The sequence below is a fragment of the Brevibacillus brevis genome (assembly GCF_022026395.1).
In the GTDB taxonomy this organism is placed as follows: Bacteria; Bacillota; Bacilli; order Brevibacillales; family Brevibacillaceae; genus Brevibacillus.
On the sequence record NZ_CP041767.1, the window covers coordinates 5,903,698 to 5,961,368 of the forward strand.

45 protein-coding genes (2 of these 45 only partly in view) are annotated in these 57,671 nt (G+C 48.0%); 17 read left to right on the forward strand and 28 right to left on the reverse strand.

What is annotated here, in order from left to right:
- Together FO446_RS27785 and FO446_RS27790 are read left to right on the forward strand one after the other, a co-directional pair.
- Positions 1 to 24, forward strand: the end of a protein-coding gene (locus FO446_RS27785) for an ABC transporter ATP-binding protein (RefSeq protein ID WP_173610278.1). The gene continues 840 nt to the left of window position 1, outside the view; the window shows 24 of its 864 coding nt (coding positions 841-864); its start codon lies off the left edge, out of view; the stop codon is at positions 22 to 24.
- A 204-nt stretch (positions 25 to 228) separates the two neighbouring features.
- Positions 229 to 885 carry a DJ-1/PfpI family protein gene (locus FO446_RS27790; protein WP_173610277.1) on the forward strand — a complete coding sequence of 219 codons (657 nt, stop codon included), beginning with the start codon at positions 229 to 231 and terminating at the stop codon, positions 883 to 885.
- Positions 886 to 974: 89 nt separating this feature from the next.
- Here FO446_RS27790 and FO446_RS27795 read toward each other — a convergent pair whose 3' ends face one another.
- The 5 genes from FO446_RS27795 to FO446_RS27815 form a co-directional block, all read right to left on the reverse strand.
- Positions 975 to 1,964, reverse strand: coding sequence for a siderophore ABC transporter substrate-binding protein (locus FO446_RS27795; protein WP_304502553.1), 990 nt, complete (start codon positions 1,962 to 1,964; stop codon positions 975 to 977).
- A 104-nt stretch (positions 1,965 to 2,068) separates the two neighbouring features.
- Positions 2,069 to 2,827: an iron ABC transporter ATP-binding protein gene (locus FO446_RS27800; RefSeq protein ID WP_173610276.1), complete on the reverse strand. Its 759-nt coding sequence runs from the start codon at positions 2,825 to 2,827 to the stop codon at positions 2,069 to 2,071.
- The gene (locus FO446_RS27805) at positions 2,824 to 3,765 is read right to left on the reverse strand and encodes an iron chelate uptake ABC transporter family permease subunit (RefSeq protein WP_237899615.1); all 942 of its coding nucleotides are present in this window, start codon (positions 3,763 to 3,765) and stop codon (positions 2,824 to 2,826) included. Before FO446_RS27805 ends, FO446_RS27800 begins: the two co-directional genes overlap by 4 nt.
- On the reverse strand, positions 3,762 to 4,715 hold the full coding sequence (locus tag FO446_RS27810) for an ABC transporter permease (RefSeq protein ID WP_237899617.1): 954 nt from the start codon (positions 4,713 to 4,715) through the stop codon (positions 3,762 to 3,764). Before FO446_RS27810 ends, FO446_RS27805 begins: the two co-directional genes overlap by 4 nt.
- A 250-nt stretch (positions 4,716 to 4,965) precedes the next feature.
- Positions 4,966 to 5,730 carry a DUF4097 family beta strand repeat-containing protein gene (locus FO446_RS27815; RefSeq protein WP_221867270.1) on the reverse strand — a complete coding sequence of 255 codons (765 nt, stop codon included), beginning with the start codon at positions 5,728 to 5,730 and terminating at the stop codon, positions 4,966 to 4,968.
- 198 nt (positions 5,731 to 5,928) lie between these two features.
- On the opposite strand from FO446_RS27815, the gene FO446_RS27820 reads away from it, so the two are divergent.
- The 3 genes from FO446_RS27820 to FO446_RS27830 all read left to right on the forward strand — a co-directional run bounded on the left by FO446_RS27820 (position 5,929) and on the right by FO446_RS27830 (position 7,604).
- Positions 5,929 to 6,603 (forward strand): Crp/Fnr family transcriptional regulator, encoded by a 675-nt coding sequence (locus FO446_RS27820; protein WP_087350557.1) that lies wholly within the window; start codon positions 5,929 to 5,931, stop codon positions 6,601 to 6,603.
- An 87-nt stretch (positions 6,604 to 6,690) separates the two neighbouring features.
- Entirely contained in the window at positions 6,691 to 7,053 is a 363-nt protein-coding gene (locus FO446_RS27825; RefSeq protein ID WP_015893867.1) for a carboxymuconolactone decarboxylase family protein, read from the forward strand.
- A 194-nt stretch (positions 7,054 to 7,247) separates the two neighbouring features.
- The gene (locus FO446_RS27830) at positions 7,248 to 7,604 is read left to right on the forward strand and encodes a response regulator (RefSeq protein WP_173610273.1); all 357 of its coding nucleotides are present in this window, start codon (positions 7,248 to 7,250) and stop codon (positions 7,602 to 7,604) included.
- Between the two features lie 44 nt (positions 7,605 to 7,648).
- Here FO446_RS27830 and FO446_RS27835 read toward each other — a convergent pair whose 3' ends face one another.
- The gene (locus FO446_RS27835) at positions 7,649 to 13,558 is read right to left on the reverse strand and encodes an AAA family ATPase (protein WP_237899618.1); all 5,910 of its coding nucleotides are present in this window, start codon (positions 13,556 to 13,558) and stop codon (positions 7,649 to 7,651) included.
- Positions 13,559 to 13,687: 129 nt separating this feature from the next.
- Here FO446_RS27835 and FO446_RS27840 point away from each other — a divergent pair, with 129 nt between their 5' ends.
- Complete coding sequence (locus FO446_RS27840) at positions 13,688 to 14,314, forward strand: cupin domain-containing protein (RefSeq protein WP_221867269.1); 627 nt, start codon at positions 13,688 to 13,690, stop codon at positions 14,312 to 14,314.
- Positions 14,315 to 14,425: 111 nt separating this feature from the next.
- On the opposite strand, the gene FO446_RS27845 is transcribed toward FO446_RS27840, so the two are convergent.
- The 8 genes from FO446_RS27845 to FO446_RS27880 all read right to left on the reverse strand — a co-directional run bounded on the left by FO446_RS27845 (position 14,426) and on the right by FO446_RS27880 (position 28,644).
- Entirely contained in the window at positions 14,426 to 15,160 is a 735-nt protein-coding gene (locus FO446_RS27845) for an MBL fold metallo-hydrolase (protein WP_232774304.1), read from the reverse strand.
- A gap of 200 nt (positions 15,161 to 15,360) precedes the next feature.
- Complete coding sequence (locus tag FO446_RS27850) at positions 15,361 to 17,859, reverse strand: GAP1-N2 domain-containing protein (RefSeq protein WP_232774305.1); 2,499 nt, start codon at positions 17,857 to 17,859, stop codon at positions 15,361 to 15,363.
- On the reverse strand, positions 17,859 to 19,124 hold the full coding sequence (locus tag FO446_RS27855) for a TRAFAC clade GTPase domain-containing protein (protein WP_048035301.1): 1,266 nt from the start codon (positions 19,122 to 19,124) through the stop codon (positions 17,859 to 17,861). The genes FO446_RS27850 and FO446_RS27855 overlap by 1 nt, the downstream gene beginning before the upstream one ends.
- A 13-nt stretch (positions 19,125 to 19,137) precedes the next feature.
- Complete coding sequence (locus FO446_RS27860) at positions 19,138 to 19,773, reverse strand: beta-mannanase (protein ID WP_173610268.1); 636 nt, start codon at positions 19,771 to 19,773, stop codon at positions 19,138 to 19,140.
- A gap of 17 nt (positions 19,774 to 19,790) precedes the next feature.
- The gene (locus tag FO446_RS27865) at positions 19,791 to 21,068 is read right to left on the reverse strand and encodes a vWA domain-containing protein (protein WP_173610267.1); all 1,278 of its coding nucleotides are present in this window, start codon (positions 21,066 to 21,068) and stop codon (positions 19,791 to 19,793) included.
- Positions 21,065 to 23,413: a hypothetical protein gene (locus tag FO446_RS27870; RefSeq protein WP_237899619.1), complete on the reverse strand. Its 2,349-nt coding sequence runs from the start codon at positions 23,411 to 23,413 to the stop codon at positions 21,065 to 21,067. The genes FO446_RS27865 and FO446_RS27870 overlap by 4 nt, the downstream gene beginning before the upstream one ends.
- A gap of 34 nt (positions 23,414 to 23,447) precedes the next feature.
- Positions 23,448 to 26,837, reverse strand: coding sequence for a tubulin-like doman-containing protein (locus tag FO446_RS27875; RefSeq protein ID WP_237899620.1), 3,390 nt, complete (start codon positions 26,835 to 26,837; stop codon positions 23,448 to 23,450).
- A gap of 13 nt (positions 26,838 to 26,850) precedes the next feature.
- A complete protein-coding gene (locus tag FO446_RS27880) occupies positions 26,851 to 28,644 on the reverse strand; it encodes a vWA domain-containing protein (protein WP_232774308.1) in 1,794 nt (597 codons plus the stop codon).
- Between the two features lie 197 nt (positions 28,645 to 28,841).
- Here FO446_RS27880 and FO446_RS27885 point away from each other — a divergent pair, with 197 nt between their 5' ends.
- From FO446_RS27885 to FO446_RS27915, 7 genes are all read left to right on the forward strand, one after another.
- The gene (locus FO446_RS27885; RefSeq protein ID WP_007724683.1) at positions 28,842 to 28,991 is read left to right on the forward strand and encodes a hypothetical protein; all 150 of its coding nucleotides are present in this window, start codon (positions 28,842 to 28,844) and stop codon (positions 28,989 to 28,991) included.
- Positions 28,988 to 29,923: a hypothetical protein gene (locus tag FO446_RS27890; protein ID WP_173610263.1), complete on the forward strand. Its 936-nt coding sequence runs from the start codon at positions 28,988 to 28,990 to the stop codon at positions 29,921 to 29,923. The genes FO446_RS27885 and FO446_RS27890 overlap by 4 nt, the downstream gene beginning before the upstream one ends.
- Before the next feature lie 14 nt (positions 29,924 to 29,937).
- Positions 29,938 to 31,701 (forward strand): SH3 domain-containing protein, encoded by a 1,764-nt coding sequence (locus FO446_RS27895; RefSeq protein ID WP_237899621.1) that lies wholly within the window; start codon positions 29,938 to 29,940, stop codon positions 31,699 to 31,701.
- Between the two features lie 152 nt (positions 31,702 to 31,853).
- Positions 31,854 to 32,486 carry a LysE family translocator gene (locus tag FO446_RS27900; protein ID WP_237899622.1) on the forward strand — a complete coding sequence of 211 codons (633 nt, stop codon included), beginning with the start codon at positions 31,854 to 31,856 and terminating at the stop codon, positions 32,484 to 32,486.
- Positions 32,487 to 32,497: 11 nt separating this feature from the next.
- Entirely contained in the window at positions 32,498 to 33,130 is a 633-nt protein-coding gene (locus FO446_RS27905; RefSeq protein ID WP_237899623.1) for a YHYH domain-containing protein, read from the forward strand.
- Between the two features lie 265 nt (positions 33,131 to 33,395).
- Complete coding sequence (locus FO446_RS27910) at positions 33,396 to 34,013, forward strand: class D sortase (RefSeq protein ID WP_237899625.1); 618 nt, start codon at positions 33,396 to 33,398, stop codon at positions 34,011 to 34,013.
- Between the two features lie 50 nt (positions 34,014 to 34,063).
- Positions 34,064 to 38,956 carry a collagen binding domain-containing protein gene (locus FO446_RS27915; RefSeq protein ID WP_237899626.1) on the forward strand — a complete coding sequence of 1,631 codons (4,893 nt, stop codon included), beginning with the start codon at positions 34,064 to 34,066 and terminating at the stop codon, positions 38,954 to 38,956.
- Positions 38,957 to 39,011: 55 nt separating this feature from the next.
- Here FO446_RS27915 and FO446_RS27920 read toward each other — a convergent pair whose 3' ends face one another.
- Entirely contained in the window at positions 39,012 to 39,962 is a 951-nt protein-coding gene (locus tag FO446_RS27920) for a lipase/acyltransferase domain-containing protein (protein ID WP_237899627.1), read from the reverse strand.
- 240 nt (positions 39,963 to 40,202) lie between these two features.
- Between FO446_RS27920 and FO446_RS27925 the strand changes: the two genes are divergently transcribed.
- Positions 40,203 to 41,825, forward strand: coding sequence for a family 10 glycosylhydrolase (locus FO446_RS27925; RefSeq protein ID WP_237899628.1), 1,623 nt, complete (start codon positions 40,203 to 40,205; stop codon positions 41,823 to 41,825).
- Between the two features lie 70 nt (positions 41,826 to 41,895).
- On the opposite strand, the gene FO446_RS27930 is transcribed toward FO446_RS27925, so the two are convergent.
- From FO446_RS27930 to FO446_RS27950, 5 genes are all read right to left on the reverse strand, one after another.
- The gene (locus tag FO446_RS27930) at positions 41,896 to 42,810 is read right to left on the reverse strand and encodes an iron-hydroxamate ABC transporter substrate-binding protein (RefSeq protein WP_419466139.1); all 915 of its coding nucleotides are present in this window, start codon (positions 42,808 to 42,810) and stop codon (positions 41,896 to 41,898) included.
- Positions 42,811 to 43,015: 205 nt separating this feature from the next.
- Complete coding sequence (locus FO446_RS27935) at positions 43,016 to 43,420, reverse strand: hypothetical protein (RefSeq protein WP_232773653.1); 405 nt, start codon at positions 43,418 to 43,420, stop codon at positions 43,016 to 43,018.
- Between the two features lie 211 nt (positions 43,421 to 43,631).
- Complete coding sequence (locus FO446_RS27940; protein ID WP_237899630.1) at positions 43,632 to 44,567, reverse strand: hypothetical protein; 936 nt, start codon at positions 44,565 to 44,567, stop codon at positions 43,632 to 43,634.
- Complete coding sequence (locus FO446_RS27945; RefSeq protein WP_173611789.1) at positions 44,536 to 45,123, reverse strand: RNA polymerase sigma factor; 588 nt, start codon at positions 45,121 to 45,123, stop codon at positions 44,536 to 44,538. Before FO446_RS27945 ends, FO446_RS27940 begins: the two co-directional genes overlap by 32 nt.
- A 100-nt stretch (positions 45,124 to 45,223) precedes the next feature.
- Positions 45,224 to 46,321 (reverse strand): nitric oxide synthase oxygenase, encoded by a 1,098-nt coding sequence (locus tag FO446_RS27950; protein WP_173611788.1) that lies wholly within the window; start codon positions 46,319 to 46,321, stop codon positions 45,224 to 45,226.
- A gap of 242 nt (positions 46,322 to 46,563) precedes the next feature.
- Between FO446_RS27950 and FO446_RS27955 the strand changes: the two genes are divergently transcribed.
- Positions 46,564 to 47,424 (forward strand): S-layer homology domain-containing protein, encoded by an 861-nt coding sequence (locus tag FO446_RS27955; protein WP_237899631.1) that lies wholly within the window; start codon positions 46,564 to 46,566, stop codon positions 47,422 to 47,424.
- Positions 47,425 to 47,545: 121 nt separating this feature from the next.
- Here the strand turns inward: FO446_RS27955 and FO446_RS27960 are convergent, their stop codons facing one another.
- Genes FO446_RS27960 through FO446_RS27995 form a run of 8 tightly spaced genes read right to left on the reverse strand, consistent with a single transcriptional unit; the run spans position 47,546 to position 56,081 of the window.
- Entirely contained in the window at positions 47,546 to 48,112 is a 567-nt protein-coding gene (locus tag FO446_RS27960; RefSeq protein ID WP_173626393.1) for a glycerol-3-phosphate responsive antiterminator, read from the reverse strand.
- Position 48,113: 1 nt separating this feature from the next.
- On the reverse strand, positions 48,114 to 48,935 hold the full coding sequence (locus FO446_RS27965) for a sugar phosphate isomerase/epimerase family protein (protein WP_237899633.1): 822 nt from the start codon (positions 48,933 to 48,935) through the stop codon (positions 48,114 to 48,116).
- An 18-nt stretch (positions 48,936 to 48,953) separates the two neighbouring features.
- Entirely contained in the window at positions 48,954 to 49,757 is an 804-nt protein-coding gene (locus FO446_RS27970) for a carbohydrate ABC transporter permease (protein WP_047070123.1), read from the reverse strand.
- A 12-nt stretch (positions 49,758 to 49,769) separates the two neighbouring features.
- On the reverse strand, positions 49,770 to 50,657 hold the full coding sequence (locus FO446_RS27975; RefSeq protein ID WP_047070124.1) for a carbohydrate ABC transporter permease: 888 nt from the start codon (positions 50,655 to 50,657) through the stop codon (positions 49,770 to 49,772).
- 27 nt (positions 50,658 to 50,684) lie between these two features.
- A complete protein-coding gene (locus tag FO446_RS27980) occupies positions 50,685 to 52,001 on the reverse strand; it encodes an ABC transporter substrate-binding protein (protein ID WP_237899635.1) in 1,317 nt (438 codons plus the stop codon).
- A 25-nt stretch (positions 52,002 to 52,026) separates the two neighbouring features.
- Complete coding sequence (locus FO446_RS27985) at positions 52,027 to 53,127, reverse strand: ABC transporter ATP-binding protein (RefSeq protein WP_237899637.1); 1,101 nt, start codon at positions 53,125 to 53,127, stop codon at positions 52,027 to 52,029.
- Between the two features lie 59 nt (positions 53,128 to 53,186).
- Positions 53,187 to 55,271: a glycerophosphodiester phosphodiesterase family protein gene (locus tag FO446_RS27990; protein WP_237899639.1), complete on the reverse strand. Its 2,085-nt coding sequence runs from the start codon at positions 55,269 to 55,271 to the stop codon at positions 53,187 to 53,189.
- Between the two features lie 21 nt (positions 55,272 to 55,292).
- Entirely contained in the window at positions 55,293 to 56,081 is a 789-nt protein-coding gene (locus tag FO446_RS27995; protein WP_173611781.1) for an HAD-IIA family hydrolase, read from the reverse strand.
- Positions 56,082 to 56,451: 370 nt separating this feature from the next.
- On the opposite strand from FO446_RS27995, the gene efeO reads away from it, so the two are divergent.
- Positions 56,452 to 57,351, forward strand: a complete 900-nt coding sequence (gene efeO / locus FO446_RS28000) for an iron uptake system protein EfeO (protein ID WP_173611780.1) — start codon at positions 56,452 to 56,454, stop codon at positions 57,349 to 57,351.
- A 4-nt stretch (positions 57,352 to 57,355) separates the two neighbouring features.
- Positions 57,356 to 57,671, forward strand: the start of a protein-coding gene (gene efeB / locus FO446_RS28005) for an iron uptake transporter deferrochelatase/peroxidase subunit (RefSeq protein ID WP_237899641.1). Its footprint extends 962 nt past the window's final position; 316 of the gene's 1,278 nt are visible here — the first part of the coding sequence; it begins with the start codon at positions 57,356 to 57,358; the stop codon falls past the right edge of the window.

The following is a 57,671-nucleotide window of genomic DNA, read 5'->3' on the forward strand; positions in this document are numbered from 1 at the left end:
CGCAAGCTGGTTGGAGCCAGATAACGGTTAGATTCCGCTAGCAAAAAGCCGGTTTTCACCACGTTTTACGGTGTAACCGGCTTTTTGCTATACCAACCGTTTATCTCTCCTCGTTACGTGGCTTAGAAAACCTTGCAGTTAGTCACAACTCAGACATACATATACCCCCTATATGTATGATAGTATTTGTTTGCAAGAAAAATATCCCATTTCAAAGGAGAGATCAGCATGAAGGTTGCCATCTTGCTTTTCGACGGCATCACCGCATTAGATGCAATTGGTCCATACGATGTATTCGCTGCTACGTTGAAATGTGAAGTAAAATTTGTCGCTAAGAAAAAAGGGTTAATCAAACTTGATTCCAATATGGGCTATTTACATGCCGATTACAGTTTTTCAGAAGTTACTTCCGCTGATATTCTTGTTGTTCCCGGTTGCAGTCCGCCCAATTATAAAACCCCTATGAATGACGAAGAAACTCTACAGTGGATTCGCCACATACATGAGACGACGAAATGGACTACGTCTGTTTGCAACGGCTCTCTGATTTTGAGTGCCGCAGGCTTGTTACATGGAGCCGTAGCCACTACTCATTGGGGGTCCTTCGAACTGCTCCAATCTCTTGGTACCATTCCAACAGAGGAGAGAGTCGTTCGTCAGGGCAAAATCGTTACAGCAGCCGGCGTTTCCTCTGGTATCGACATGGCACTCCAATTGGTTGCATGGGAATTGGGAGAGGATATGGGCAAAGGAGTCCAGTTGATTTTGGAATACGATCCCCAGCCACCGTTTGACTCGGGTTCACCAAAGAAGGCACCTGCTTTATTGGTTGAACAAATAAGAGGGATGTTACAAGAGTTTGCCAAGCGGGAGCCCCGAGTATAAATGAATCAGCACGTTCTAAAAAATGAAAAGGCGACAGCCCAGGGAATGCCTTACTCCCATGGGCTGCCGCCACTTTCTTTTCTAGCCTCTTACCATTTAACTTCTTTCAGAACTTCTTCTGCCATGCCAGCGGTGGATACCAATCCGCCACCAGACAAGTACCAGTTGCTAGAATCCAAGTAAATGATGTTGCCAGTTTTGAATGCTTTCGTGTTCTTAATCAGGTCGTTTTCTACCGTTTGCTGTGTAGAAGTAGACACTTCTTTATTCTTGGAAATCGCGTTTCCACGATCAATTACGAACAGGTAGTCTGGATCTTTTTCTGCGATATATTCAAAGGAAACGCTTTGGCCATGATTTTCTACAGAAATGTTTTTGTCTACAGGCGTAAATCCGAATTCACCGTGCAGGATACCAAAACGGGAACCGGCGCCGTAAGCGTTCAGCTTGCCTTCGTTAACCATCACGATCAGAGCAGTCTTGCCGCTTGCCGTTGCTTTTGCATTCAATTCTTTGATTGATGCATCGATTTTGCCCAGCTCTTCTTCTACTTGTGTTTCTTTACCGAAGATAGTACCCAATGTTTTCATGTTCTCTTTGAAAGATTCCATGTACTTCGCATTGTCTACACCCATGAAGATGGTTGGAGCAATTTTGTTCAGCTCTTCGTAAGCATCTTGTTGACGACCGGAAATGAAGATCACATCCGGTTTCATTGCATTGATTTTTTCAAAGTCTGGCTCTTTCAAACCGCCAACGTTTGTGTATTTCGCGTCTTTGAACTTTTCCAGGTACGCAGGAATGTTGGTAGACTGTGCAACACCTGCTACTTCGATACCCAATTTGTCCAAGGAATCCAGAACACCGAAGTCAAATGCTACAACTGTTTTTGGATTCTTTTTCAGTTTTGCTTCACCCAATTTATGCTTGATCGTAACTTCCTCGGATGTTTGTACAGCTTCCGGTGCTTTGGTTGCGTCCCCCGCAGTTGTTGCAGGAGCAGCGTTATTGGAGCCGCATGCAGCTGTGAATACAGCCAACAGTACTGCCATAAACAGCATGAGTAATTTTTTGTTCACTTCTCTCACCTCTATATAGAATGTAAAAGTATATAAAATTATTGATAGCTTGCTGATGAAACCCCCGGCAGGCCATCAAAATTTTAACGATAGGAAGATAGAGCTTACGCGAAATAAACGCATATTTTGTTCTGTTCAATGTCTTCAATATGGATATCCATGTCATAGACATCTTTCAAGATAGGTTGGGTGATGATTTCGTCTGTAGTGCCTTCCTTTACGACCTTGCCATCCTTGAGAGCGACGATATAATCCGAATAGACGGAAGCAAAGTTGATATCGTGAATGACAATGACAACCGTTTTGCCCCTTTCGTCTACCAAACGTCGCAGCACTTTCATGATCTGGACAGAATGCTTCATATCCAAATTGTTGAGTGGCTCATCCAAGAGGACGTATTCCGTATTTTGAGCAACAACCATTGCGATGTAAGCGCGTTGACGCTGACCGCCACTCAACTGGTCGAGGTACTTGTGTTGAATATCCGTAAGCTCCAAATACTGGATAGCCTCATCTACATACTTCCAATCCTCTTTTGTCAAATTGCCTTGTGAATACGGGAAGCGACCAAAGCTGACCAGCTCACGAATCGTCAACCGCACCGTAATGTGGTTCGATTGCTTGAGAATCGAGATTTTCTTTGCCAGCTCACTGCTCTTTGTCTGCCCAATCTCCCGACCCTCAATGAAAACCTCACCTTGATCCTTGGTCAACAGGCGACTAATCATCGACAGCAACGTACTCTTTCCGGCCCCATTGGGTCCGATGAAGGACGTGATTTTCCCCTTGGCAATTTTCACAGAGACATCTTCCACGACATATTTGCTACCATATAGTTTTGAGACATTCCGGACTTCGATCACGCTTTATTCTCCTTTAACAGAAGATAGATGAAGTAAACTCCACCAATAAAGTTGACAATGACACTAAGCGTCGTGGAGAACGCAAGTACACGCTCCACGATCAACAAACCGCCAACCAGTGCAATCACACTGATTAAAGCCGAGCCCACCAGCAAGTATTTATGCTGATAGGTTTTCATAAACTGATGGGCGAGATTCGCTACCAGCAGTCCGAGGAAGGTAATCGGTCCAACGAGCGCTGTCGCGATTGATACGAGAATGGCAATGACGACGAGGAACCGTTTGATGACAAAATCGTACGGAATCCCCAAATTAATCGCCTGATCCCGACCGAGTGATAACACATCCAAGTACTTGATGTATCGCCAGAAGTAAATCATGATACCGATGACCAGAACAAAGCTCGTGATCAACAGGTCTGTTTTTACATTGTTGAAGCTGGCGAACATTCGGTCTTGCACAACCAGAAACTCATTCGGATCAATCAACACTTGCATGAACGTGGACAAACTGCTAAACAATGTGCCCAAGATCAATCCGATAAGGAGCAGGAAATAAATGCTTTGCCCTTCCCTCTTAAACAGGAATTTGTAGAGCAAGCCTGCGAAAAGCACCATCCCACCTGTCGAGATCAGAAAGTTGACGTTGTTGTTCATCAAGGTGAAATGGGTGGAGCCAAAAACAAAGATCACAAATGTTTGGATGAACATATAGAGCGAATCAAGGCCGATGATGCTAGGCGTCAAGATTCGGTTGTTCGTGATTGTCTGGAAGATCATCGTAGAAAAGGCGATAATGCAACCGGTTAAAATGATGGCAAGAATTTTCTTAGCCCGCCGAGGAAGGACGTAATCCCAGTTGCCACCGGCGTCAATCATCATAAAAATGGCTATCAAAGCAATCGCCACTATCGACAGGGCAGCTATCTTCGCTTTCATTGTTCATATGCCTTTCTTCTCATGAGTAAGTACACGAATATCCCGCTGCCAATGACCCCAACCATCATGCCGATGGAAATCTCGTATGGGAAGATGATGAGGCGTCCCAGGATATCACAAGCAAGTACAAACACCGCGCCAAGCAAAGCGGTATGAGATAAGCTTTTTTTCAGGTTATCTCCCAGGTAGATCGTAACCAGGTTGGGAATGATCAGCCCCAAAAACGGGATTGTCCCTACTGTGAGAATAACTACCGAGGTCACACAAGCGACAATGACCAGTCCAATGTTGACGACATGCTTGTAGTTCAACCCGAGGTTGATGGCGAACTCTTCACCCATTCCGGCAATGGTAAACTTGTTCGCATACAAGTAAGCGATAATCACCAGCGGAATGCTTATGTACAAAAGCTCATAGCTGCCTTTCATAATGGTGGAGAAATCTCCATGCAACCAAGCAGACATGTTTTGCATCAGGTCATGCTTATAAGCGAAAAACGTCGTGATGGACCCGACGATGTTTCCAAACATCAGTCCCACTAACGGGATGAAAATGGAGTCTTTAAATTTGATTCTTTCGAGAATCTTCATAAAGACAAAGGTTCCAAAGAGAGCAAATGCAAAAGCAACGAGTAGCTTCACCCAGGAGCTCGCATCGACGAATACCAAGAGTGAAACCAATATTCCGAATCGAACGGAGTCCTCTGTCCCTGCTGTCGTCGGAGAAACGAACTTGTTTCGGGTTAGCTGTTGCATGATCAATCCGGCGATACTCATGCTGACCCCTGCGATGATAATACTGATCACACGCGGAATCCTGCTAATCCATAGCACTTGCACTTTGTCATCTGTGAGATTGAACAGATCCCACGGAGATATATCTTTCACGCCAATAAAAAGTGAAACGAACGATAGCAAAATCAGTGCTACAACCAAATATCTCTTTTTCATCGCGTCCCTACTCTTCTTACTTTTTCATGGAGTAATGTCCCGTATTGACTCGAATATTTACCAAAGAGAATAATTCTCATGATCATTAATAAAGAGATTCATTCTCAATTAGAACTACCTTTGTTATATTAGCACTTCTTTATCGGAAGGGAAAGCTTTTTTTCATTAGTCGGCTAATTTTTTCCTCAGCCTGTCAAAATACCGCCACGAACAAGAAAACCGCCAGGGCAAAAACCCTGACGGTCCTGATTTATTTGGATGTGTACGAGCCTGTTACGTTTTGAACGAATCGATCTCCGCTCCCGTCATTCTCAATCAGCACATTTCCTTCGACTGTATCAATGACAATATCGCCGCTTTGGTCCGATATCGTAATATCACCCTTATGCTTCCTAATATACATATCACCGGATTGATCGTGAATCGCTACGTTTCCACCCGTATTTTCCATGACGATCTCACCTGAATCGTCTTCGATCAGTTTGAGGGCTGACGCGTCCTTGATCTTAATATCACCGGACTGGTCACGAATCTCTACCTCTCCGTTCGTATTCGTTAATTGAATATCACCAGAGTCATCCTCAATCGTGAGCTTTCCTGTTAGATTCGTCATGTCAATATCTCCTGATCCATCGGTAAGGGCTATCGGCAGCTTGGCTGGAACGATTACCGTTATCGTCATATCCACAAAGTTAAAACCGATATCTGTGTTCACTTCGGATCGTAGTGTTGCGTTATTCCCATCCTTCTCGAGTGTAAGGATGATTTCTTCGGGTTTGACATTTTTCGATTTGATTTCAGCCTCTACATGAATCGCGGTTGCTTTCTCATCACCTTTGACGATCAAATCGCCTGAATCGGTCACAATATTCAACGCCTCGATGGACTCCGCAGGTAATTCAAGCTGTCTTTTTTCTTCTTCAACCTTGATCACGTTATTGTTGATCGTGCATCCGGCCAAGCCAATTCCCACAGCAATAAGGCCTACTCCTATCCACTGTTTCACTTGTTTCATCTGTTTCCCCTCGATACTGGTTATTTTTACAAGATAAGTTCTATAACATCATAGCAAAACAGCGTAGAAGGGAAATCAGGCTGCAGGGTTGTTCTCTCGTCAGTCCGCAGACGGATATTCCATTGTAGAGATCCCGTCTTTTCCCTACACTACAAGTAAGCATATTTCTCTAATTGAGTTGTCGCGGAGGGTAAAACAATGGACTTGAATCGAATCCAACTTGTGACGGATGCTTTTCCGTGCTTTTCCCTTGTTCCGGAAGCCGCATGGCGCCATCCTGACATAACAGTGGAACGCTTTTCTCCCCAGCTTACGATGCAGCAGGGTCATCTGTTTGCCCATGCCGCTTTTGTATTGTCAGGCAAGGTCCGCATCTATATCATCAGCGAGTCAGGACGTGAGGTTACGTTATATCGGGTACAACGCGGGGGAGTCTGCGTCCTCATGATGGCCAGTATTTTAGGTGAGACGGGCTATGAAGCATCCGCACAGCTAGAAGAGGAAACCGAGCTGCTGCTTTTGCCTGTAGATGTTTTCAAAGACTGGATGGATCACTATAAGGACTTGCGTCAGTTTATTTACCGGAACATGATCAACCGAATGGTCTCCGTCACATCTCTGGTCGAGGATATCGCGTTTAAACCGATCAACGCCCGCATCGCCGAATTATTGCTCCGTCGTACCACAGATTCTCACAATCATCTTTCCATCACCCATGAAGCGATTGCCATAGAACTCGGAACTGCCCGAGAGGTAATCAGTCGGTCACTCAAGGAGTTTGAAAAAGCCGGGTGGCTTCAGTTAGGCCGAGGCCGAATCACAGCTATTCGCCGTGATGCCCTCCAGGAAAAACTTTTTCCTAGTGATTGGTGAGATTGGTGAGTAAGTTACAGAAGCAACCATTTTCTCTCTCTACAATAAAGTCGTAGTGACTACCCATGAAAAGGGAGAGGATGTTTCATGTCAAAAGCACGTTCGTATTATGAATCAGCAAATTTGTCGCATATCCCAGAATTGATGAAATTGGCGCCTGACGCTGCCGCTTCTTATTTTTCTTTCGAGCGGCAAATCTACCAGCAATCCCACCAGCTTCCGGTCAAAACGAAAGAGTTGATTGCCATTGTGGTCGCTCACGTGACTGGCTGCCCTTATTGCATCGATGTTCACGTCAAAAAGTATAAAGAACTGGGCGGCACCATGGAGGAAATTATGGAGGCTCTACTGGTTGCCGCAGTGACACGTTCCGGTGCTATCTTAAGTCATGGGGTCAATGCCTTGCTCGCCTATCATGATGCTCCTGGCAAGCCAGATTGCTTTTGCTAACCGAATACATGACCCATCTGGAAAAGCTAAACAAACGAATCCAGTTTCATCAAAAGCTGGAATTCGTTTGTTTTTTTGTATGTTTGCACACTTTTGATGATCAAATGATTGCGACATTTTTCCTATCAGTGTTATGGTAAAAGCAGGATGATCACTTACCAAGAATTACTAACCGTTTCGAAACAGGAGGATTTATGGCTCGTATACTGATAGCAGACGACTCCCTTGTAGTACGAGATTACATGAAAATCATTTTGGAACGGGCGGGCCATCAAGTCATTGCAGAAGCGACGAATGGGTTGGACGCCTATCAAAAGTATACGGCCCACCTTCCCGACGTGGTGACGATGGATATCAATATGCCAGGAATGAATGGCATAGAGACCGTCAAAAAAATCATCGGCACCTTCCCCGACGCCAACATCATTATGGTCAGCACCAACGGATTAAAGCCGCTCGTTTTTGAAGCAATCAACGCTGGAGCGCGCCATTACATTCTAAAACCGATCGATGAAGAACGACTTTTGGCTTCCATTACGAATTCGCTTTAGTCGATCAACCAAAAAAACTGAGGCACTGGCGCCTCAGTTTTTTTCTATGTTTCTAGCGGGATTCGGAAGGTAAAGCGGGTGCCTTCTCCGTTTTGGGTATGAACCTGAAGGGTTCCTCCCAACTGCTCAACCTCTTTTTTGACAATGGACAGGCCAATTCCTCTGCCCGATACGAGACTTGCATGTTCTTGTACCGTAACATGCTCAGCCAATGCCAGCCTTAGCTTCTCCATATCTCCCCCACGCCCATCATCACGAATCATGACGCACAGGGAAGTATCCTCTTGCCAAATGCGGCATTGAATCTTGCCGCTGCGTTCCTTTCCGCATGCCAATCGTTCTTGCTCTTCTTCCATTCCATGATCGATCGCATTGTTGAAAATGTGAACCAGGCTCCTCGCAAAATTCTCGAATCGCTCCGGATCGACCAATACTTCTTCCGCATCCCATTCGACCCGATCGATCGTCTTATTCAGTCGGATGGCAAGCTCACTTACATAGTCTTCGTACCGGGACAACAGGTCCTTCATGGGACGATAGCGCAGCTTGCGGATGCGGTGGAGCAGCTCCTGCTGAGCTTTCCCCTGTACCAAACTGGTGATCTCCTGCTCGAAGCTTTCCCATTGCTCTTTTGCAATGGTGTACACATGCTCGTTATGGTCCAGGAATCCGATCCCGAGCTTGTGCTGCATGATCGACAAATCCTGTTGCATCGCAGCTTGAACCTCTGCGAATGACTGCTGGGCGCGCGCATCCTTGTCGGACAGGTGTTGTTCCGACTTTGCCCATTGAATCAACCATGACTCCAAGTCATGCAGCTTTTGCGGTGTATGAATCAAGTGTAATTGGCTGAAGTCACCCTTAAACTGATGAATCTGAGCGACCAATTTGAATAGTTTCTCGGATTCCGCTATGTCTTCTCCGAGGACCCGCTTCCACCCTTCCTCAAAGAAAGCGTCAAAAGCTCGCAGTACCTTTTGGAAGAGCGGGAGGCTAATCGCTACCGTTACGACCATATTCAACCTTTGCCATTCTCGCTCCATCTTTGATTTGAGCGCCCGCTGCTCACTCATATCTGTCAGGATCAGCATCAAGCCCTCTGGCGAATCCCGCCGATCTTCATAAATCGGCTTGCATGCCAGCTTCAACGGCATTTGATTGATCTGGATTTCTGTAGGAAACAGACTGAGATACAGCTCTTTTTGCCCTTGGTCCTTGGCTTCAAAGTACTTTTCCAAAAGAGATTCAATAAATACGCTGTCCTCTGGACGATCCGGGTAAAGCAGCTCTGCGACCGATACCCCAGCCAGTTCTCTGCCAAAGATCCGTAGACATTCCCGACTGTACTCAGAATGGACCAGCAGATTTCTGGAAAAAGAAAGGAAGCCTTGTCCCGCATTGTTCAACAGATTTTTATTCGCCTGCAAAAGTGCCTGAATCTCATTGGTACGCTCTGTCACGATCTTTTCCAAGGATTGATTCCATTGCTCCAATTGATGATACAGTCTCGCATTTTCAATAAAGATCGCAATTTGCGAGAAGATCAGTCTGAGCGGCTCTGAGCGTTTTTCGTTGAACACATGTGTCGTCTCATTGTTCTCCAAATAAATGACACCGATCATTTTTCCTTGCTGCCATAGCGGGGAGCATAGAATCGATTTCGGCTTGTGCTTCGCAATGTACGTATCGCGGAAAAAGACACCTTCAACCGAAGCATTGTGGAGCACCAGCATCTCTTCTGTACGAATCGTGTAATTCACGACAGCCACAGAAAGCATTCCGCTATGCTCATATGGGACAGACTGCATGATCTCCACGTCCAAATCGACAGAGCCTGCCGCTTCGATGAGCCAGTCACCATCTTTTTTCAGCAAGAGGATTCCTTTCTCCGCACCTGCATTGCTCATCACCGTGCGCAGCATCGTCGCCAACAGCATTTCCAATCGGAGCTCGCTAGCAATCGTTTGCGACGCCTTGATGACACTCATTAAATCGACGAGGTCTGCTGTCTGGTCAGTCGTGGCAATTTCGGCGGAAGCTCCCAGGCTTCTAACCCGTTGCAAAAGATAAGGGTACCGTTCCCCAATCTCCCGTGCCTTGGCGACCGCTCCCCATAGCATGTAAACCTCGTGCGCCTCCGTCATGTACGCCTTCGCAATCGTTTCGAGTCCAAGTGCCAAGTAATGCTGGGCGGCCAATTCATTTGCCATTGCCTCGTTTTGCAAGAAAGCATCCTTTTTGGCGAGTTGAACCGCCTGTTCGTAAAAAGGACCCGCTTCTTGTTTTTTCTCAGTGACACGCAGCCACTCAGCATACATCAGCAACCACTTGTGCTGAAAATTTTCCGGGCATTCGTTTGCCCACGTCTTCATCTTTTTGAGATTTGCTTTGATTTTTTTCCCGTACTTCGATTTTTCCTGTCCGTTGGCGTTCTCATAGAGCCCCGTCAATGCCAGTGTTTGCATAAAAACTTGCTGGCTGACAAGTACTTGTCCGCTGACTGAATCCATCCATTGCTCCGCTTCAGCCAGCAGCTGGGCTGCCTCCAGATGGTTCCCGTACATGAGGTGAACCATCGATTTATAGTAGTGGTACATGTACCGCTTGTAGCTGTTTCCTTCTTTTTTCAGGTTGCTTACATAGGCAACTTCGTCAAAGCCATCATGGCAAAACGCCGTTCGTTCATTGTCCGTCCACCTTGTAAAAGCATGCAGCGCCTGGCGCAATAACAGGAGCCGGTCATCGTGATCAACGACCTTGATTTGTTGAATCATATCGCTGTATTCCTCGATTTGCTGCTCCAATTCTTCCACTGGCACACCACAATAGAGCATGGCCTCCAAAAGACCATGGGCATTGTAGGCAGCATAAATGTTGCCTCCGCCGTCCAAGCCGAGCTGAATCGCTTTTTTCAGGAGAGGGATGTTCGTCCGCGCATGCTCGCACCAGTGGTTGATGAGTAGGGCAAACGCGCCATACGCCTTCGTCATGGCAATCGGATCGGCGAAGCTGTCTGCCACACGGCAAGCCAATTGTCCAAATTCGTACGCCTCTCGATAATTTCCGAATTGAGCAGCTTGTACGATCCCGTAACCGGTATAACCGTTTGCCGAAGCGACCGCGTTTCCGTGCACGAGCGACAGATGAAGGGCACGCAAAATCGTTAAAGCAAACCAATTGAGATTGACAAAGTAAGCAGATGGCCCGGCGTAGCTGATGATGCTCATCGCCATCTGATAATTTTCATCGGGAACATCCGGCAAATACAGCAACTCATCTATTTTCCGGCCCTTGAGGCGGCGCTTGATGTGAAACATTTCCTTAATGATATCGAGCTTGCCAGGCTTTTTCGGAATCGGTACGCCCAATAACCCCAAGGCTTCGCTTGCGATCTCCATGACACGCGGAAATTCAGCCAGTCGCGTATACATGCGAATTTCCATTTCCAAAATGCGTACTCGTTCCAGGTCGGTCTTGGCATGCTGCATCCCGCGTTCAAACAATTGTTTGGCCTCATCCAATTGGTTACAGAGGTACGTCGTCTCCGCAGACAACGCACACAACTCCATGGTCAGATCATGATTGCGCTGCCAGCCCTCTTCCCCCACCAGCTCGAGACCGCGTTGGAAATACTGCAAAGCCGACTCAAATGCCGCAGAGGATTTCGCTTTTTGTCCAGCGATCAAATGACAGTGCGCTACATGCATGCGCTCCGCCTGATCCTCCAGCATATCTTTGCCCCGATACATATGATCGCAAATTTCGAACAGGAAGCCGGATTCGCTTCCTTGGGACATTTCCCACATCATTCTGCCCAGCTTGACGTGAATCTGTCCGCGCTCTGCCTCTGCTAACAACGAATAGGCGGCCTGTTGAATGCGATCATGCACAAAGCGGAAACGAATCCTCATCTGAGACGCCACTTCTTCTTCCACGAGCGCCGCGTAGGTCAGATATTCCGCTCCTTCAATCGGATAGATGAGACCTTCCTCAATCGCAGGCGATATATGCTGGATGGCTTCTGACTCCGTTTGATTCCGTGACTTGGCTATCAAATGAAGCAAAAACGAATTGCCCAGACAAGCAGCATAAGCGAGCTGTTGCTGAGTAGAATCAGGCAATCTTCTCATTTTTTCTACGAGAAGATCGGCCACATTTTCCGTTGTACCCAGCTTCTCGATTTCGGCCAAATCCCATTGCCAGCTCCGCTCTTCTCTCCCATACCACAACAAGTTCCGATCATACAGCGTCTTAATGAATTCTCTTACATAAAACGGATTTCCGGCTGTTTTTTGCATGATAATCGTAACCAGCGGCTCCGTCATGTCTGGATCACTATGCAAGGTATCCGCTACTAACGAATTGAACTCATGTTCTCGAAGCGGCAATAACGTAAATTGGCGCAAAATGCGGCTCTTAATGCCTGTCTCTGTCAAAATGGCAATCAACGGATTCATCACACTGCCATCATGCTCACGATAAGCGCAAATCAATAGAAAATGACTGATCTGCATATCTGCAACCAACTCTCGGATCAGGAACAGCGAAGAAGAATCCGCCCATTGCAAATCATCCAGGAACAAGACGAGTGGATGCTCCGGTCGCGCCCAAATCCGAATAAAGCGTTGCATCACCCATTGAAAGCGATTTTTTGCTTCCGCTGCAGGCAACTCAGGTACGGCAGGCTGTTTGCCGATCACTGTTTCAAGCTGTGGAATGACATCCACGATCACTTGACCAAGTCCTTGCATGGCGTCGAGTATCATCTCTCGCCAAGCGAGCAACTCACGTTCGTGGCCTGCCAATAACTGCTTGATCAAATCCTGAAAGATTTGAATGACAGCGGAATAAGGTACCGCTTGATTATATTGATCGAACTTTCCTGAAACAAAACGTCCTCGGCCTCTCAAAAACGCTTTTTGGGCTTCCAGCACGAGAGCAGACTTACCCACACCTGCCGAGCCACTGAGGAGAACCATCCTCGTAGCGCCGTTCGTGACTTGCTCAAATGCATCGATGAGCATCTGGATTTCTTGCTCACGTCCATAAAGCTTCTCTGGAATCCGCAAGTGATCAGCACGGTCTTCCAAAGCAAGCGGAAAAGGCGTAATCAAACCGTTTTGTTCAAGCTGGTCATAGCAGCGCTGCAGGTCTGCCAGTAAGCCAGACATACTAAAGTAGCGATCCTCTGTATTTTTTGACAGACACTTCATCACAATGTCCGATAGAATCTCTGGAACGGATGGTTTTACACTGGAGGGAGCGAGCGGCTTTCTCGCCATATGAGCATGTATGAGTTCAAGCATGTCCGAAGTTAAAAAGGGCAGCTTTCCAGTCAATAACTCGTAGAGCGTGACACCAAAAGAATAAATATCAGAGCGGTAATCGACGGTGCGATTCATTCGCCCCGTCTGCTCCGGCGAGACGTAGCGAAGATTTCCCTTCCATTCTTTTGGATTCATCACACTTTGGTATTCCTGGTGGCATTTCGTCGCCAAACCAAAGCTACCAAGCTTCACCTCATAGGTATCAGGATGAACCAGGATATGATCGGGATTTACATCCTTATGAATGATTCCGTGCTGATGGATTTCTCTCAAGCAGGAAGCCATGCGAACCGCAAGGAAGAGCATCTCCTTTAGCGACAGTCCTTTCATTTTCATAAGCAAGGAGAGCGGCACTCCCCCGAAATCTTCCGTAATCATTACCGTCTCACGGTTGTGATTAACGAGTTCGATGATCGTTTCCACTGCATGGGATTCCAATGATTGAAGAATGCGATATTCATGCTTCAGTTTCCACAGAGATTCTTTATGGGAAGGTCCTTCCATCGGTACCTTGAATAAGACAGGGAGATTGTCGTTATTTCTGTAACCCCGATAAATTCCCAATTTTGAATGAGTGGAAAGAAACTCTGCCACCCTATAACCTGGAACCACGATCATGCCGCTCATACTATCCACTCCATCTTTAGGTAGAACATCCTATCTTTTTAATTGTTGCCCCGGAACAAATAATCTATATTTAATCTATATTCTGTCTTAATATAATCTCTTTTTACTATTTTTCAAGGAGGTATAGTTTTGTCAAATCTCAGCCGCAGTGTAAGTAACCCGCACAATAATGAAGTGGTCACCTTTTTAAAGACAACGGAAGAAACGAATGGCGAATATTTATTATTCCGTACCGATCTTCCACCGGATAACGGGATTTTTCTACACTATCATACAAAACTTGTCGAAACCTTTGAAGGTGTAATTGGAAATTTAGAGGTAACCATTGACGGAAAAAAAGTAATCCTGAAGCCGGGAGAGAAGCTGAATATACCAACAGACAAGGTTCATGGGTTCCACAATCCCTCTAACGAATTCGTCAGCTTCCATGTCGAAATCCGGCCAGCCGGTACTTTTGAAGCGTTTGTCCGCTGTGGATACGGGCTCGACACAGACGGGCGCAGCTTTTATTTGCCGTTTATCAAGCAATATATCCCGAAAAATATTCTCCTATTGGGAACGATCTTTCAGATGGGGCAGTTTTACCTCCCAATCATTCCGCGCTTCCTGCAAAAAGGCATGTTTGCTGTGCTCGCTGCATTGGCTCGTTGGACAGGCTCAGATAAGTCTTTGGAAAAATACTACAAAACCTCTTCGGCTGCATCAGTCTCCCATTCCGAAGTCGAGCGAACAACGCAAGAAACGTTGCAAGGATAAAATGAGAAAGACACCATTGGGAATACTCCAGCTTGGTGTCCTCCACGCTTCTTATATCTACATATTCCAACCTGGATTCGTTGTTTTAATGTCCAAGACCATGTAACTCCTTCACCGTATCAGAGCAGAAAGCTGCTCTTGTACGTTGTTTTGACACATGCCTCCATGATAACAAATGATACTATTAATTTCCAAGTTCTCGAATTTTTTTAAAGAGTTTACTGCTATTTCCATATCGAGAGTGTTTTGCGGAATCGGCCCTTGTAGTGCTCCGTTCATATACACCATAGCATCCCCTGCTATCAAGGTCTTGCTGTCTTGTACATAAAGGCTGATATGCCCCGGCGTATGTCCGGGAGTGTGAATGATGCGAATTCCCCCACAATACGGCAGAATCTCTGCGTCTGCCAGTGTCTTGTGCACCATTGCCTTTGGCGGATTTTCACAAAGCCTTTGCAAGTACTCGCGTTCCTTTTCAGGCAACATCGCAAGTAAAGGAGCCATGACTTTTGGGTTTGCTTTGAGGAGAGGACGTGTGCCCTCGATGTACGGCCGATCTAGCTCATGCGCGTATATTTCGACCTGTCCGCCAAGCTCACGAACGATTTCTGGAAGACTTCCGATATGATCAAGGTCCTGATGTGTCAAAATGATAGTCTGTAAACGCTCAAGTGGGATGCCAGTACGGCTCATTTCCTGACGAATGGTCTCCCATGAACCAGGCATACCTGTATCTACCAATACCGCTCGTTCATCATCCCAAAGCAAGGTGGGATTGATCACCATCGGCTTGCCAAATGCCTCTCCTTGTAACGGAATCATTTTCACACCTGTGTTCGCTTTCATACCCTATTCCTCCTCACACCTTTTTATCGCACAACTACTTTTTATCACGGAGCGAGGAGCGTTGTCGATAACAAAATATTTTATTATATCACAAATAAAAATATTTGTCAATAATTGTTTTTCAGTCTCTTTAACAGCAACTACACCCGAATTACGCGGTCGCTCTTACTAGAGAAGACCGCGTTGGCGTTATTTTTACCTTAGGGTGTTGGTGTTTGAACAGGCTGCCCACCCGTAGATGCATCTTGGCTTCGCTTCCCAAGAACATCACGGACAGGTTGGATGTCAGGCTCGTCCATCATCAACCGATGAACCGGTACGAACACAGCCGGTGGGCGGGTCGGTTCAGGCTGTGTTTCAGGTGGCTGCACATGCGTACCTGTACCTCCCCAAACCATATAGCCTCCCCACGCTCCGGCACCTAGCAAGACAACTGCGCTGGATATCACCGTAGCTTTGTGCCGAAACAGCTTCACGAGCGGATTGGCTGTTTCGTTTCGTACCTCGTCCAAAAGCTTGCGGAAATCAGCGTTTCGGATCGCATACCACCGTTTTCGCCATTCTTTGTCCCGCAATCTCTTACCTTTCTCCTCAAGGAAAAAGACCTTCAATGCTTGTCTGTAAGCAGGCAGCAAATACTTTCCTTCGAAAAACATCCGCTGGCTCATCGTCCATTGGATAAAGGACAGGGTAACGGCTTCCCCACCATTTTGCTGAACATACTCCAGCAATTCTGCAAACTGGAATCCTTCCTTACCAAAATGATCTTCCCGGTAAAAGACCAGCGGCACCTGCGGGAACTCGTCAGCATGGAGCGGTTTGCTCAACATATTCTGGATCATTCTTTGTTGTACGGAAATCGCATCCCGATCCCATTTTCGGAAAAATTCTGCCGGGTGCGGCGTGCTTCTCTCTTCATGCAGCTTCGCCAGATTCATGAGCATTTCTTGCTTGTGGCGGCTCTCCATATCCAGCGTTCCGAAAAAGCTCTGTGGCTTCTCCTCCAAAAGGGCAATGAGAACCTGAAAATCATCCTTGGATAGCGTGTCTAGTGCGACGAGCTTCATCAAGGACTTGTCCAGCTCATCCAACAGCTCATCGGCATAGCTGCGTGCTCCATCGATGTTTTCAAAGAACTGGTGGATGGTAATGGCGGCAGCGAGCTTTTGACGTTCCCGTGCAAATAGACGCAGAACTTTTTCCATTGTCGTAGCTACGAAGACGGCATTGCGCATCGCTTGTGGTTCCGTTTCCATCCAAAACCGGATTTCCTTTAGCATCTGGTCCAAGCTGGTCACAGCGGCTACCCGCTCGGTCATATAATCCTCAAAGAGTGGCTTCACCAACTGTGGATAGCCAAAAATCGTCCGCATCATGAAGCCAAACAGCTCGCGGTTGCTGGACAAATGCTTGTACACCTCTGCCACGTAGTTGCTCTGTCTTGCTGTTTTGGCCTTCATCAACACGTCCATCAAGAAGCGGATCAAATCCATTTGCAGGCGTTCCTGCCTGGTGACACGGTAGGATTCAATCATTTGCTTGACCGTCTCGCTGTCAGGAAGCTGTTTGGACGAAAGCGCCTCTACTTCGATTCGCATCAGCATTTCCTGAAGCTCGATCAGCCGTTTCTTGCGGGTCAAGCTGCTGTGCCCCAAATAGCTGTTCAACGCCTGCCAAACGCCCGCCCGCTTGCTCTCATACACGGAGGTTCGTCCCTTTTCAATCAAATACAGTGCACATAGCTCATAGTACGTGCGAATGTTCAAGGCCAGTGCATGATCTGCTCCAGCGAGCACTTCCTCACAAAATTCGTGGAACGCATCCACAATCCGCGGCTCATTCACATACTCCCAGGCAAAGTCGAGATATTCGTGTCCTCCGCCCTGCAAATCGACGTTCTGAACGCGGCCAAGGGAGAAGTCGAACAAAAAGTCTTTGTCGCTATGCCCACCGCCTGGGCGAATGCTCCCTTTTTCCACAAACGTGACGTGGATATGCTTCTTGCTCTGCGGCTCGTTGCTAAACGTGAGAAAACCAAAATGTCTGCGCATCTCAAAAGGCAGACAACTGTACAAAATCTCCAATAATTGAGCAGCACTCTTGGATGAGGCACTGATATCCACATCCAGGCTGATGAATACCTTCTTTTTCGCCGCGAGCGAGGACATGACAGCAAAGAGGAGCTGTTTGAATAAACGCTCATCGATGCCCAATTGCCCAAGCAGCAGTTTTCGATCTTGCGGCAAACCTTTTTCGGAAGGGATGTCATCCACGATAGGAAGCTCCTTGCCCGCTGCATCATCGTGGCGATCTGCAAAAGTGCGCACTCCGAAGATCTTGCCCGGATTCTTGATAAACTCGTCCCGCCGCTCTACCGGAATGACATAGTTGTGACTGAAAAACGTATTGCGCTGCCCCGTAAAATCCGCTCCGACAAAGACACTTCTACCGAGAACCATCTCTCCTGACTCGGCTTGAAAGCTGACAAGCGCCTCTGGAAAGAGTGCCAGATTGCTTTCCGCCCGCTCTTGAAGCTGTCGCGGCGCGTCGTACACACAAAACGGATGAAGAGTCTTCTTGATGAATTGGTTATCCAGCCCTGGCGTTTTGGCGACAGTATCGTATCCTTCGTTCGAACGGAAAACCCCTTGTCGCCCGCGGGTGTAGTACTGCTGCAAAATGGGCTGACGGTTGCTCACTACCGCTCCCTCCCTTCGATGTAATCAAGCTGGTGCATCAACCAAATAAATGGTTCATCGACGCGAATCGGCGTCACGACTCCACTCACCCTTTGATTGACGGGATTGCTCCCCAGCGCAGATACAGCGAAATAGGCCGTATTCGTAAAGTAAACATCCAACGCATCTTTAAACGGTCTATCCACCTTTTCGATGAACCGGCGGATTTCCCCATCGATGTTCTCGAATTCAGTCGTATTTAAATATTGTTCATGGACGAAATTGCGGAAAACGTTGCTGTTGGACTTGATGTATTCGCCGTCGTCTTCTTTGATCAGATGCAGCATGTCGCTCTTCGTCAACACGACAGCAGTTGGAATATGTGTCTTGCTCTGCTCTTGGTAGCCGATGAAGTTCTCAAACAGCGTAATGACGACCTCACGCGGCTCATCGTACCTTGCTGTGAATTCCCCTGGCTCATCCCCTGCTTGCAGCATGACCCGATCACGAATCGTCTTAATTTGCAGTGGGTCGACCAGGAACAAGATCCCAGACGAGTTTTTCACATGCGCCGCATACAGCTCCAAATACTCGCGGTCAACCATTCCCTCGCCTGCTACGTCGAAAAACACCAGGATCAGCGGTGCCTTATCGCTATCCTTAAAAATGAACTGGAAGATGAACGGCTCCTGACGCTTTTCTTTTTGCGTGGAATCCAGCAGCTGTCCGCGTTCAAACAAGGGTGCCTCGTAGTTCTCCCGGAACTTGCGGCTAATCTGCGCATTGAGCGGCATACACGCGGCATCGAAGTGATTCGCGGTTGTGTTCTGCAAGGTATGAATCAGAGAGGTCATGTAAACCGACTTACCAACCTGGGAAGCCCCGACAATCGAAATAATATTGCTCGGCGCTTTACCCGCCGTAATCGGCAGCTCGTTGTGGCATTTCGGACACAGTCTGCGCTTGGAAACCATGCCATACCGGTCGGTCACACCTGCGAGAACGTTATCGACGTACAAATGGTTTTCCGACGGGATGGATTCCGGATCGATTACCGCTTCCAGTTCGTCGATGGCATCCAGTCCGAATTTATCCCGATACGCATTGAGAATCTCATCCTCCTGCAACGCGTAGTCTTCGTCGTCCTGGCGATGATGCGTGGCACGAAAGACAACTTGGTCCGGTCCGTATTTGGCGAAACAGTACGGGCAGACAATATCGTAAAAAGGAAGCCGTTCCTTGACCTGCGGCTTCTTCTCAAACATGTTTTTCAAAAACGACAGCATGGCGCATCCCCTCCTATTCAGGAATCAGTTCGTACATTTCTCCGTATTTTTTCCCGTCCGTAAAAAACAGGCGGACGACGTCTTTTTTCCTGACCTCGATCTCCGGCATCAGATTGACACCGGGCTCGAGATCACGAATGAAATTGTATCGGGTACCATCATCCTTGTGGGCGGGAGGAGAGCCTTCTTTTTTTACGTAGCAGAGTACGTCCCGCGCGATTGGAATCTCTGAAAAAATGCGAATCTGCAACGATTGATGCTTGCTGAACCAGCTTCCGCCCCGTTTAAACGAGTAGTAGATTTTGGCCTTTCCTGTGCTGACGTGGATCACATGGGCATCCCCGTCTGGCATGAGCAGAATTGGCTTGCCATTTTCCAATCGACAAGGAAAGATGCGGTATGTGTACCTGCCGATGCCGTCTGTTTTTTCCCGCAGCCCTTTGTGGACTTTGTATTCCTCTCGGGTATACAGCTTGAACTGACGATCATCCAGCTCGTTCACGTCAAAAGGGGCGCCAAACTGTGACTTGTGAACGTACACGCACGGAATATCCTGCGCCCAATGCCAATTGAGCACGTATTCGCTCCCTTGATGCTGGCAGGTGACGTCCTTGATGAGAGTTTCTGTTGTTGCCTCCCGATTAATCATGATTCATCATGCTCCCTTTACAGATCAAACCGTTTGCTGCTCTGGTTCCCGGGGTCCAAGGCACGGGGATTTTGTCTGGTGTTCAGTCTGCGCTTTGCAAAAGACGATCCGCCACTCGTGGAAGCTGGCACAAAGAGAGTGAACAATGTCAGGATGACGGCGAGCAAGGAACACGCCAGCAAACGTACCACCATATCGAGCAAGTCGATCGACGACAGACCCATTTCCAAAACAAGTCCAGCTAACAGTCCTGATACCGCCCCGCCAATCGTGAAGCTTTTGGCCAGATGGCGATTATCAAAAATCAGACCCAACGCCAAACCGAGCAAAGCACCGATGATCAGAACACTGACCACACGGGTAATGGCGTAAAACATGCTATCTTCTGTTGCGCCTGTCCGCTCGGAAACAATATTGCGGTCTGTTCGGCTCATATCGTAAATCTGACCAAAGATTCCTGTCATTTGGTCCGCGTGTTCAACATTGAAGTAGCTGCCTCCAGTCTCAGCAGCGATCTTTTGAAGCAGTGCCGTTCCGTCTGCATCGATTTGGCTCATGCCTACCGTATGGACAATTACTTGGTTTTGCTTGTAGGGCGCAAGTGCGGCAGGGACATCCAGATCACTATAGCCGTCTGACATCAACACGACCGTACTGTTCGCCATTTGATTGGCTTGCAGCTGGTCCAGCCCCGCTTGCAGTGCCAGATCGATCCGGGTGCCTCCATCCGTGCGCGGATATTGGAGCAGCTTCTTCACAACCTCATCCTTCACGGACTGGCTACTCAGCTCGGTAAGGGGTTGCAGCACGTTCGTTTGATCGTGGAATGTAACCACTGCTATGTTCATGTCACTGTCCATGCGCTGCACCATGTCGGCTGCTGCTTTGAACAATTGGTTATCCGGGTCAGACGACTGCATACTGCCTGACGTATCCAGAACCATGATAATATTATTGGCTCCGCTGGCCTGTTGAAATGATGAACCGTACAGCAGCTGAAGCAAGAGCGCCACTACGCCCACCATCAAAAACGTGCTGGGCACGAGCATTTTCCACGAAAAGCCCAGATAGCGCTGCTTCCAGCCGACTCCATTCAGTCGTGGCGAGATCATTTCCGCAATGAGGCACATCAATCCTACGAAAAAGGCATATTGACCAAAATAAAGTCCCATTAACAACCATTGCGGTATTTCTCCGGAAAGCTTGCCGAGCATGACTTCCCCGACCAAAAAACCGATCACGCCACCTACCAGACTACACACTAGCATGAGTAAGCTTACCCTTCTCTGACTCATGACGACTCATCTCCTCCCACGCGGCGAAAGACAAACCCGCTGTCCTCATAGGAAGCATGGTATTTCTTGTTATTGCGGTAAAACATCAACTCTTCCATGCCGAATCCACCCATCAGGTTCATTTTTTCTATCCCGCTTTTTTGTTCCTCGTGGATGCAGCCCAGCTTGTAGGTTCGTGTGCTCTCATCCTTGTGCAGCGCATACTGGACGAAGTCGTTGTGAATATCGGCAAACAAGTACTTCTCCTCATAGCGGTGCTTTTGCAAGAAATGGAACACTTCGATGTGAACCGCTGCCCGCTCTTCCAGCACCAATGCCAGATCGAGGAACAAATCCTCCTTCGTCAGCACGGTTCGGTTATCGTAAGCAGCCCCGACGTTGGCACGCGCAAGTAGCTCCGCCTCAAAAGATAAAGCAAATGGCGCACGGGTGAGAATCTCGTTCCGACAAAATTGACACAGCCTCTCCACGAGTCCGGCGAGTCTATTCCCGCTAAGTAGAGCGCCGCTGCCAATATACCGTTGTTCCATGTAAAAATCACTGCCGCGTGAAGCTTCCAATGACCGGATCGTTTCATGGACGACCGATTCGTAATATTCGTCCACGTTTTTGCCCAAGTAATCAGTCGCTTCCCGAACGCTTGTCTGGGCGATTTCCCGCAGTTGCTTATGCAAGGCTTCCAACTGCTCGACTTGCTCACCTAACTGCCGGTGAATCTGCTCTGCCTGTTTCTCATAGCTCACAAGGATGGAGAGCATCATCTCCCAATCCAGCAGCTCCAGCTTTTTGCCATAAATAGTGTCCAGCAAATGGCGAATAAAGGTCCGCACACGCTCCTTATCCCGTGTAAAAAACCCTCCTATGCGAATGTCCTGCCGATCCACCCGCTCTTGGTAGAGATCGACCATCTCGGCTTTCACCTGTTCAACCTGTCGCGATGTCTCGCGAATGCCTGTGCGCAGCTCATCCAGCAGGTTTGCTCCATTGGCGTGTTCGGCTGTGAGATAGTAAGCCGCATACAGCCCAAGCCGCTCATCCTCGATGACTGCTTTCTGAATCAAATCAGCCAAGGACTCCTGAGACAGCATGTGCTCCAGACGTTTACGCGTCCCGGAAACGACATTCGCCTCAAAAAAGGCTTGGCTGCTGCCGTCAAACAAAGCCAGCTCCGCTTCGCGCATATTCATATTGCAAAGCTCGCTGTAGCTGATGCCAGAGGTCATGAGCCCCGTCATTTCCTCCAAGATGTGATCCTCTGGAAGAATACCAGCCAGTTTTCGTTGCAAATCATGTGCCGTCAATCCGAGCTTTTCTCTCGCTTTAGTTTTCGGCAACACCTCGCCGTCCTGGAGTCGCTCCCAATAGCGGTCAAATACTGCGGACAGCACCGTCAATGCAATCGCATGAGTCGGTCGCTTTACTTTGGATAGACCAGCAGACGCAAACTTGGTCTGCCCGTGTTCAACCGAGATGCTGCGCATAAATTGCAGCTTGTTATAGCCGTCATTGCTTTCATGGAACTCCGGCTCTGCCTTTTTGTTGTTCAATAGCACCAGCTTGCTGATCAGCTCGTAATTTTCCTGCATGCCGCCTTCGATAAACAAGCCATGCTCTGTCTTGTCACTCAATAGATACGCCAGCGAAAACAACGGTGCGTTCACATGCTCCACAGGCAGTTTCACGAGATCCTCTGTTACCAAAAGGTTCGCTCGATAGCTGTAGTCACTTCGTTGATAGCGATTGACCTCTTCCAAAAAGCTGACCGAGAGCGCTGTCGAGAACCCGAATGCTTCCCCGTTGTTCTTTTCCTGAAGCAGGACGTACAGATCGACTGATACGTTTTTAAACAGCTCATTGAGGTAGCCCTTGAGTAGCAGCGTCAGCTCTGGCAAAAGAATCGTGGCAGGGTCATCTGCCCTTGCCACGACGGCAATATTGACTTGCTGAAAAGCAGTGAACAACTTGCCCATTTCCGCTACACGCACGCTTGCCAGCTTCATTACCTTGTTCAGTTCCATGGTGACAGCTTCATCGAGCAAAAAACGCTCGTGGATTGAAGTACGCATCTTTTTCTTGTCCTCATCAGCCTGCGGCAAGCGGCAGCCGATTACTTGCGGATGCTCCCACGTTTTGTCCTGATACGCATGGACATAAAGCACACCGTGACCATTTTGCCAATTGCGCTCGTTGTGGGCACGAACAGCTTGCAATGCCTCTACGCTCTTATCCCCGAGAAAAAGGAAGAGCACGGGGTTTTGAATGCTTCGCTGTCCGTTTCCGCTATCCAGTTGTCTTTCCAATTCCGTAACGTATTGGGTCGCGAACTCTCCAATCAAATCCCTCATGCTTCCTCCTCGATTATCAAACGATCCTAATTGTTTATTGCAGCGTCTTGCGCATATCGTTTACTTTTGACCAGACCTTTTTGTAGAACTGGAACAACTCTTCACCGTTTACGTATTCGTCGCGATCGTATTCCAGATCGTTTTTCGTTTCCTGGAAAGCAGTTGCGATTTCTTCGAGTTTTGCCAGCAATTGCTGCGTATCCTCTGCTGAAGTCATCGCGTCACTGCGTTTTGCAGCCTTGCGCTGGATGGTTGCCATGCTCTTGTGATCCAATGCGCGGAATTTTTCATAGATAGCGAATTCAACGTGCTTGTTGACCTTCATCAGGTTGATGAATGGCTCCCACGCATCTTCTTCCTCATCCTTGTCGTAGACGTACAGCGCACCGCGCTTGCAAATCGTCCCTGTATAAAGGGCTTCGATGAATCGGGTCACCAGCTCTTCTTCGTCCTTGATGGCACCTACGATCTGCTCCAGTTCCTGGATTTTGGCCTCGATTTCTTCGTATTTGCTCACTTCTTGTTCGATCAGGCGAATCTGCTCCGGATAGCGAATCAGGTTTTCTTTTGCCATCTCTTCATTGATACTGCCGAACACATCACGTGTAAATTCTTGCTCCAGACCATCTCTCATGAAGCCTTTGAGCTCAACCAATACACGCTTGATCTCGCCAGGGCTCAGCTTGGTTGCGTCTCCTTGCGCTTGATGCTTAGCCAGGAAAGTGGCCAGCGAGAACGGCTTCGTCACGATGGATTCATAGCGGTTGCTGGTCTTGCTGTCGCTGCCTTTTTCGCGGATGACTCCGTAGCGCACTGCACGGTCAAACAGTTCGCGTACTTTGGCGTTGTACGCTTTGATCCGCCCGTTTTGGTACGTGTCTCCCCACGATTTTTCCGGAATAGGGGATGGTAGATACGCCCAGTTGTTCTTTTCCGTTTGAACGAGGTGGCGTCCAATACCCTCTCTGTCCAGAATTGTACGTTCGTAGCTTTCCTCGTAGACCTTCAACGGTGTGTAAGCGAACAGTGGAACACCGTTTTTTGTATTCAGCCAGAAGATGCGGTTTTTGACTTCGCTTTCTTTGACGGTAAAACGAGAACCGCTAATCGCTGTATTTTGATAGTTTTTAATCCCCTTCAAGATCGATGGTGCTTTCAGCGGTACCGATACGAAGCCCCAGGAAGGGAAGTGCATATTGCCGAGATTGTTGCTCAGATGGAAGACTGGAATCGCCTCTTCATCCAGCTTGCTCGCAATCTTGCGCTCTACGATGCGGTCGAGTGTCTCGTCCTGGCCGTATTTGATCACGAGGAATTCTTCCATCGACTTGGTAATCACCTCACCGAACTTCGCCGAGAGGAATTCGGAAATCGAGCTGACGATATCCAGCTCCTGCTCTTTAACCCACTGATCGGAGTGTCGCAGCAGCTCGCTGGTGAAATCGCGGATCAGGTCATCCGCATCCTTTTGCTCCAGGATGTTGCTGACGACTTTGGAGATATCCGGCACACTGACGATGTTCCAGTAGTACGTTTTGTTGCCAGTGCGGTCACTCTCTTCGCCGCCGTTGATCAGGATGTCGCCGTTTTGCTCGAAAATCTGGTTGAGTGCGTTCAAAATCTCAGTAAATACGTTATAAATGCGGTTGTTTTCTGCATTCAACAAACGGTGCAGCTCTTCGTAGAATTCGATCATTTGTTCCAGCTTTTCCTGATCAGCCAGGAGCTGGTATTCGTTGATCTTCGCTTCGATGTAGCTGTTTTTCTTCTTCTCCTTGGAGATGAAAGCACTGCGGGCATCGCCCAGCTTTTCATTCGCGTTCTCTCGTGCGCCCTCGATCTCAGGCGGGAAGCTCTCCAAATTCGCCTTGAGGCTCTCGATGTAGGAAAGGATCATTTTCATCAGGCAGTAGCCTTTGTCCGAATGAATCAGACGGGATGCATAGAATGGTCCTTGCTGCGGGTGCAGGAATACACGCGTGATCATTTCGCCAAAAACAGAGATCATGTCGCCTGGCATCTGCTTTTTGGACTTGATGTACGCTTCGCGCGCTTTGGCGAGATAGCCTTGCTCCAGCTCGTGGTCGATGCTCACGACTTGTTGGGTGATCACGTTGCTGTAGTTTAGACGCTCGCTGTTTTCATAGCCTGGCAAAGGCTCAGGAACGCGCTCCTCGAACTTGCGGGAAATCGAGTCGATGTCGATTCCCAGCTTGCGGGCGAATTTCTCTGCATCTTCTTGCGTTGGGGCTACCGTGAACATTTTTTCCATCTTTTTAAACAAACGATATGCCAAGTACGTTGTCATCTCTTCGATTGGCAAGACAGCAGAGGAAGCTCCGATGACGTTGTACTGGTAGTTGGCTGCGTACGCTTTTGGCATCTGGTTGATATTCGTACGGATGTTGCTGATATAGTCGTGGATAGCAAACTCTTCACCCGAGCGCTTTTCTTCGCTCGCCATGAAGTTCGTGATGTTCTCCGCGGTTACGTTCATGCAGTAATCGTAGGCATTTTCCAATGCTTTGCCTTCCAGATTAGTCGCAGAGATCAAATGGCACAGGTTGAATGGCGGCATTGGCGACTGCACGGTGAGCACGTTGCCGTATTGCTGGCGGAAACGCTCATTGCGCTCATCCGCATTCATCCAGTAGTCCAGCTCTTTTAAGGCCGCATAACCGTTTTTCATGATGTAGTCGCGTGTGTGCGAGCTGAGACTCTTGTTCGACAGGTTGACGTCAGGCGTGAACAGGTAGCCCAGCGTATTCACCTTGTCTACCCCCGCACTGCCGAAGTCGCGCTCCAAAATGCCTCGTACGATATAGGCGATGTCGAGGAAGCAACCGCTCCCCGTTCCCCCGGACAAACCACTCAAGAGGAAAACAGTCAGCTTTTTGTTCGTGCCCTCGCACAGCATCTTGATCTTTTTCTCAATGGTTTGTACCACCTGCGTGATTTTCGTAAAGAGAAGGAGTCGCCCTGCCTGGCGTACACCCGATGCTCCGCTGATTCCGTCCGTAATTGTCAGCTCTGGCGAGAGCCAATCCGTGATGTACGGCTCCAGAATGCTGCGATTCTGCAACACACCGCCGATCTCAGGGTTGGACAGGAGTACGAACTCCGTCACTGGATCGAGTCCGATGCCCTTGTACTTTTTGTTGCGGTCATGCTCATTCGTTTCAAACGCGATGAATTCAATATTGTCCGGCTTTTCCTTGCGCTTTTTGGAAAGCTGGTCTACCGGCAGCTTGAAGCGTCTGTTCACTTGGTATTTCAGGCGCAAAAGCGCATCAATTCCTGTACCGCCAAGACCGATGACGAGCATCGGGTTATCGATTGTATCTACGCGAATCTTGTCACTGACGATTCCTCCGCCGAGGGATACGTCCAATTGTTGAATGTGTTCTCTCACAACTGCTTTCATAATCGACTCACTCCTAGACGATGTAATCTACATATAAGGACTTGTTCACATTCGTTAACGAAATTTTGATGCGATCGTTTTTCTTCAACTCTTTGCCTTTGCTTGCATCGAGTACACGCCCTGCCTTTTCGATTCGGCAGCTCGAACGGTTTTCGATGATCAGCGTATCGTTTTTCCCTGGTAAAAAGATGACCTTCTCTGTCTCCGCAAACTCAGGAGCGAGCTGCAAGAGCTGGTGGAGCTTCACTTTTCCTTTGAATGCGTTCAGTTTCTTGTACTGCGGATTAGACTTTTCGCCTGTGTCCTCATCCACGATCTCGATGGCGATTTGGCCAGCGAAGCCCTTGTTCGCCTTGCGATAGATCGACAGTGCGTACAAACCTGCACCGATCAACAGGAGGAGAAGCACGGTACCTCCTACTACGGTCATCCATGGAAATGGTTTCGATTCTGCATCAGGATTAGTGGTTGTGTTCGGCTTGTTCGCTCCAGAGCCTGCCGTTTTGGCAGCATCGACAAGGAGTGGCTTCGTCTCCCGGTAAAAGCTGGTGTCTTCTGCCTTGATTTTTATCTCGTACGTATGGTCAACCGGGATTGTGAAGCTGCCTTCGAACCCGCTGCCCGTATTGTTCAGGACGACCTCATTTGTCTTATTATCCGTCTTGTCATTGACGATCAGTGTCGCCTTCATTTGCTTGTACAGATCAGGACTCGCTACCTTCTGTCCGTTTGAAACAAGTGCTGCCTTGATCGGTACGACATCGCCAGCCTTGAAGCTCTTGGATGTGACTGGCTCCATCTCCAATTGCAGATCGTAGTTGAAGATGAGGTTAATATCGATTTTTTCCTTTGGGACACCTTTTACCTGTAGCTTCCAATCTCCCTGCTGTGGCTTGACCAGCTTGATCATCGTGTACGCATTGGATTTCGACAGTCTCACCTGGTTGGAAGGGATTTGTACTTCCTTGCCCGCTGGGTCATACAGCTTCACTTCCACTGCTTTTTGCGACATGATCGAGATGTTGGCTTCCATGACACTGCCATTCGGGATTGGGATCGGAATCTCCTGAGCTTGACCGTTTGCGACGAAGCTTTTAACCGGGACAACCTTTAGCTTCAGGTGATTTGCAAAGATTTCGCTCAAAATTTGCGGGAGCTTGTCCGCTGTACTCGTTTCGAAAAATTTACCATTTGTCTCCGCAGCTATCTGCTGTAGTGTCGTGCGGTTAAGCTGACCGTCTGCATTCAAGCCAATCGTGTAAATCGGATAGCCCTTGTCTTTTGCCTCTTTCACAGCTTGCTGCAGCTCTTGATCAGACTGTGTTTGGGTACGGCTTGATGCTTTGTTCAGATAGTTGTTTCCGTCTGCCAGCAGCACGATGATCGGCGCATTGTTTGGATTGCGTCCCGCATCAAGGATTTTTACTGCTTCGGTTACGCCTACTGCAATATCGGTGTAGGCCCCTTTTTGCAGGCTGTCGATGAAGGCTTTGATATCGTTCTTGTCTTCTTCGGAATTAATCTCAAGCAGTGCTTTTTCCCGCTCGATCTTGTCGGTATAGGCGACGACACCAACCTTGTTCGCTTGGATCGACGTCATGTCGACGAACATTTTCATCGCTTCATTGCTGACTTTGTTCTTATCGCTTTGGGTCATGGAGTTGCTGACGTCCACGACCAGGACAGCGTCCATATTGTTTCCGCTTGTTTGCGCAAAGCTCGGATGAGTGACGGAGAGGACACTGACCAAGAGTAGGGCAAGACATGCTACGTATCGACATAACATTCGGAATCGTATTATTTTCATAAGTGCTCCTTTTCTTGTTCGTTACAAAGAATTTGTGAAGTGTTGCAAAGAAAGTAAGACTATGACACTATTACCACTAGATTCAAGAAGTAGTAGACAGATGATAAAAAAGTACTAGAATGATTGCCCCTTACTCGTAATACGATACGACATGATTCTTTGTTACAGATTTCGACAACTTCGTTAGGAGAAATTTTATGTTAACTTACTTTCTGTTGTTTGCGGCTTTTTTGCTGCTAGCGGTCCGATTCCTCAAGCTGCTGCGACTAAAACGGCGCAATCTCTCCAACGCCGAAATCGATCAGCATCTTCATGCCTTACTGAATGAGAAGAGGGATTCACCATGAGAAAACGAATCGGCGTACAATTTCGCAAAACCCGTAAAACCACTCATACGTATGAAAGAATTCAAGCGTGCACGCGATGCCATACGTATCATGTCCTGTGGGAGACACATTGTGAGACCTGCGGGAGAGCCTACACACCGATCCGCCAGGTTTCCCACGCTGTGACGCGCCGCTATGTGCAGACGCGCTTTTTGCTCTTGGGCTTATTCGTCTGTCTTGCTGTCCTTTCTGCGGATACCCTTTTGCAATTAGCTCTCGCAGGAGGTATTGGCTGTGTGTTGTTCGTCTTGTTTTTCATGATGCAGAAAAAATACGGCAGCTATGAAAGAGACGTACAATTTCAACACTTTTTAACGAGAGAAATGGAGACGATCAAGAAGTCACTTCTCCATCATTTAGAGGAAGTGGGCAACGACGTCAAAGAAGGACACCTCAAGGAAGCCTATGAAAAAACGAGAGAGATCGGGCACTTCATCGATTCCGATACGATCAAGATACGCAAGATCATGTTCCTCAATCATTACGTCCTGCGCAAAGACATGGAACTGGAGCTCGAAACGCTCATCCCGTCTATGTACGACAAGGACTTCATGGAGTATGTGCGGGAAGTCATCAAGGTCCAGCCTTCGCTCGTCAAAAAGTCCGTGCTTACCTATGTCAGACGTTATAAAAAGCAAATATTGTTGCTGGAAAACGGGGATCAACTCATCGGTCAGGTGGCAGGTGCAGCGCTCCGCATGAAGTCGTATGTGGATGAATATCAGGATCTGATTATCGAATTTATCGATTTTTTGCCTCGCGAGCGCCTTCTGCGATTGGCAAAAATGGTACAAACCCATAAGAATGAAGGTTGGGAACAACTATATCATTCTACCAAAAACAGGGTGGATACGCATTACGCCTTTGACCCGGATTTCAAAGGCATACTGTGAAGGAGGAGCCTTTTATGCTGCCTATCTCTCCCTATCATAGGTCCCTTTGGGTACGTAATATTTTTCTCGGACTCTTTGCCTTGGGTTTGATCGCCGTTCTGTTCAAGCTCGGATTCGGATACAAGCAGATTACGTTGTATAAACAAGCAAAGGCGTTTTACGAACAAAAGAACTTGCTGCAAGCCGAGGAAACCTTTTCTCGTGCGCACGATATGGCTGTCCTGTCCTACGGGGATGACGAATGGAATTCTATCATGTTCCTACTGACTTCGATCCGTACTGAGCTGGAGGGGCTTCAACAGCAATCGCTCGCGGCCATTTCGGAAAAGAAGGTCGCAGAAATCGGCGCGGTCTACGAACAATACCAGGCAGTCAAACAGAAATATCAGAATCAAAAGGACGTACCAGGGATGTTTTTCCAGCAATTGTCCGCTCAGATGGGTATGGATAAGAGCTTTTCCGATTATTACTTGAATGCCTTGCAAACAGCAAAGGCTCAGGCACAAGCGAATCTCGAAAAGGAAAAATATCAGGACGAATCTTTCATTGAAACACTCCTTGCCATTCCAGATGAATACTACGGCGGCAAAAAGAAGAAGCAGGCAGAGCTCACGGCCTTGTTCCAGGACTATGAAAAGACGAAGCTACGGAAATTGATCGCTTCTGCTCCTTTTGAAGAAGTCATCACCAAAACGGCTACAAGCATACGTCATTACGAAAAATTGGGTATTGAGACAGATTGGCTAGTGGGTCAGTTGGAAAAGTATGCGCTAGCTGAAATCAAGGAAGTCATTCGTTCAAAGGATTTGAGTGCCTTCGTTGACATGGCAGCCGCCTATCGCAAAATCGAGGATGTGCTGTCCAGTGATTCACCTGTCCTCGATTCGATCACCCGCTATCTGGAAGGCAAGCTTAAGCAGGCAGAACAATACATCAAGTCGTTCGAGTTCACCAAAGCACGTGAATTGTACGAACAGTTGAATCCGCTCCAGGATACAGCTACACTCCTGTCCGATCTGGAAAAGCTCTGGTTGGAATACGATCCAGCACGCTTATTGCAATTGAGATATCCAGACAGAACGTTCACCGACATGCTCTCTGGCACAGATCGCTGGGGAGCAAAGCTTTACGCATTTGGACTCTCTGAGGCAGATCAACGTCTTTATTTCGCAGCGAAAATGCCAAATGACTCGATCCTCTATTTGGATCAGTCGCTCGATGCAGACATGAAATCGGCAAAGGCTAAGATCGACGATACTCTCGGAACTAAAGAAAAGCCTGTGATTATCGTGAGTGCATCCGGCAAGGAGCGTGCTAACGCCTACACGGCACTCTCTCCGAATTTGACAAAAGAGTCACTTGATAAGCGCTTTTCGGTTGAGGCTGATGAACTCAGCGTAGAGGACTCCGAGCATGTGATCATGAAAAATGCGGTAGGCAAAGGGGAAAACGAAATCGCTTTGTTCAAGCTCGAGGACAATGGCTTGGCTTATATGGAAAAGCTGGCTGACTTGGAGGAGGGTTCCGAAGAAACGACCGAGGGAACCGGGTCAGAAGAAGCGCCTTCCCCTGCTGACGGCACAACAGAAGCGACGGATAAAACTCCCCCTGCCACTCAAAAAATCGATGTTTTTGCAGGACCCGGTGAAGAATATGAGAAGATCGGTCAGGTAGCAGCAGATGGTTCCTTCCAAGTCATCGCAGATCTGAATGGCTGGTATCAGATTGTGTTTGATGGAAAAGAAGGCTGGATACGCACTGCCGAATCAACGCCGTAATCTGTTTGCTGAATTAGGAGCTCCCCCTCGCGATCATGGCATACCTTCCTTGATCTGCGTCGGGAGCTTTTCCTCATTTTTCCGCGTTGCGCTAGGTGTCAGATTATTCTATAATTTATTTTTATTTTATAGACAGATAGGAGTGAGAAGAGATGTTTGGAATCGTTCATTATGAAGCATTTCTGATGACCGCGATCATGTTGAACCTGATACCCGGCTCAGACACGATGTACATCATCACCCGCAGCATTTCGCAAGGAAAACAGGCAGGTATTCTTTCGGTTCTCGGCATTTTGACAGGCTCACTCATTCACACGCTCTTGGCTGCTTTCGGCTTGTCGCTCATTTTGGCGCAGTCCATCGTGCTTTTTAACATCGTCAAAATATTGGGCGTCGCCTATCTCGTCTATTTGGGCATTCGGATGCTCATGGCAAAGGAATCACCAGCTTTTGACGCAGCCGATTCCAAGAAGGTGAAGGGTGAAAAGGTCTATCTGCAAGCGATCCTGACAAGTGTCACGAATCCAAAGGTCGCCCTGTTTTTCATCGCCTTCCTCCCGCAATTTGTTAGCGCGACGGAAGCCGGACCACTTCCTTTCCTTATTCTTGGTCTTACTTTTACCGTTACGGGTGGCATCTGGTGTAGTCTCCTCGCCCTGTTTGCTTCCTTTGCTACACAAAAATTGCGCAATAACCAGAAGTTCTCTGTCATTCTCAACAAGCTGACGGGGATTGTTTTTATCGGGATGGGGTTGAATTTGTTGCGGGCGAAAGCGAATCCTTAGGAGGTTTGTCTATGAAAAAGATTATTTCAGTACTCGCACTCATTCTTTGCTTTGCTTTTTTACCTGTTCAAATGATTGAAGCACATCCAGGCAGAACGGATGCAAATGGTGGGCACACCTGTAGAACAAACTGCGAAAAATGGGGATTACAGTATGGAGAATATCACTATCACAACGGTGGCGGTGGTTCTTCCAACAGCCAAGTGAAAAAATTGGCCCCTCCAAAACCAGCGGCCCCCCGTACACAACCTAAAATACTACCTTCAAAAACAATTGTTGCTGTAGACAATGCTAACGTTTATTCTGCTCCATCCCTTGACTCTGTCGTTACTGCAACCCTATGGTATGGTTTTGAAATCAAAGCATCCGGTACACAGCCAGAATTTATCGCCATGGATCAAGGTTACGTTTCCAAAACAATGGTCACCTCTTATACACCAATTACTCCCAAGACCGTTAAAATTCAAGGAGAGAAAGGCTACTTCTTCTCGACCCCTTCCACAGAAAGTCCAGGCAGGGGCTACGCTGTCAGAGATGCACTTGTTCAAGTAGTCGGTGAACGTGGAGATTGGTATTACGGCGCCACCATCGATGAAAATGGGAAGGTTTTAGTTGGATTTGTTTCGAAAAGCGTCGCCTATTAACTATAGAAAAAAGACCGAAAAAGCCAGGCAGGAGATTCTTTCTCCTCTGGCTTTTTTCATGTTCAGAAATTGTTTAGATCAAATGATTATGATACCTCTAGGCATTTTTTCACAACTGGAACAGCGGGTGAATCTGTTGTTCTCGACTAGCAAGATTTGTACAACGAAGAATGCCCTTGTTGAAAAAGTTTAGTATAACTAAAAATCAAGACAAGGGGGGGGAAAGATGAATTGAGTTAACGGTGCAAAAAGGGAGTTGAAGAATGTGCGAGTGCTGTTAAGTGCTGGGTTTATCTTGGCAGGCTTATTCCTCCTTTTCTATCCTCAATGGGAAACGGCGGTATCTGCACAAAAGCAAGAACAGCTCATCGAAGCGTTCGAACAACTGAGCAACGTCAGCGAGCAAATAGAAACATCTACATCCGAGGACCCACCAGCTCCTCAGATACAAGCGCCGCTCGCTATGTTGGAAGGTGCCAGAGGCGTGATTCGGATTCCCAAAATTGATCTGGAAATGATGATTTTTGAAGGCGCGGACAAGCATGCCTTGAGTAAAGGGGTTGGCCTGATCGAGCCAGACAAGGAATTCGGTGTGAACAATGTTGGACTGGCAGGTCATCGCGGGATTACTCATGGTAAGCAATTCAATCGTTTGGACGAACTAGCACCTAATGATGAGATTGAGATCAGGACGAAAACGGCAACCTACCAATTCGTTGTCGTGAAAGCCTTTGTCGTAGATCGTACACAAATAGAAGTTCTAGTGGATCAAAAGAAGCCATTGATCACCTTGGTCACATGCACCCCTGTTGGAGCAAAAGATCCGAAGGACAGACTGATCGTTCAAGCTGAATGGAAACAAACGACTTCATCTCAGCCCTAACACTTCCTACTGAAAGAATGAGCTAGTTTGATTACGTACAGGAGGAGCATATGCAAAGGAAATCTTGGGTCGTTGTGGTGGCACTTTTGCTCATCATCCAAAACTTTTTCGGTTTCACGACAACCACGTATGCCCAAACACAAGATGAGGTTGTCGTTGGCAATAGTGGGGAGCCGGGCACAGGGACTCCTACCGATCCGGGCACAGGAACTCCTACCGATCCGGGCACAGGAACTCCTACCGATCCGGGCACAGGAACCCCTACCGATCCGGGCACAGGAACCCCTACCGATCCGGGTACAGGAACTCCTACCGATCCGGGCACAGGAACTCCTACCGATCCGGGCACAGGGACTCCTACCGATCCGGGTACAGGAACTCCTACCGATCCGAGCACAGGAACTCCTACCGATCCGGGCACAGGAACTCCTACCGATCCGGGTACAGGAACCCCTACCGATCCGGGCACAGGAACCCCTACCGATCCGGGTACAGGGACTCCTACCGATCCGGGCACGGGAACTCCTACCGATCCGGGCACGGGAACTCCGACTACTCCGCCGGGCACGGGAACTCCGACTACGCCACCTGTTGAACCACCAGTTCCTCTACCAGAGGTACCGGTACCAGTTCCAGACCCTGAAGACAACATCATCAAAGACAACATCATCACCAGCGTAGTCATGAAGGACAAAGACGGAAACAACATTGAAGACATCCGCCCTGATCAGGGCTCGCGTGTTCAAGTTGATTTCACTTGGAAAATCCCTGCTGGACATCCTTACTCAGAAGGTGCCACCTTTACCTTCCCTCTCCCAGATAAGTTTCGGACCGATCGCGTTTTGACCGGAGATCTGAACGGAGGATACGGCACCTATGAAGTAACAACAGATGGCACCGTCACTTTCATTTTTAGTGATAGCATCAATGACGGCGCAGAGATCAATGACGGAACGTTCTATGTATGGCGGGAATTTGATGAGAAAAAATTTGAGGGCGGCACGAGACAGGAAATCGATTTTAAATTCGATGGCATCGCCCCGATCTCTGTCCATTTCAAAGGCAAAAACAACAATGAAATCGACAAGAACGGAAAAGCAAACAAGGGCATGAATCCTAGCCACCTCGACTGGACCGTCGATTTTAACATGAGTGAAAATCCGATTAAAGGCGCTGTCTTTACGGATGAGATTCCAAGCGGTCTGGACATCGACATGAGCTCGATTAAGGTTTTTCCATTAGAAGTTCAGTTGAATGGCTCTGTTAATCCAATGGCTGAGGTAACTACCTTCACTCCTGAGAAATTGACAGAAGGAAATGGGTTCAAAATGAACTTTGGCGACATCGACGGTGCTTATCGGGTCACGTACAAGACCAACGTCACTGGTACGACAGATACAACCTACACGAATAAAGCCACTGTCACAGGAACGAACCTTCCAAAGGATTTAATCGATTCCGCCAATGTCCCTGTTCGATTCAGCCAGCCTTTGAACAAAAAAGCGATTGGCTATGATTACAACACGCAAACAATCACCTGGGCTATTCAGTACAACTACAATGAAAAACTGATCAAGCAAAGCGATGCATGGCTCGAAGATCGCTTCGATACCAGTCATCAAGAGCTCGTGAATAGTTCTTTTACCGTTCATAAAATGACCATCGGCGACAACGGAAACGGAACAAAAGACGGGGCTGCCATCAAAGGGTACAACGTAACCCCATCGGATACCGGCTTCCGCTTGGAGTTTGACCATGACGTGTCAGCAGCTTACGAAATCACCTACCAAACCAAAGCCAAAAATCGGGTCCACCAAGACAGCTACCTCGTGAAAAATGAAGTAGAGATCTATGATGGAACCAAAAAAGATGCATCCAGAGAGATCACGCAAGCAATCTTCTGGAAAAACGCCAAAAAGGAAAAAGTCGATTACCTGAATAAAACGATCGAGTGGACGCTTAGTCTAAACGAGGACAATCAGGTGATGGATGAAGTCGTCATTACCGACAGTTATGCGGGACAAGGGCTGACTCTTCTTCCTGACAAAGTAAAAATCAACGATTGGACAAAGGATTTGGAAGAAGGCCCTGACAAAGACTACACCATCTCTCCGAATCCAAAGTACGAGGAAGGATTCAAGATCACCTTCCACAAACCAGTCACAAAAGCCCTTGTGATTACGTACCTGACGAAGTTCGATCCTACTTCCAAGGACCGTCCATCCGCGTACAAAAACAAGGCTGAACTGAACTGGAAGGAAAACGGGAAAGCACAAGACCCCATCACGAAATCCGCTACTGTTAAACCAGACAGCTACACCAGCAATAACGGCAACAAAACAGGCGCATACGACGCCCGCACAAAAGAAATCACATGGACAATCGATGTGAACTATAACCTTCACAAGATTAACAACGCGATTATTCGGGATTTTTATACCGGAGAACAAACTTTTGTGAAAGACTCGTTACGAGTGCATAAATTGTTGCTTACAGGTGGAGCAGACGGCGTGAAAGTGGTCGAAGGACCAGTTGTTCCTATCAAATTCGACCCATTAACCAACGGTTTTGAACTGCATCTTGGAGAGATCGACTCGGCCTATCGCATCACGTACACAACCAGTTTGGCTGATCTCCCTGTCGGAGAAGTGTACGAAAACAATGCCACTATGCATGATAGTGACATAACAGGCACTCCACTCTATAAAGGCAAGACGACCGTGAGACCAGCATACGGTGGGGAGTACGTCCTCAAAACAGGCGTACAGGGTACAGGAGCAGATTCAGAGTATGCAACATGGACAGTAAAAATCAATCCGAGCCAGTCTTATATTTCGGCAGGTGCTGTATTGACCGATACGCTGTCCAGCAATCAAATTCTGATGAAAGATTCCTTCAAGCTCTTTACGACAACCGTCTCTGAATCCGGTGCCTTGGCTATCGGAAAAGAAGTGGCAGTCGAGGACTACACATTAGAAGTGGTCGGCAACACCTTTAAACTGACTTTCAAAAACGACCTGCACACTGCCTACATCCTGGAGTACCGCTCCTTTATCAATGCTGATCATGGAGAAATCATCAAAAACGAAGCCTCTTTTGCAGGGAAAAAAGTTGTAGGTAAAGGTAAAGACGGACAAGATGGTGTCAAAGTCAGCTTGTCGGGCGCTGGTGGCGGAGCCGGCACACCTGGTAAAGGCGACTTGAAAATCGTCAAAACAGACGCAGATTCGAAAAAAGCATTGGCAGGAGCCACGTTTGGTCTTTACGACAAGACAGGAAATACCTTGCTGGAAACAGTCGTGACCGACGAAAATGGCATTGCCACCTTCAAAGGCTACAAATTTAAAGCGTACAAGCTAAAAGAACTATCCGCTCCTGTTGGCTACGTCATCACAGACGAGTACAGAAACGGAAAAGACATTACGTTAAAAGCTCCTGAAGGTGCTGACCCTGCCGCTCCAGTTACAATCGAAATGACCATCGGGAACAAGCTGCTCCGTCAAGGATTTGAGTTAACCAAAGTTGACGCGGAGAATACTGGCAAAACGCTGGAAGGCGCTGTCTTCAATCTGCAGGTTGAAAAGGGCGGAGCGTTCGAAACGATCGCTGAGCTGACAACCGGCTCTGACGGAAAAGTTTCCAAAGGCGATCTGGCAGAAGGCAACTATCAGCTAGTCGAAACGAAAGCTCCGAAGGGATACAAGCTGGATGCGACTCCCCTTTCATTCAAAATCGCCTCCAATCAGACAGAAATTGTGACCCTTACGAAAAAGAACGCCAAAAATATTGGGTCCGTTCAATTGCTGAAAGTGGACCACTACACCAAAGAACCACTTCCTGGCGTAACCTTTGAGCTTCAAGATGCCGACGGGAAAGTACTGCAAAGTGGACTCACAACGAATAAGGACGGTATCCTTCTCCTCGAAAACCTGAAAGCAGGATTCTACCAGCTCGTGGAAACAAAAGCCCTGGCTGATTATGAGCTTGCTGAACCACTGAAATTCGAAGTGACAGAGGAAGGAACTGCCTCTCTCACGTTGACCAACAGATTGAACCCAGGATCTGTGAAACTGACCAAAGTAAGAACAGGATACCCAAATCATAAACTCAAAGGAGCTGAATTTACGCTCCGGGATGAACATGGTCAGGTAGCCAAAGATATGAACGGTCAGGAGCTTACCAAGCTGACTACGGATGGCAACGGAGAGCTGATTGTTGAAGGCCTGAATCCGGGCAAGTATGAGTTTATCGAGACAAAAGCACCTGCTGGTTATGTAAAAAGCAGCAAGCCGATCGAGTTCGAGATTAAAAGAAACCAAGTAGCTGGCGACCATGTGCTCGTCACTGTCGAAAATGACGTGACCTCCGGTGGTGGCGGCGGTGGTGGTGGCGGTGGCGGAAATCCTGATCCAAAACCGGAGCCAGAGCCTGAAAAGCCAGAACCAAAGCCAGAGCCTGAACCAGAACCTAAACCAGAGCCCGAACCGGAAAAGCCAGACAAACCGGAGAAGCCAGACAAACCAGACAAACCCGATAAACCTGACAAACCAGATAAACCTGGCAAACCGGATCAACCTGGCAAACCGGATCAACCTGGAAACCCAGATCAACCTGGAAACCCAGACCAACCTAGAAACCCAGACCAACCTGGCAGCCCAGACCAACCTGGCAACTCGAATCAACCGGGCACTCCTGATGCAAACAACAACACCACGAACCCCAACACTTCAGAAGAGCTGAATCAAACAGAAAATACGACCAAACCAAACGATTCGGGAGCTGCCAATAACTCCAACGTCTTGGAAACCAGCAACGAATCTCCATCAACAGGCAAAGTATTGCCGCAGACTGGAGAACAGGCTAACCCACTCCCTATCGTTGCGGGTATCGTTTCGATCTTGATCGGTATTTCGATCATGTATCGCAGAAGCAAAAAAGCGTAGCTCATCTAAAGAACCAAGTCCAGAGATCTCCCTGGCTTGGTCCTCTTTTTTCTCCCTACTCTAGCAATTGCCGGAGAAGCGGTTCACTTTTATATAAAATCTCCAGATGTGTCGCCTCTACGTAATAACGCTCACCTTCCAGCGCGAATACGCTGCTTGCCATGACATTCCCATCCCCAGCGTCACTATTGATCGATCCCACTGCTCTTCCATCGACCCATTTATCGGGAGACAGCGAAGGGACCGTTCGCAGGTAATGAATCGTTTCATGTCCGATGCCAGCTACCAGCGTGACGCGAATATTGCGGGCTGCGATAATCCCCATCGTTGCGTTCAAGTAGTCCATGTATTGATTTTTCACGACCATTTGCCCATAAGGTACGAAGGCTTCTACCCCCTGGTTTTTCTCCAGCAAATAATCACCGTATGCTGCTGACGGGGTAAGGTCAAGGAGACTGGGGAAGTGTCTGTGAATAGCTTGTATACGATGAAAAGGGATGCTTTGCTCCATATAGGCCAGATATACATTCATGTATAGTTCCACGACATTTCTTTTGGCAGAAACAGAGCGGGGCAGCTTCCCTCCTGCCCAATAGCTGTAGGCGACAGGCGATCCTGCGTTGGGAGTCGCAAAAATGAGCAACTGATCCACATCGTTTTGATAAAATTCGCTCTGGACATACGCTCTAGCAACAAGGCCCCCCATGCTATGGCAAATGAGATTAACACAAGGGGAGCCTGTCGTTTGCTTCGCTCGCTCGATAACAGGCAGCAAAAAGCGCTCGGCGGAAATATCGATCTGCCTTCGCCAATCATAAAAGGCTACAAACAATTGTTCATTGAGGGGGTAACCCATTTTTCCAAGCAAACGGATAAATGGCTCATAAGCCGTTCGGGCAAATCCGAAGCCCCAGTCACCAGTACCCGGAATAATTCGATCACTCATCGACCCAAACAGCCCCGGAACAAAAACAATCGGTGCCTTCTGCGCAAGAAATGAACTCATGCTTGCACTCCTCTCCCTCACTTTTGTCCCATGACTCGAAGGAAAACAACATATGCTTTTGCCTATGTCAGATAAGCTTGGGAGGTTCCCTTTCTTCATCAGTTCCGTCATTTTTTGCCACAATGGGGCGAATCGTTACAATAATCTTCCCACTTGAGCGTAACAAAGCGATATAATAAAGCGTCTAACGAATTGGCTAATGTATTAAGCAAATCTATACTTGTCGGAGGATTGGCAAAAATGAAGGTACGCAAGTGGTTTATGCTTTTGCTAATGTTCGTACTATGTATTCCAACGATGGGGATATCCGTGCAGGCCGCGCAGACACCCTCTGGCATCAGCATCTATTTGGACGGGCAACAAATCAAAAGTGACGTCGCTCCGTACATTGTTCCAAAAGCAGACGTAACGATGGTCCCAATGCGGGTGATCGGTGAAAATCTGGGAGCCGAAGTAAATTGGGAGCCAAAGTCTCAAACCGCAACGATCAGTAAGCAAGATACCTTGTTGTCGCTGACGGTTAATCAAAAGAACGCTCTCGTGAACAACAATAGCGTCCCACTCGATGCTTCTGTTCAGAACAAACAAGGAAGAATTATGGTTCCGCTGCGTTTTGTCTCTGAGCAGTTGGGCCTTACGGTAAAATGGGAAGACAAAACAAGAACCATTCGCCTGCAAAGCGGAAACGTCGCTACCATGACGCCGCCGCCACAGGATGTATTGAGTGAGACTGGCGGTATGGAACCAGGCACACCTGTGGTGACAAACGGAGATTTGCGCGGGGTATGGATATCTACGGTCTACAACTTGGACTGGCCTTCTTCTGGTTCTTACGGAAACCCAGCAAAGCAACAACAAGAATACATACAGCTGCTCGATGAGCTACAAGCGATGGGAATGAACGCTGCTTTCGTGCAAGTTCGCCCATCTGGAGATGCTTTGTATCCTTCTACGCTCACACCATGGTCGAGATTTTTGACGGGAACTCCAGGGAAAGATCCTGGATACGACCCCCTTGCTTTTATGGTAGAAGAAACGCATAGACGCGGGATGCAATTCCATGCTTGGTTCAACCCGTTCCGTGCCACTACAGATGCAAAAACAGACCAATTGCCAGCAAATCACGTGATCAAGCAGCACCCTGACTGGATTGTGAATGCCAACAAAAAGCTGTACATCAACCCGGGTGTTCCGGCGGCACGTCAGCAAATTATCAATGAAGTAATGGAAGTCGTGCAGCGCTACGACATCGATGGTGTCCATCTGGATGATTATTTCTATCCTTCCAATGTCGCCTTTGCAGACGATGCAGCATTCAAGGCTTTTAACAGCAAAAATATCGTGTCCAAAGCAGACTGGCGCCGCGATAATATCAATCAGTTTGTTCAACAATTGAATCAGTCCATCAAGAGCGTCAAGCCTCACATTCAGTTCGGGGTCAGTCCATTCGGTGTATGGCGTAACAGCAACGTCGATCCGACTGGCTCCGATACAAAAGCTGGCGTTACTGCTTATGACCACATGTTTGCCGATGTGCGCACATGGATTCAACAAGGATGGATTGATTATGTAACTCCACAAATTTATTGGAGCTTTTCCTTCGCCCCTGCCCAATACGACAAGCTCGTTACTTGGTGGGCAAACGAAGTACAAGGGACGAACGTCAAGCTCTACATCGGTCACTCCCCTTACAAGCTGGGAACGGCTGAGGCTGGCTGGCAAAGTGCCCAGGAGATTATCAACCAGTTGAATTTCAACGCGATGGTTCCTCAGGTCCAGGGCAGCATTTTCTTTAGTGCCAAGGACTTGCGAAAAAATCCATTAGGTCTCCTCCCAGCTCTTAGCAGTTATTACAACCGCTAGATAAATAGCAAAACCCCCGAATACTCGTAGCAGAGCATACTTGCTACATGTGTTTCGGGGGTTTTTGCTTCTACGTTAGTTTTTCTACTATGAACTCGAGTTGCGCTTCCAGGGAGATCGGGTCATTAAAATAGGAGCCTTTCTGATCAATCTGAAAAACCTTGTTATTTTTTACTGCCGACAAGCCCTTCCAAACGTTTGTACTATAGACATCCTCCGGATTGGCGTCATCTCCGGACCATGCACTGGTAAAAATGTAGTCTCCTGCAAAGTCCGGCAGTGTTTCAAGCGAGACCCCCGCCCAGCCAGTATTGCTATCAATGGCTTCTTTTTGTATGGCATTTGGAGCCTTCAACTGGAACTCCCCGTAAATGATGTCTCCACCCCTTCCGAAGTTGTGCCCAAACGCATAAATCCCCTTGGCGTATGGCTGCAGAATCGAAACGGTTTTATCTCCTACCGCTGCTTGCACCTTAGGTTTTGCCTCACCTATTTTCTTGTCCCATTTAGCAATCCACTCATTTGCCTTGTCTTCTCTTCCTGTCATTTTGCCAAACTCCCGCAGTTCTTCGCGGATTGGCTTCTTACCGTATTGAATCACTACCGTTGGAGCTATTTTGGTGAACTGCTCGATATTTTTATCCCCTTCAAACACAATTAGTAAATCAGGATTTATCGTCAGTACTTTTTCTACCGATGTTCCGTCGCCCACGCTTTCGATACCGCCCAGCTTCCCTTTAAAATACCGGTTTCCCATAGCATGGTCCGTGATACCGATAGGCTTGATCCCCAGCGTCAGAAAATGTCCAACATAGCTGTCCGCAAGTATCACAGCCCGTTTTGGGTCCTTAGGAATTCTCACTGTGCCATTAAACGCCTCGTAGGTGATATATTCATTGTTATTCTCGTTACCTGACTTTTCTTGCGCAGGTTGAGCAGTTGGATTGGCTGGTGTCTGTCCGCAGGCCGATAACATGCTGATCATGACCATAATAAGGGCATAAAGAGCTTGCTAATGCCCATCTTTTTCGTTCTTCGAGATACCCTTTTTACAATCCATCAAAAAAATGCCGCGAAGCAGTTCGCGACATTGGTAGCTATGTTTATTTTTTGGGGGAGAGGGCCCTTATATTTACATAAGGGGAGTTGAGACTTTGAATGGTGAGTTGTGCCGCAGTTACCTTACCGACTTATTTGGTTACTTTGTGGAGACCGAACAGCATGAGGACATCATTATCGCTAGTCTCATACTCTTTCACTTCACCTTTAAAGGAAGTTTCTTTGACAATAATCTTGCTGCCTGTCGCATTTGGTTTCATTTCAATGATATGTGAAGATAGATTAAGATCGTCTGCCTTGATACCTAACTTCTCGGAGAGATCCTTAACCGTAGCCTTGAAATCACCTAATTTACTGTCTTTAATGGTTACTCCCTGGCCATCCTCAGAAAAAACGAATGAAATTCTGAGGTCTAGGTTACTTTTTTCCTCTACGTTTGCTTTTGCATCTGCCGTTGTGGTTGCATACGGTATAACAGTCCCAATCACCCCAGTAAGTAACAAAGCTGATGCAGTCGTCATCCATTTCTTTTTCATTGGTCTCGCTCCTTTTTATTTCCTTTTTTGTTTGCAAGTAAATCTCTTACTCTCTTACTTGCTAAATCTAGGGTAAGAGGAAATGTTAAAAAAAATTGTGGGGTAAAGCTAAAATTTTCCTTAATTCATCGTGCATCACTCGTTCTCCGAGATACCATTTACAACCCGTCACAAAAAAATGCCGCGAAGCATGTTCGCGACATTGATAGCTTTATTTTTTCGGCATCATGGCATTTACAAACTCGCTGATGTTTCCTTTGGTCAATACATCCCCAGTCGCGACTACTTCGTACTGCATCTTCTTGCCAGCGTACTCCATCACCCAAACGATGTTCTTTTCAACCCCGTCTTTACTAGCTTCTTCTGTATACAGCACTTCGATTTGTCCTACTTTAACTACCTCTTTTTGCTGTTCATCCTGATTTATCACATAAGTGGTACTGTCTTCTACATCTTCATAATTGGAGATGTTCAAATTTAAATAGCTTTTCCCAGACCTATATGTCGCATATAGCGTATCTAGCTCATTTGTCCATTCCAATGGCTGAATAACATATTCTTTCTTCTCTTGCTCTGCCTTTTTGTACAAAGCTTCCTTGTCATACTCTCTCTTGATGTCAAATGTGAGGTTGGCATCTTCAAAGGAATAACCCCCTGGCAATGTCTCAGGCACAAATATATGATCTCCCACTTTCTTGCGTAGATCGGCCAAATTGGCAAATTCAAATGCTTTATAGAGTGTTGCAACCGCTTTTTTGGGATTGTGGTCGGCGATATAAACGGCTGCAGCAGTTCCAGGCTCCATGCTTCTAGTAATTTCTGAACGTTTATCTTGATATTTCTTTGTTTCAGGGTCTAATTCTTTTACAATTTTCGGTTCCCCCGGGATTTGGGAGATATCTTTCTGCTGATAAATAACTTCGCCTTTTTCATCCTTCAACTGATAGAACTGGACAGCAGCATAACCCGATGAAATACTTGCGATCAAACCAATGGCAACTAATATGCTTACCTTGTACTTCACAAAAAATCTCTCCTTCTCTCGTTTGATTTTTGTCATTACTTGATGGCTAATATCAATCTCCTGCGGGATACGCGGGTCGTTGAACAGGTCCTTAATACTCTCGTGCGATTTGTTTCGACTCATCGTGAGCTGACCCTCCCTTCCCTAAAGGAGAATAAGCGGATCGGAACTTCGATGCCGTACGCTCGAATTTTTTGCGCAGACTCGCAGCGTTTTTGTTCATGATCAAGGAAATTTCCTCGTACGTCTTTTCTTCCACGCCTCGCAGCAAGAGAAGCGTTCTTTCCTCTACCGAGAGTGTCTGCATGGCAAGAAATACATCCTCACTAAAATAAACATTTTCAATATGCAGCTCGATGTCTGATTGAGACTCTTTGTCCTGCATCAAAAATGGCAACAACTTTGTCCATTTCCTTTTTCTGATGAGATCGATGCAGTGGTGATAGGCAATTTTATAAAGCCAAGCTGCGAACGGCATAATTGGACTGTATTTTTTCAAATTGCGATAAGCCTTGAAGAAGACCTCCTGTGCGGCATCTTCCGCTTCGCATCGATTCCCCAAGATGTGATAGCAGTAGTGAAATATCGGGGTTTGGTAGCTTTTCATAATGATAGCGTAGCGGTCATCCGCTCCCTGAATGATCTCATCCACGAGTTCTTCTATCTGTTTCGTGTCCACTCTCTCCCTCCTTTCAACTGGTATAACGCACCATAACACCCTGTATGTGACATCGCACGCAAAAAAATGCCGCGAAGCATGTTCGCGACATTGGAAGACCTTATTTTTTGCCGAGCTCCGGCTTGTCTTGGTAAAAGAAATTCGGCGTATGGACTGTGTTGTCGTACAGACTGTGAAAAATGTGTGTAGCTGTTCCGGAGATCGGTGGAACCAGCCATGTCCAGTCACCAGTAACGGCTCGACCACATTTCTCTTCTCTTTCCTCAAATCGCTTGAATTGCTGGCTCGCTGTATGGTGATCGACAATCGATACTCCTTTTTCCTTGAAGGAATGCAGGACGGCTACGTTCAGCTCGATAAGCGCTTTGTCTCTCCACAGCGTCACTTCCCTACTCGTATCAAGCCCCATGACCTCTGCGACCTTTGGCAGCATGTTATATCGCTCTTGATCGGCAAAATTGCGCGCACCGATCTCCGTTCCCATGTACCAGCCGTTAAAAGGCGCAGCCAAATAGTCGATACCGCCAATCTCCATGCGCATATTCGAAACAATAGGAACCCCGTACCATTGCAATTCCAAGTCAGCAAAGCCCGGCAAATCAGGATGCACGATCGGCACCTCCAAGACCAGCTCCTGAGGAATCTCAAAAAACTGCGGCGTCCGATCTCCAATTTGCACGACAAGCGGCAAAACGTCGTAGTTTGTGCCTTTCCCTTGCCATCCCAAGCTCTCACATAGCTTCGTCAGCGAAAGCGAAACTGGATCACCCAATACGCCGTACTCTGTCTCGTATCCCGCGTAGCGAATCAGTTGGTCATTCCAGATGCGCATGGGGAGTCTGCCTGCTACAGCAGGTGCAAATACCGTAATGGTCGGGCGAATTTTCCCTCCATTGGTGGCAAAGTCGATGTGGCGGAGCATGGCCTGCGCCATCTCTTCTTCTGTTTCGACATGCCGCTCATCTATCACCACTAACGATTCCCAAAAGAATCGCCCAATACATCGATTGCTATTGCGCCAGGCCATTTTTGCTCCATGACGAAGCTCCTCGGCCGTATGCTCATAGTATCCCTGCTGATGAATCAGCTGTCGTACTTCTTGCAGTCGTTGCTCGGTTTCGTCCGTTGTCTTGTCCAGTTCACGATAGCATGTCCGGATAAATTGCTCTGCCGCTTCCATCAATTGAATTGGTTCCATATTACCCTCTTTTCACGCTGAAGGGTGTCACTTCGCTGTTATTTTCTTCATCGTAGAATTTTGTTACCTACATTATAAAATTACTCATGCTTGATTACCAATCATGTAGGCATATGGACACATATCTGTAAGAAACACTTACGGAAAAGCTCTCCTAGTTCAAAAGTTGTAACGTCACGGTCTTTTCGCCGATGAAATAAATAAAGATTACCCAGAGTAGGTAAAGAAAGGCAGGAAGGGATATGAAACGCCTCATCCTCTTATTAGCACTTATTATTGGACTAACGACCTTTCAGCAACCTGTAGCACTGGCAGCACCAGCATTTAAAGATGTCGATCCCAAGCAATATGGCTGGGCAATGGACGCTATCTCCTTCATGGTAGACAAGGGGGTCGTCAGCGGCTATCCCGATGGAAGCTTTCAGCCGGGAAGATGGGTGGACAAAGCTGAAATGACGGTGATGATCTATCGCCTGTTTGATCGCTACAGACCTTTCGATCCGAATGGTTACTTTTACGTTTCGGATTATTATCATATTACGCACTTTGCTGATGTACCAAAAAACCACTGGGCCTATCAGGAGATTAGTTCAATTGTGACGAGGAATTGGCGGAATGTAGTTTTTCCTTCACCGGAAGGTTACACCTTCTATCCAGACTCCAAATTGAATCGCATCGGTACAGTTAACGTCCTCCCTGTTTTATGGCTTGAAGCGCTTGACGAAACAGACGACACCTCTATCTTTGGGATCACTTCTACCTTGCGAGATATTCCAGTCATCATTACCTCCGATACGGATTTATCATCCATAGATGATTTTCTCTCAGATGGTCGCTCCTATGAAGATGGGAAAAACCAGACTAACACACTCTTTCCCCTTCTTGTCTTGAAAAAAGGAGACGAACACCGCTTCTATGACATCTACAGTGGAGAAACAGCTTACAAAATCGCCCTCTTGCAACAAAAAGGGGTCATGACTGCATGGAATGGAGAGTTTGAGCCTAACGAAATGCTAACCCGCGCAGAAGCAGTAACGATTTTGTACAGAATGTATATGAGCATGAAGGAATCAGGCTATGTAGACCTATACTCGAGCAAATAGAAGAACAAACTTGTTACTCCCATAAAAACACCTACTCAGCCCCCTCCAGTACATCAACTGGCATGGAGGTGTTTTTATGCAGATGAAAAAAAGACAGGTGCTTCCACACCTGCCCATTCTCCTAAACCGTCATATGATTCCACATCTCCGACTTACTCAATGAAACAGCATCTGCTCCACCCTTCAACGCTTCATTGACCTGCTCCATATTCCAAATCAGCCCGCCCAAAATAATCGGCTGCGACAAATGCTCCTTGATATACGAAATAATAGACGGCGCTATCCCCGGCATGATTTCAATCGCATCCGGCTGGTTTTCCAAGACGTTTTTGATCGTCGTCGTGAGAGAGGTCGAATCGATCAAAAAGACTCGCTGGATCGTCAGCATCCCTTCCTTTTTGGCCGCGCGAATCATCGGTCCTTTGGTAGTGACAATGCCTGTTGGTTGGATATAGGTGGACAAGAAACGAAAAGCCTCTTTGTCATTGGACAAGCCATTCATGAGGTCTGTGTGCAAAAAAATCGGCTTGCTCGACTGACGGATGGTTTCAGCTTCCTCCATCAGCTTGGTCAGCTTTCCGTACATCAACAGGATCGCACAAGCTCTGGACGCCATCGCCTCTCCCAAGCGATCCTGTTCGGTTGCTGCAATAACCGGATTCGTTTTCAAAATCGTTTGCATGTCCATGTTATTTGCCTCCTGCCCTCAGTAGCCGTTCCACACTTGCCTCAGCGCAGGCAAGCTGCTTGGTCTCTACAACCCAATGACCCGCAAATCCGTTGTCTTTTAAAAGTGACAGGATAGGCTCGAACGAGATCGTTCCTTCCCCCACTGCCAAATGATCGTCGAGCTTGCCAAAGTTATCACTCAGGTGCAGAGCGGATAAATAAGGAAGCACCTTTTGCAATGCATCGATCGCATATCCCGGACGAATCAAATGGGCATGGCCTACGTCATACACGATCCGCACACGAGACGAATCGACATGCTGGCATATACGCACGAGATCCTCAACGTTCCACCCCAGCACTTTTGGGTAAGGGGGAACATTCTCGACCGTCAGTATGGTTCTGCTCTCTGCGGACAGCTCAGAGGTCAACACGTGGATTGCCTGACTCACATTTTCCACACCTCTAGCACGCTCTGATTCCGCGAGTCGATCTTCTACTTCCCCCGCATGCATCACGACGTGGGTGCAGTCGAGAAAGCTGGCAATCTCCAGGCAGCGCTTCATCGTGTCCAACGTTTGATCCCGGGTTGGTCCTGAGCCCGCCGCCAGATTGCAGCCGCTAATCGGCGCATGAATCGACCAAGCAATCTCTCTCTCGTTTCCCTGCTGCTTCAACTCTTTCAACTGCTCCCAGGACCAGTCTAAGAGGTCGGCATGATTCTCTTCACACATAATCTCGATGCCCTTCCAGTCTTTTTGCAAAAGCTGAACAATCGCATCACGCAAGGACAGATCAAATAAGGCATAGGTGGATACGGAAAACGAGCCCTTGTCTCTCATGATTCATGACCCTCCCTCTTATTTCACGCCGGAGTGGATGAAGCTGTTGATAAACTGCCGCTGGAACAACAAAAATGCCAGCAACAACGGGAAAATCACCATGACTGTCGCTGCACTTACCTCGGCCCATTGCGCCCCCGTCTCAAACGATTGGGCAAAAATCGCCAGACCGACCGTCAACGGACGATTTTCCACGGAATTCGTAATAATCAGCGGCCACATGAAGTTGTTCCAATGGTAGCTGACCGAGACCAAACCAAACGCAATGTAGGTCGGCTTCGCTAGCGGAACATACACCCGCCACAAAATCTGGAACCAGGAGCAGCCTTCCATCCGTGCCGCCTCCTCCAGCTCGTGCGGGATTGTCTTGAAGGTCTGTCGCAACAGAAAGACCCCGAAGGCCGAAGCGAAATACGGCAGCATAATGCCGATTTTGGTATCCAGCAAAGACAAGTCACGCAGGACGTTGTAGTTGGGGAAAATCAAAATATCCGCCGGGACCATCAGTTGGACCAGGAACAGGACAAACAACACATCCTTTCCCCAAAATTGCAGCTTCGCAAAGGCATAGGCCGCCAGTGTAGCCGTGATCATTTGCGCCACCAAAATACCGGTCACGATCAAAAAGGTATTGATGTAGTACTGGTCAAAGGGTGCTGCGTCCCACACCTTCGCAAAGTTATCGAGTGTAAAATCTGCACTGAGCGACCACGAAGTCGCCAGCTCCCTCGGGCGAAAGGAAGTCCAGACCGCCCAGAGCAAAGGAAACAACCAGAGAACGGCCAAGCCGTACATTCCAACCGTTGTGATTTTGCGAAGCATCTGCCATCCCCCTTAGTTGTAGTGAATCTTTTTATCCATACCAAAAAACTGAAAAGCAGCAACTAACAAGAGCAGCACGACCATGACAATCGTCAATGCCGAGGCCATTCCTTGATCCCAGAAGGAAAACGCCGTCTCGTATATGTAGTAAAGCAAGAGATTGCTGGCATTATCCGGCCCGCCTTTGGTCATGATCACCAAATGGTCTACCAGCTTGAAAGAGTTGGTGAAGGCGATAATACTGACAAACATCGTCGTTGGCATAAGCAACGGAAAGGTGATGCGGCGAAAAACCGTCCACGATGATGCCCCTTCCATGGAGGCGGATTCGTATAGCTCCTGTGAAATGTTTTGCAGCCCTGCCAAATAGAAGATCATGAAATAGCCCGCTTCCTTCCAAATGACCATGAAGATCATCGCCCACATCACATTTTTCTGATCGCCGAGCCAGTTCATGTCGCCTTTTCCGAACCACTCCATCACATGACTAAGCGCACCGTACTCCGGTGTGTAAATAAACAGCCAGATGTTCGCCACGGCAATCATTGGAACAACTGTCGGGTAAAAATAAGCCGTGCGGATAAAGCTCTTCCCTCGTAATGCCTTGTTGGCGAACAGAGCCATACCCAGCGCGAGAGCCACACTCGTCGGCACCGTTCCGATAGCAAACCAGATATTATTGGTCAGCACCTTCCAAAACACTTCATCTTCCACCATTTGTTTATAATTATCTATCCCGTTAAAAAACGGCTCTGGAGAACCCAGATCCGCTTGATGAAAACTGAGTATGAACGTTTGTATAACCGGATAGAAGGTAAACAACAGCAGGAAGATGAGGGAGGGAAGGAGCAAGAGCCAGGCGTACATGTTCACTTTCCATTTTGCGCGTAGTTCCCCCATTGTCGCTCCCCCATTGCCTTGCTTGATTTATTTGTTGAACGGCGCCAGCATCTTGTCCGCTTCTTCCTGCGCTTTTTTCAATGCTTCCGCAGGCTCGGATTGACCCGTGATCACGGATTGCAGCGTGTCGTTCAAGAGCTTTGTCACTTTGCCGTTATTGTGTGTAGACAGCTCAGCATGTCCGTATTCCAGCTGGTCGCGAGCCACTGCTGCTGCAGGGAAGTCTTTGACGTATTGCTTCATCGTCTCTTCCTCGTAAGCAGATTTGCGTGTCGCAACATAACCCGTATCGACACTCCACTGAGCAGCGCGCTTAGGCTCGGTCATAAAGCGAATAAACTTCCATGCTGCTTCCTGTTTCTTTTCATCGGTTCCTTTGAACATGTAGAAGTTACCGCCACCTGTCGGGCTGCCGTAGTTCTTTTTTGCTGGCAAAAACGCTACGCCAAAATCAAACTTCGCGCTTTTCTTCACGTTCGTCAGGTTCCCTGTCGTATGGAACATCATCGCCGTTTTGCCTTCCAGGAAATCAGAAGGCACAGTCGCCCACTCGTTGACGCCTTCAGGCATGACTTGATGCTTTTTGGACAAATCTACCCAAAATTGCAGAGCTTCTACATTTTCTGGCGTATCTAGGAACACTTTTTTCCCATCTTCGGACATCAAGTTCTTGCCGTTTTGCAGGGCCAGCGCTTGGAACATCCAATACGTGAAGCTCGAGGAAGGAATCTCGACGCCGTAGCGTCCGTCCTTTTTCAATTTGGTAGCGTACTGAACTAGCTCATCCCAGGATGTTGGCGGTTTTTCTGGATCGAGGCCGACTTCCTTGAACGCGTCCTTGTTGTAATAGAGCACGATGGTGCTGCGTTGGAATGGAATGCTGTAAGTCTTGCCGTCTACCTGGGAATTCGCCAAGAAGCCCGGGAAGAAATCATTTACGTATTCGCTACCGCCATCCTTGGCAATGAAGTCGTCCAACGGCAGGATTGCGTCCATGTCCATCATCGTATGTAGCTCAGTGGAGAGCATCACCGCTACGTCGGGAGGAGTTTTGCCTTGTACAGCCGCCTGTACTTTTGTCGTTGTATCCTGATAGCTCCCCGTATAGACTGGCTTGACTGTGATATCCGGGTTTTCTTTGTTAAATTCCTCTGCCATGCCGTCCACGATCTTGGTCAAAGGACCGCCAACCGCAACCGGATAATAGAAGGACAGCTCTGTTTTGCCTGACGAATTGGCTCCTTGCGCCGCGTTGTTCGTGGACGAAGAATTGCCACTGGAGCAACCCGTGATCAGACTCATACTCATGACGACCGCAAACAAGCTTTTGACAACTTTACGCATCGCAGTACCTCTCCCTTTTCTTTTCTCAATTGGTCGTAACCGCTAGATTTTTTCCGGTTTCTGCATCAAACACGTTCATCTGGGCTGGATCAAAACGAACATGCAAGGTTTCGCCTCTTTTGCAGTGCCATTGCCCGTTCCATTTGGCCTTCCACAGCTTGTCTCCCACGGTGAATTCCACAATGGTCTCAGAACCGAGTATCTCTACTCCCTGTACAGTGACAGGGAACTGGCAGGAAACATCGACAGATTGCCCTTCAAGGGCGGGCTGCAATGACTCTGGACGCAGACCGAGAACGACCGGGGTCTGGTCCTTGATACCGTGAAACATTGGAAGCGGCAAAAAATGCTGACCTTCCAACTCAATCCCTGCCTGATCTCCTGCCCGCCAAATGGTAGGTACCGTATTCATCGGGGGTGCCCCCGTAAACTCCGCCACGAATAAATTCGCTGGATGGTTGTACACGTCGAGCGGTTTTCCAACTTGCTGAACCTCTCCGTCGCGCAGGACCATCATGCGGTCTGCCATCGTCATCGCTTCCACCTGATCGTGTGTAACGTAAATCATCGTGATACCCAGCTCTTGCTGCAAGCGACGGATTTCCGTACGCATGTGCCCGCGCAGCTTGGCATCCAGATTGGATAACGGCTCGTCCATCAGGCAGATAGGGTGCTGACTGACGATAGCCCGTCCGAGTGCAACGCGCTGTCGTTGTCCCCCGGATAATTCCTTCGGCTTGCGTTGCAAAAGATGCGCGATGCCCAGCATCTCTGCTACACGCTCCAACCGCTTGCTCTGCTCCGCTTTGTCTACCTTTCGAACCTGCAAACCAAACAAAATATTATCCTTTACCGTCAAATGCGGATAAAGTGCGTAATTTTGAAACACCATGGAGATGTTTCGCCCGCTCGGAGGGACTTGGTTCATCGGCTTGCCGCCAATCAACAGCTCTCCCGTGCTGATCTCCTCCAGCCCGGCAATCATGCGCAGTGTGGTTGATTTCCCACAACCAGAAGGTCCTACCAGCACGAAAAATTCTCCTGGCAGAATACGAGCGCTCACTTCATTGACTACCTTCTGGCCCCCATACATCTTGGAAATGCGCCGCAATTCCACTTCAGCCACGACTTTCCCCCCTGAATTTCTCGCTGTTTTTTTACGTATCCCTCGACTATACCAATTGCTTACTGAGGTAATATTTGGCTATTGTAAAGTTTTTGTGCGTAGTCGGTAATAATCCCGCCGACTCCCGCCTCGGTTGCCCGCTTCATATCTGCTTCCTCGTTAACGGTATACACGGTCAGAATGATTCCCCGATGCTTGGCGAAACGGATCAGCTCTGGCGTGACAATCTGATGGTTGATAAAGTATTGGGCATTCAGTTGTACCGCGTCTGTTATCTGCTTTTCGGCATACTGTTCCAGCTGTTCCTTTGGCTTGGTCCCGCTCAAGGTAAAGCCCAGTCCCAATTCTGGATTGAGCTTGGCGAAACGCTCCAACACTTCTGAGCTAAAGCTGCTGACAATCACATCTTCCACCATGTCGTGCTCCTTGATGACCTTCGCCATTTCCTTTTCGTACCCGATCCCCTTTGCTTCCAAAATGACCACCGCTTTGCCCTTGGCCGCTTCCAGCAATTCATCCATGGTAGGAATGACAGCATCGGTAATCTCAGGCTGATACCAGGAAGGATTTGCCGGGTCGAGCTTGTTCGCGTTCAATTCGCGCAGTTCCTTTAGCGTGAAATCCTTTACCTTCCCTGTCCCGTTAGTGGTACGCTCCAGATCAAAATCGTGGATCAGGACAAGGTGGCCATCCTTTGTTTTGTGGACGTCTGTCTCAATGATTTCTACACCCAGCTCCATTGCTTCTTCAAAGGCGTACATCGTGTTTTCCGGCTTTAAGGAAGGGATACCTCGATGCGCCATGACCATCGGAGGCTGCGTGATGCTTTTCTCTGGGTACGCAGCGAGCAGCTCATGTACCTCTTTTGGATCGTGTGAGACAACTCCCGCCACCCCCATCTCGATCATTTCGCTCGCTTGGCTCTTGTTCGCCCGATCAATTCCCCACACAGACAACCCGCGATTGCGGAAGTAGCGAATGACCTCCTCCGTCATCGCAGTTTGCGAGAGAACGATCACATTGGAACGACTGCTCCTGGCCGAGCGTACGAGCTCTTTTTGTTTCTTTTCGTTCAGCTTGCCGTCGATATACACGAGGGCACCACGGTATTCATTGTTTTTCTCCCGCATCTCTTGAACGATTTCCGGTCGGGATGACACAATGTGCACATCAGTGAGGTTCTCTTCCTGGAGCAGGCGATCGACCTCCACTACCAGTTTCTTGTCCTCGATATGAATCACCGGAATTGCTTTGCCCTTGATCTCGTTCAGCACCTCGTCCAGAGGAGTGCCGTCTTGAGTGACGACTCCGTTCTTCCCGGATTTTTTCACCGGAATAAAAACGGAAGACACCTCTGCTTCCAGAATCGCATCGATCTCGGACTTCTTGTCGTACATGGCAATCACCGTCGGCGGAAGCACAATTCCCGTCTTAGGCTCAGGGACAATCAGTACGTCGTCTTTCAGATCAGAGACCGGAATCTTGTCTTTTTGGGCATTCGGACCAAACAACAGCTCACCAGGGGTCGGCTTGGGCTGATCGACAAAATCTTTGGATGCATCATTTGTATCCTTTTCCGTCAGGCGTTCCATTGAATGCCCCCCAGCGACTCCCGGATGAGAGGTGACTCCCGGAACCTTCGCATCCATATAAGCCATCGAATCCACCACATTGTACTCAGGGTCCATCAGAATGACGTGGTCGCCGCCATTGGCTAAATAAATGCTGCCTGTCGCCCAATCTGTCGGCAACAGCTCAGGGACGTCCTCCATGGAATCGAACAATTCAAAATCGGGCGTGACGCCATGGCGTTCCACGATCCCGTCGGCATAGCGGGAAATGACAATCGTCTGGTAAGGCTCAATCATGGTGCCTTCCGGAAACGCATGCATCCCTTCATTTCCTCCACGCTTTTCCTCATCGCCGATCATATATCCACTCAAATCAATCGGGTCGTTGGAGATATTGGTGATTTCGATAAATTCACCTGTGCTTTCATCAAAAAGGGGATCATTGACAACTTCGGTGATGAGCAAGGTTTTGCTCACCGCGCTTTGCGCCATCACAGGTGCAATACTGCCTGTCACCAGACTTGCTGCCATTAGTGACCACAACCACTTTTTGCTGCTCTTTCCCAACTCCATCTCCCATGCCTCCTCGTTTTCCTACTCGACTTGCACCATGGCTTCCATCGTCGGAAGGATGTAATCTGGCTGAATCTCTGTGGCTTCCAGCTCGCGACTGGTCGTCACACCTGTCATGACCAGCGCCGTTTTCATGCCGCTGTTTTTCCCCAGTAAAATGTCTGTTTCCAAACGGTCACCCACCATGACGCATTTTTCGGGCTGTACTTGAAGCTGTTGAAAAACCTGCTCGGCGTAGTACCGGGACGGCTTGCCAGTCATCGCCCAGACAGAGGCTCCACCAGCCGTTTCAATCGCTCTCGCCAACGCCCACGTATCAGGAATGGCACCCCCTGGCACCGGACACACCGGATCGGGGTTCGCTACGATCAGGTGCGCTCCCTTTCGCACAGCGTCAGCAGCCTGTTGCAGCTTTTCATACGTAAATCCACGGTCCATTCCAACCAATACATGCGTAGCTTCCTCCGCATCTTGCACCTGCTTTATATGAAAGCTCGCAATCTCTTCCTCCAAGGCGGGCTCCCCAACGATCAGGACACGCGCTTGCTCCGCATATTCTTGAAGATACAATCCCGCTGCATAGGCAGCCGTCATGATTTCTTCCCGCCGGGCAGTCAATCCGAGATTCTGGAGGCGAGTTTGACAAGCTGTTCTTGTCTGTACCGTCGTATTGGTCAAAAACATGATTTTCTTCTGCTTCTCCCGCAGCTCGGCAAGTGTCTTTTCCACTCCAGGAAGCAGTTCATTCCCGAGAAAAATCGTTCCATCCAAATCAAAAAAATACGCATCGTACCTATCTGTATCTAGCAAATCCCTTACTCGCTCCTTTCATTCGAAAACACAAAAAGCCCTCATACACGGCAATAGCACAAAGAAACAAACCGATCGAACGGTCTTCTTCAAATCTATTGCTGTATGAGGGCTTTCTCCACGTCTCGACCCACTTACAGACGTTATTCATTTGGGTGATAGCTCGATCATAACAGGTCATTGTTAAGGGATTGTTGAGCTACTTTTGGTTTTATGTGAACAACTCCAAAACTAACCAAGTGATTGTTGCCAAAAAAAGATTGCAAACTGTCTAAGAAAGAGTAAAATTCTTTGTGGATGATAATGATATTCATTATCGAAATATAATCATATAATTATACACTCATATCATATGAAGGGATGTCTTTTCATGATTCAAAAATGGAGTTATCCACTCGCCGCAGTTGTTCTCGGCTCATCCTTACTCGCTGCTTGCGGAAACGCACAAACACAAACTGAAGAGAAAAAACCGGAAGCTACGCAGCCTGACAAGCCTGCCGCTGCTGATCAGTCCGCGACAGCGAGCACTGCTCCTGCTACTTCTCCTGAGCTGCAAGCCTCTATTGATCAATACCGAAAATGGGTCGTTGACCAAACTGACCAATTCGTAAAGGCAACAGAAGGCTTCACCACCGCTGTCAAAGCAGGCGATATGGAGAAAGCGAAAAAGGAATATGCTCCAGCCCGTGCTTACTTTGAGAAAATCGAGCCTATCGCTGAATCTCTCGGAGACTTTGATCCGTGGATCGATGCCCGCGAAGGTGATGTGCCTGATAACGAATGGCGCGGCTATCACAAATTGGAGAAAGCACTCTGGGAAACCAAATCGGTTGCTGACCAAGGAAAAGTGGCAGATCAACTGCTGCAAGATGTGAAGCAGCTCCGCGTGAAGGTTGAGAGCGTCGAAATTGATGTACCTATGCTAGTAACGGGTGCGGTTGAACTCTTGAACGAGGTATCGACGAGCAAGGTGACTGGTGAGGAAGAACGCTATTCCCACACGGATTTGTATGACTTTGCTGCAAACGTGGAAGGCGCTCACGAAATTTATAAAGTATTGAAGCCTGCTGTTACGGCAAAAGACTCTGCTCTTGCAAGTGAAATTGAAACTCGCTTTGCTGATTTGGACAAAGCCCTCGCACCGTACCGCAAAGGCGACGGCTATGTGCTGTACACCGAATTGAAAGAAGACCAAGTGAAAAAGCTGAGTCAGTCCCTCGATGCATTGGCTGAGCCATTGTCCAAAATGGGTAAGATCGTAGGAGGCTAACAAGATGAATGACAAGCATCTCGCAAACACCACAGCGAACAAAATCACACGTCGAGAGGCTCTGAAGTTGGCTGGGGTCGGAGGGATTGGACTGCTGTTGGGGGCGACTGGGGTCAATACCCTTTTACCCTCCTCTCCCAAAAATGAACAGACAAGTACCACTCCGACCCGTGCAGATGAGGTCATTCCCTTTTATGGCAAGCATCAGTCCGGGATCATTACACCTATGCAGGATTTTATCTGCATGGGTGCTTTTGATTTGACGACGACCTCGCTAGGGGATGTCCGCAGCTTGTTTCAAAGCTGGACGCAGGCAGCAG

Bases quoted from the DNA above. Each gene is read 5' to 3' on its own strand.
- FO446_RS27900 (WP_237899622.1), top strand. From the start codon at position 31,854: ATGTTTGGAATCGTTCATTATGAAGCATTTCTGATGACCGCGATCATG.
- FO446_RS27865 (WP_173610267.1), bottom strand. From the start codon at position 21,068: ATGAGTCAGAGAAGGGTAAGCTTACTCATGCTAGTGTGTAGTCTGGTA.
- FO446_RS27990 (WP_237899639.1), bottom strand. From the start codon at position 55,271: ATGGAGTTGGGAAAGAGCAGCAAAAAGTGGTTGTGGTCACTAATGGCA.
- FO446_RS27955 (WP_237899631.1), top strand. From the start codon at position 46,564: ATGAAACGCCTCATCCTCTTATTAGCACTTATTATTGGACTAACGACC.
- FO446_RS27950 (WP_173611788.1), bottom strand. From the start codon at position 46,321: ATGGAACCAATTCAATTGATGGAAGCGGCAGAGCAATTTATCCGGACA.
- FO446_RS27870 (WP_237899619.1), bottom strand. From the start codon at position 23,413: ATGAGGGATTTGATTGGAGAGTTCGCGACCCAATACGTTACGGAATTG.
- FO446_RS27915 (WP_237899626.1), top strand. From the start codon at position 34,064: ATGCAAAGGAAATCTTGGGTCGTTGTGGTGGCACTTTTGCTCATCATC.
- FO446_RS27855 (WP_048035301.1), bottom strand. From the start codon at position 19,124: ATGCTGTCGTTTTTGAAAAACATGTTTGAGAAGAAGCCGCAGGTCAAG.
- FO446_RS27980 (WP_237899635.1), bottom strand. From the start codon at position 52,001: ATGCGTAAAGTTGTCAAAAGCTTGTTTGCGGTCGTCATGAGTATGAGT.
- FO446_RS27970 (WP_047070123.1), bottom strand. From the start codon at position 49,757: ATGCTTCGCAAAATCACAACGGTTGGAATGTACGGCTTGGCCGTTCTC.
- FO446_RS27925 (WP_237899628.1), top strand. From the start codon at position 40,203: ATGAAGGTACGCAAGTGGTTTATGCTTTTGCTAATGTTCGTACTATGT.
- FO446_RS27875 (WP_237899620.1), bottom strand. From the start codon at position 26,837: ATGAAAGCAGTTGTGAGAGAACACATTCAACAATTGGACGTATCCCTC.
- FO446_RS27940 (WP_237899630.1), bottom strand. From the start codon at position 44,567: ATGAGTCGAAACAAATCGCACGAGAGTATTAAGGACCTGTTCAACGAC.
- FO446_RS27975 (WP_047070124.1), bottom strand. From the start codon at position 50,657: ATGGGGGAACTACGCGCAAAATGGAAAGTGAACATGTACGCCTGGCTC.
- FO446_RS27790 (WP_173610277.1), top strand. From the start codon at position 229: ATGAAGGTTGCCATCTTGCTTTTCGACGGCATCACCGCATTAGATGCA.
- FO446_RS27895 (WP_237899621.1), top strand. From the start codon at position 29,938: ATGCTGCCTATCTCTCCCTATCATAGGTCCCTTTGGGTACGTAATATT.
- FO446_RS27820 (WP_087350557.1), top strand. From the start codon at position 5,929: ATGGACTTGAATCGAATCCAACTTGTGACGGATGCTTTTCCGTGCTTT.
- efeO (WP_173611780.1), top strand. From the start codon at position 56,452: ATGATTCAAAAATGGAGTTATCCACTCGCCGCAGTTGTTCTCGGCTCA.
- FO446_RS27905 (WP_237899623.1), top strand. From the start codon at position 32,498: ATGAAAAAGATTATTTCAGTACTCGCACTCATTCTTTGCTTTGCTTTT.
- FO446_RS27825 (WP_015893867.1), top strand. From the start codon at position 6,691: ATGTCAAAAGCACGTTCGTATTATGAATCAGCAAATTTGTCGCATATC.
- FO446_RS27960 (WP_173626393.1), bottom strand. From the start codon at position 48,112: ATGGACATGCAAACGATTTTGAAAACGAATCCGGTTATTGCAGCAACC.
- FO446_RS27880 (WP_232774308.1), bottom strand. From the start codon at position 28,644: ATGAAAATAATACGATTCCGAATGTTATGTCGATACGTAGCATGTCTT.
- FO446_RS27930 (WP_419466139.1), bottom strand. From the start codon at position 42,810: ATGATCAGCATGTTATCGGCCTGCGGACAGACACCAGCCAATCCAACT.
- FO446_RS27805 (WP_237899615.1), bottom strand. From the start codon at position 3,765: ATGAAAGCGAAGATAGCTGCCCTGTCGATAGTGGCGATTGCTTTGATA.
- FO446_RS27965 (WP_237899633.1), bottom strand. From the start codon at position 48,935: ATGAGAGACAAGGGCTCGTTTTCCGTATCCACCTATGCCTTATTTGAT.
- FO446_RS27860 (WP_173610268.1), bottom strand. From the start codon at position 19,773: ATGATTAATCGGGAGGCAACAACAGAAACTCTCATCAAGGACGTCACC.
- FO446_RS27935 (WP_232773653.1), bottom strand. From the start codon at position 43,420: ATGAAAAAGAAATGGATGACGACTGCATCAGCTTTGTTACTTACTGGG.
- FO446_RS27845 (WP_232774304.1), bottom strand. From the start codon at position 15,160: ATGAAAGCGAACACAGGTGTGAAAATGATTCCGTTACAAGGAGAGGCA.
- FO446_RS27830 (WP_173610273.1), top strand. From the start codon at position 7,248: ATGGCTCGTATACTGATAGCAGACGACTCCCTTGTAGTACGAGATTAC.
- FO446_RS27885 (WP_007724683.1), top strand. From the start codon at position 28,842: ATGTTAACTTACTTTCTGTTGTTTGCGGCTTTTTTGCTGCTAGCGGTC.
- FO446_RS27890 (WP_173610263.1), top strand. From the start codon at position 28,988: ATGAGAAAACGAATCGGCGTACAATTTCGCAAAACCCGTAAAACCACT.
- FO446_RS27835 (WP_237899618.1), bottom strand. From the start codon at position 13,558: ATGAGCGGCATGATCGTGGTTCCAGGTTATAGGGTGGCAGAGTTTCTT.
- FO446_RS27815 (WP_221867270.1), bottom strand. From the start codon at position 5,730: ATGAAACAAGTGAAACAGTGGATAGGAGTAGGCCTTATTGCTGTGGGA.
- FO446_RS27920 (WP_237899627.1), bottom strand. From the start codon at position 39,962: ATGAGTTCATTTCTTGCGCAGAAGGCACCGATTGTTTTTGTTCCGGGG.
- FO446_RS27810 (WP_237899617.1), bottom strand. From the start codon at position 4,715: ATGAAAAAGAGATATTTGGTTGTAGCACTGATTTTGCTATCGTTCGTT.